Raw genomic sequence first — 56,113 nt, 5'->3', positions numbered from 1 at the left:
GGCCCGGCATGCAGACCACGGCCGCGGAAAGCAGGCTCGATGACGATCGACAGGGGTGTCCGCCCGCGCGGGCACCGGGGCGGGCCGACGGTGGCAAGCCCGGCCGGGGCGTACGGCGACGGTGGGTACGGTGAGCACGGCGGGCCCGGTGAGTACAGCGGGCCCGGCGGCTATGGCGGCTACGGCGAGCGCGACTACCGCGACGGGGGCCGGGGCGAAGGCGGACAGACCGCCGAGGAGCCCGCCAACATCCGCCTGGAGCTGGCCTATTCGGCGTTCTGCGAGACCCATGAACCGGCCTGGCGGGCACTCGCCCTGACCCGGATAGGCAACCGCGCGGACATGGCGCTGGTCGTCGAGGCGGTGAAGGAGGACCTCGCGCGCTGCTGGCCGCATGTGCTGCGGTTCGAGGAGCCGGCCGCGTACGCCTGGCGGCTGGCCAACCGGCACGTCGCCGACTGGGTGGCCGGCGAGGAGCCGGTCGAGGTGGAGGCCGTCACCTTCGCCGCCGTGATCGGCGCCTTCAAGGACGTGGCGAACGGCCTGCTGCACAGCGAGGCGGACGAGGTCCGGCTCTACGCGGCGATCCTCGAACTCCCGGACCGGCAACGGGATGTGATCGTGCTGCGCTATCTGCTCGGCCTGCACGTCAAGGTGATCGGCGCCTACCTGGGCCGGCCGGTGGCGACCGTCCACTCCAATCTCCGGCACGCCAGGGACCGGCTCGCCAGACGGCTCGGGGTCCGCGAACTGCCCGACCGGGAGGGCGGTCAGTGAACCCCCGGCCCCGGCCCGAGGCGCTCACCGAACCGGGCGCGCCGCTGCTGGTCCCCCGGGCCGAACGGGCGCACGCCGCACGGATCGCGGCGCTGCGCCGGGCCAGGCTGACGGCCGCCCCCGCGCACCTGCCGTCCGAGCACGAGCAGGCCGCCTTCGAACTGGGCCTGGTGGTCGCCCTGGTGCTGAGCGCGCCGGACGCCTCCCGGGGCCTGGACCTCCTGGTCGACGCGCGGCGGATCCAGCCCGAGGGCGCGGAGGTGTTCGGCGCCCTGCTGTACGCCACGGGCCGCGCGGAGGGCGCGGAGTTCTGGTGGCGGTTCGCCGCCGGCTCCGGGAGCGGCACGGCGGCGTACTGTCTGCACCTGCACCACCTCAAGCTGGGCGAGACCGACGACGCGGACTACTGGCGGGCCTGGTCGGACCAGCTCACCGCCGCCGAACGCCCGGGCGGGACAGGCCCGTTGCGGGTGGGCCGACCGCTGCTGCCGGACGACGTGCGGCGCGACGTCCTCTCCCGCTGCCATCGCGGCCTGGCGCCGCGACTGCCGCCCGCGCTGGTCGCGGTGATCGACCGGCTGCCGCTCCAGGACGACGCGGAGGAGCCGGGTGAGGTGCCCAGCCCGTGGGGGCTCACCTCGGGCACGACCTCCGCCTGCTCCTGGGACGGCCCATGGGGCGACACGCAGAACAAGGGGCCGAACGAGTGACGCGGTGACACGTCCGGGTGAAGCTGCCGCCGCGCCGAGCGCACCCTTTCAGGTGAGCCGGACGAGCCGGGCGGCGACCTCCGGGGCGCGACCGCCCCCTTCGGCGGCCACCGGCAGGGCGTCCCAGGGCGGTGGAGCACCCGGCCCGGCACGGTGGACGACGTAGTGATGGGGGGCCATCGCGGTGTCCCGCCCGGGCAGGGCGGCGACCACGGCGCGGTGGGCGGTCAGCGGGGTGAGCGTGCCGTCCGCGGTGAGCAGCCGGGCGACCAGGCGGCCGTCGGTGAGTTCGACCCGTGCGGCCGCGGTACCGCCGAGGGCATGGGCGAGCAGGGCGCGAACGGCGTCCAGGTCGATCCAGGAGCCGTCGATCCGGTGCCAGTCGCCGCTTCGGACGGTCGGCCGCAGGGCGGGCAGGGAAGGCAGGCCGGCCAGCGGCAGCGGACCGGCCGCGGCGGCCTTGAGGACGGCGAGCAGACCGTGCGCGAACTCCGCGGTCTCCGCCCGGTCGAGCACCTGTGGGCAGGTGACCAGGGCGAACTCCAGGCTCCCGGAGATCCGCAGGATGTTGAACATGATCCGGACCGGGATCGGCTGGTCGGGCAGCCAGGTGAGCTCGGGGTCGGCCACGGGCGCCGGGCGGGCGTCCGACATGGACTCCGGGATGGTGAGGCTGAGGTCGTTGACGACGACCTGCCGGGCGAAGCGGGAGCCCCGCAGATGGGCGACGTCCTCGATGGTCTGCCAGACCTTGGCGGCGTCCATGGTGCTGTTCCAGTAACCGGCGAGGGAGGCGGACTTGGCGCGGCCGATCAGCTCGTCGAGGTCGGCGGCGTCGGCGTCCAGGGTGAGCAGGGCGTCCTGGGCGAGCGTGCCGACATGGTCGGCCAGCACGGCCCGCTGACGGTTGGCGGACAGCGCCGAGATCACCAGGGCCGGCTGGTCCGCGCACCGGGCGACCAGGGCGGCGAAGGCGGCGAGCAGGACGACGGACGGGCTCGCCCCGGTCCGCCGGGAGGCCGCGGCCAGATCCTCGGCGGCCGCGCGGGAGCGCAGGACCACCGCGGCGACGCCGTCCGGAGGGCCGGTGATCCGGGAGTCGGCGAAGACGGCCTGCGGGCCGGTGGCGAGGAGTTTCTCCCAGTGCCGCAGGGACGCCGCGGCCTTGCGGCGGCCCTGGTCGCTCTGTTCGAGGGCGGCCACCTGCAGCGGGGTCCGCGCGGTGGCGGGCGGGAGCTCCTTGCCCGCGGCGAGGGCGAGCCAGTCCTGGATGAGCAGCGCGGTGGCCGCTCCGTCCGCACCGGCGTGGCAGACCACCACGATCAGCCGCAGCACCCGGTCGGCCTCGGTGAGGAGGGTGAAGCGCAGCCGCGGCGCGACCGTCAGGTCGAACCCGACAGCGACCCCGATACGCCCCAACTCATCGGCCAGGCGGTCCAGTTCGACGGCCTGGAGGTCGCCCGCTTCCACCGTCGTGACGGTGAACTCGCCCTCCGGGCACACCTCCTGACGGTCGGGGAAGGCGCCCGGGCCGGGGCCGGGCGGGAAGGCGGTGCGCAGCGATTCATGGCGTTCGACGAGAGCGCGCAGGGCGTCGAGCGCGGCGGGCAGGGTGGTGTCGTCGGGCACCGGCCAGACGGACTCCTTGTTGATCTGCTCGGGGTTGTCGCGCCGGATGCAGCGGATCATGTTGTCCTGGCCGAGGGTGAGCGGCCCTGAGCCGCTGCTCGCGCCACCGTACCGGACCGTGATCCGTCGGCTGGTCTCTGTCACGTGATACGCGCCCTTCGGCTGGCCGGGGTCTCGGCGGGATGCGGATCGGGACGCTATCAGCGGCCCCGAGAAGTGGTCCAGACCAGAAATCTGGGATAACTGACGGATCGTCAGCTTTCTTGCCGGGAAAGGACTGTCGTCAGATTCCAGGCTCGGCTTCGGACCTGGACCGGCCGCTCGCCGACGACCGCGACGGCGGCCCGGAACGGTCCGGGGACGGGGGTGTCGTGGACCTGGCACGGGCCCTCGCCCAGGGCGCCCACCTCGGCCAGGCGCAGCGGGGCCGGTCCGGCCAGCGGCAGGCCGAAGCCCTGGACCAGCCGCCCGCCGTACGCCTTGACGCAGGCCTCGCGGCGGCACCAGAGCCGGGTGAAGCGCTCGGCCCGGGCGGCGGGCGAGGGCGCATCGGCCAGGAATCGCGCTTCGGCGCCCGGGAAGTAGCGGTTCGCGATCCGGGAGGCCACCCGGGCGTCGCGGATCTCCTCGACGTCGGCACCGACCTCCCGGTGCTCGGCCAGCGCCAGCACGGCGAGGGTGCCGGAGGCGGAGTAGCTGATCCGCAACCGGCCGTCGTCGGTGACCGGTTCGGGCTTGCCGTGCGGACCGTGACGCCAGACGACCTCGGCGGGGTGAATACCGAGGCGCTCGGCGACCAGCAGCCGGACGGCGCCGTGGACGGCGGTGAAGCGGCGGCCGAGCAGCCGGTCGGGGCCGGCGGCGCGGGCGCGTTCACGGGGGTCGAGCAGGTGCCGAAGCCGCTGGAGCACGGGCTCGGGCTGGTCTGTCGGGATGACCCAGAGGTCGATCAGGTCGGCCGGGCCGGTCGGGTCCGCCCGGGCGATCGGGCCTGCCCGGTCGGGCAGTTCGGGCCGGACGGACGGGCGGGCCGGGTCGGCCGGAACGGACCGGCCGGGCAGTTCGGGCCGCCCGGACGGGCCGGTCGGAACTGCCCCGTCGGACGGCCGGGGCCGCCCCGCCGGGTCGATCGGTCGGGTCAGTTCGGGCAGGTCGGCCAGTTCGGACAGGTCGGGCCAACTCACAGGAACGGTCGGGCAGGTCGGGCCCGGAGGGTCGGCGCAATCAGCGGAATCGGCAGGGTCGGCGGCCGGCTCGGCCGTCACGGGCCGGGCCGCAGGGCCAGGGTGCTCAGCACGCCGAGCCTGCGGTCGTGGCCGGCGACCAGCACCGGCCGCTGTTCGGCCTGCCAGCCGGGCAGCCGCCCGGCCAGCTCCGCCCAGACCCCGGTGAACGGCTGGGCGGCGGAGGCCGTCACCGCCTCCCCGGAGTCGTCGCCCACCGCCAGGCCCGGGCCCAGAACGAGCGCGAGGCCCGCGCCCAGGGTCTCGGCCTGCGCCCGGACGGCCTTCTCCAAGGCCTCCGACGCCGGCTCCGGCTCCGATGCCTGACGTACCGTCAGTCCATCCCCGTCCGCCTCCTCGCAGACCAGGACCACGACACAGTGCCGCTCGGGCAGTTCCACCGGCTCGGCCGGCCGGTAGTGCAGCGCCGCCTGCTCGACGACGACCACCACCGCACGGCGGCAGACCCCGGTGCGCTGGTAGTCGGCGGCGATCCGCAGCGCGGTGAAGGCGGCGGCCGAGCCCTGGTCGCAGACGGCGAAGGCCAGCGGCGAGCCGGGACAGGACCGGCTCATGGCGAGCGAGGCGGGGGCGCCGGGGCGGACGTCCGGGGTGTCGAACGCCAGGATCAGCAGGTCCACCGGTCCGCTGTCGGCCAGGGCCTCGCCGAGCAGGCCCTCGGCCATCTCCGCGTAGGAGTGCCCGACGCCCTCGCCCAGCAGGTCCTCCCGCAGCGGCAGGCCGTACGGGCGGACCAGGTCGGAGACGAAGACCCGCAGGTCCGGGTCGAGCGAGGTCTCCGACCGGCCGTCGACGTACCTCGCCAGGACCTTGCTGATCCGCAGGCCCCGGCCGGTCTCGGCGGCCACCCGGTCAGTCCTCGGGGATGACGTGCCCGGCGACGTAGTCGGCCAGTTTCGTCACCGAGCGCAGGTCGTCCTCGTCGATCTGCTCGACGTCCACCTGGATGTCCAGCGACTCCTCGACCTCCAGGATGAGTTCGATGGTGCCGGCCGAGGTGAGGCCGAGGTCGTCGAAGAGGCAGGCGTTCTCCGGGATCTCGGGGAGGTCGCGCTTGAGGACGCGGGGCAGCAGCTCGCCGATGCTCCGCAGGATCCGGTCGCGCAGTTCGGTATCGGTGGTCTGGACCGCGGGTTCTGACATGGGTGTCCCGTCCCGTCGTACGTGGAATGTGAATGGGGGGCGGCCGGCCGAGGTGGTCGTCCCCGCCGCGCCGATACGTCGCCCGGGCCCGCCAGGCTGACGGTACGTCAGTGTTCGACGGCCATGGCGGAGAAGGTGGCTCCGACACCGGCGGCGGCGATCAGGTAGCGGTCGCCGCGCTGGAGCAGCCCCCGCGTGGTGGCGGTGTGGAGATTGATGAGGCTGTCCGCAGCGAAACTGTGCCCGACCTTCGGCACGTTGTCCAGCACCACCCGGTCGACCGGGTAGCCGATCCGGCGGCAGATCATCCGCCAGGAGGCCTGGTTGACGTTGTGCGGAAGCACCGCCGCGAGGTCCGAGAGGTCCAGACCTGCCTGGTCGAGGGCGGCCTCCATCGCCTCGATCATCACCGCCGGGTACTCCCGCTGGTAGCGCGCGAGCAGGTCCGGGTCCTCGGCCAGCCGGCCGTCGAACTCCGGCCGGTGGCGGACGGCGTAGGAGAGCACCCGGTTGCGCTCGCCGGTGGCGCGGACCAGGCAGGCGGCCGCGCCCTCGGCGAAGATCCCGGTCTCGGGTACCACCTGGGCGTCCTTGGTGAAGGTCTTCTCCCCCGCCAGCACCAGCGCCAGCGCCTCCGGATCCGGGTCGCCGGCCAGCAGCCTGCCTGCCAGGTCCACCGCCAGCAGGCCCACCGCGCAGGCGTGGTGGGTCACCGTGAAGGCGTTGGCGTGGGACAGGCCGTAGCGGCCGAGGAGCTGGTGCAGCGGGTTGAGCGGGTAGGGCACCGCCACCGGCATGCTGCGCGCGTGGATCACGAACCGGACATGCCGTTCGCGTCCGCGCAGCTGCGGTAGGGCCTCGACGGCGGCGCCGAGCAGGTCGGGCAGCGTCCCGTCCGGGTCCAGCCGTAACTGGTCCAGGCCGTGGAAGCGGCGAAAGAGTCGAAGTTGACGTGGGGTCAGGCCGATCCGCTCGCCCACCGCCTCGATGGGCACGGTGAGGTGGGGGAGGTGAACGGCCACTGCCTCCAGTGCTGTCACGCGGGCTAGTATTCCGACGCCCGACGGGTCGCACAAGTGATCTCGGGCCGTTCTGAGACTCACACGCCCCGTGCCGTCGAGCAGGTGGAGCCCCCCGATGACCGATCGTGAACCCCCCGATTCCCCCGCCCCGGTGAGCCCGGAGCTGATCGCGCTGCTGCTGGAGGCCGCCGAGGCGCCGCCCGAATGGGCATCGTTGGTGACCCCGCAGGCCCGGCTGGACGGCGACCTGACGCTGGACGAGGTCGAACTGGCGGCCCTGGCCGCGAAGCTGCGTGAGCGCTACGGCCCGGCGGCCGATCTCGACCGGCTGCGCGCCGGGCTCGACCTGGCCGGCCTGGAGGCCCTGACCGTCGCCGACGTGCAGCGGCTGATCGCGGCGCAGGTGCGCCGATGAGCCGCTTCCTGCTGGTGGTGCCGCCGCTGACCGGGCACATCAACCCGACGGTGGGCCTCGCCCGCGAGCTGACCGCGCGCGGGCACGAGGTGGCCTGGACGGGGACGGAGTCCGTGCTGCGGCCGCTGCTCGGGCCCGGGGCGACGGTCCTGGGGACGGGCACCCGGGCGTTCCGGGCGCAGGGCGGACACGGGCTCGCCGCCCTGCGGTCGCTCTGGGAGGGCTTCATCGTCCCGTACGCGCGGTTCACCGCGAAGCCCCTGGACGCCGTCGTCCGGGAGTACCGGCCGGACGCGCTGCTGGTCGACCAGCACACCCCGGCCGGTGCGCTGGTCGCCCACCGGCACGGGCTGCCGTGGGCGAGCCTGGCGCCCGGCGCGATGGAGCTCGGCCGGCCGTTCCGGACGCTGCCGCAGGTCGAGGCGTGGATGACCGGCCTGCTGGGCGGGCTCTGGCAGCGGGCCGGACTGCCCGGGGAGGAGTACACCGATCCCCGTTTCTCCCCCGCCCTGGTGCTGGCGCTGACCGGCTCCGCGCTCACCGGCCCGGAGCCGTTCCCGGACCACTACGCGCTGGTCGGGCCGGTGCTGGCCGAACGGCCGGCCGACCCGGACTTCCCCTGGGAGCGGCTGCTGCCGGGGCGGCGGCGGGTCCTGGTGACCATGGGCACGCTGGCCGGGGACATCGGCGCGGACTTCCACGCGCGGGCGGTCCGGGCGCTGGAGCTGTGCGGGGACGACGTGCAGCCGGTGATCGCCGCACCGCGCGAGCTGCTGCCCGAACTGCCGCCCCACGCGGTGGCGGTGGACCGGGCACCGGTGCTGGAGCTGATGGCCCGCGGGGCGCTGGACGCGGTGCTCTGCCACGGCGGGATGAACACCGTCGGCGAGGCCCTGGCACACGGGATTCCGCTGGTCACGGCACCGATCCGGCACGACCAGCCGTTCGTCGCGGCGCAGGTCGCGGCGGCCGGCGCCGGGCTGCGGGTACCGTTCGCCCGGGTCGCACCGGAACTGCTGGCGCACCGGCTGCGGACCGTCCTGGACTCGGCCGCCCACCGGGAGTCCGCCGTCCGGGTGGGTGCCGCGCTGCGCGCGGGCGGCGGGGCGGTGACGGCGGCGGACCGGCTGGAGGCGCTGGTCACCGGCGGGGCGGCCGCGGTGCCCGGCGCGGCGCCGACGGCCGAAGAACATGCACATCCATTGGTCTAGGCCATTGTTTCCCGACCGTCGGAGACTCTAGGGTGGGCGCGCAGCACCGTTTTCTCAGGTGCCCCGGCAGCCCATCCCAGCACGGGAGTTCTGGTTGATCGAGACCAAGGGACTGCGCAAGTCCTATCGCAAGAACACCTCCCGCAAGCGCGGTGAGAACACCACCGTCGACGCCGTCCGCGGCATCGACCTGTCCGTCGCCGCAGGCGAGATCTTCGGTTTCCTCGGCCCCAACGGGGCCGGGAAGACCACCACCATGCGGATGCTCGCCACCCTGATCCGCCCGGACGGCGGGCAGGCCCGGATCGCCGGGGCCGACCTGCTCACCGACCCGGCCGAGGTCCGCCGCCGGATCGGCTACGTCGCCCAGGGCGGCGGCACCACCGACACGGTCAGCGCCCGCGAGGAACTCGTCCTCCAGGCGAGGATGTACGGCGCCGCCAAGGCACCGGCCCAGCACGCCGCCGAGGCCGCGCTGAAGGCCTTCGACCTGGAGGAGTTCGGCGACCGGCCGTGCGTCACCTACTCGGGCGGCCAGCGCCGCCGGGTGGACATCGCGCTCGGGGTGATCCACGCGCCCCAGGTGCTCTTCCTCGACGAGCCGACCGTGGGCCTGGACCCGGTCAGCCGCGGCCGGCTCTGGGAGGAGATCCGCCGGCTGCGCACCGAGGGCATGACGGTCGTGGTGACCACGCACTACCTGGACGAGGCGGACGCGCTCTGCGACCGGGTGGCGATCGTCGACCACGGCGAGGTGGTGGCCGAGGGCACCCCGGAGTCGCTCAAGCGGGAGATCTCCGGGGACGTCGTGCTGGTCGGGCTGGAGCCCGGCGGGGCGGGCTCCGAGGAGGACGGCTCCACCGCCGAGCGGGCGGCCCGGGCCCTGCGCGCGCAGCCGTACCTGCACCGGCTGGAGCTGCAGGGCGAGGACGGGCTGCGGCTCTACCTGGACGACGGCGCGGCGGCCATCCCGCAGCTGCTGCGTGTCCTGGACGGCGCGGGCGTGACGCCCGGCACCGTGCAGCTCCAACGGCCCAGCCTGGACGACGTGTTCCTGGCGCGGACGGGCCGTTCGCTGAAGCAGGCCTGACCCGCCGCGGCTCCGGCCCTGTCTCTCTCCCCCTTTTTCCAGCCCCTCTCCGCCTCCACGCTCCGACTCCACCTTCTGGGGACACCGATGAAGCTCGCCCGCGACACCTGGCTGGTCTTCCAGCGGCAGTTGCTGCTGATGATCCGCACCCCGGTCTGGATCGCCGTCGGAATCATCCAGCCGGTCTTCTACCTGCTGCTGTTCGCACCGCTGCTCAAGAAGGTGCTGGCGCCGGACGGCGCGTCCTCCTACGCCGACGCCTACCAGGTGTACGTACCGGGCCTGTTGGCGGTGCTCTGCATCTTCGGCGGCCTGTTCACCGGCTTCAGCCTGCTGGGCGAGCTGAAGGCCGGGATCATCGAGCGGTCCCGGGTGACCCCGGTCAGCCGGCTGGCGCTGCTGCTCGGGCGGGCGCTGCGGGAGATGGTGGCGCTGCTGGTGCAGGCGGTCATCATCACCGTGATCGCCCTGCCGTTCGGCCTGCGGGTGGGGCCGGTGAACCTGCTGCTCGCCTATCTGCTGCTGGGGCTGCTGGCGCTGATGACCTCGGCCGTCTCCTACGGCATCGCCCTGATGGTGCCGAGCGACGCGGCGATGGCCCCCGTGGTGAACACCATCGCGCAGCCGATCGCGCTGCTCTCCGGGGTGCTGCTGCCGCTCACCCTGGCGCCGGACTGGCTGCAGCAGACGGCCCGGTGGAACCCCTTCTACTGGGCCGTGGAGGGCATGCGGGCGCTGTTCTCGGGCCACCTCGGGGACAGCGCGGTCTGGCAGGGGCTGCTGGTGGTGGCCGTGATGACGGTGGCCGCCGTGTACTGGTCGGCGCGGCTGTTCTCCACCCGGGTGCGCTGAGCACCGGCGGAAGCGGGGGCGGGGCCCATTCGGCCCCGCCCCCGCTTTCGGCTGTCACGCGCCGTCGACGACACGCTGCGTGACCGGCCACGGGCGGGGAGGGGCCGCCGGATCCTGCCGACCGGGCGCGGCGAACGTACCCTCGTGCCCGGGGCCCCAGGCCGCCGGAGAGCACGACTCGATGACAGGAGGAGCCTCATGACAGGCGAGCAACCGGTTCTCGTGACCGGCGCCACCGGCAGTGTGGGCGGCGTGGGCAGGCTGGTGGCCGACGCGCTGCGACGGCGTGGCCTGCCGGTCCGCGCCCTCGTCCGGGTGGATGACGAGCGGGCCGAGGTGCTGCGCGCACTGGGTACCGAGGTCGTGGTGGGAGACCTGACCCGCGGTGCGGACGTCGCTCGCGCGTTGGACGGCTGCGGGCGGATGTACTTCGGCATGGGCGTGTCCGCGCAGTACCTGGAGGCGACGGTGACCGTGGCCTCCGCGGCCCGCCGGTACGGCGGCCTGGAGGTGCTGGTCAACATGAGCCAGATGACCGTCTCGCAGATGGATCTCACCAGTACGGCCGAATCGGCGCAGCAGCGCCAGCACTGGCTGGCCGAACAGGTCCTGGACTGGTCGGGCCTGCCCGTGACACACGTTCGGCCGACCGTGTTCCTGGAGAATCCGCTCTTCCGGGTCTTCGCGTACGAGTCGATGGCGAGGGACGGGACGATCCGGCTGCCCTTCGGGTCCGGCCGCACCTCCCCCGTCGCGGCCGCGGATGTCGCGGAGGTCATCGCGACGGTCCTGGCGGACCCCGCTGCGCACGTCGGCCGCCGCTACGAACTGACCGGACCCGTCTCGCGGGACCTGACGGAGCTGGCCGCGGAGTTCTCCGCGGTGCTGGGCCGGCCCGTTCGCTACCTCGACCCGCCGTACGACCGGTGGGTCGACCGGGAGTTGCGCCCGCTGGGGCTTCCCGGCCACGTCTTCGAGCACCTGGCGACCATGGCCCGCCTGCACGCCCTCAACCGCTACGACCGCGCCACCGGCGACATCGAGCTGGTCACCGGACGGCCGCCCACCGGGCTGCGGGAGTACGTCCGGGACAATCCCGGCCTGTTCCCCTCGGCGGCCCGCGCTGACGCCGGAGAGAACCCGGGCGGGCCGGCCGGGCGGTAGTGCCGTATCCGTCGCTGGTGCGGCCGATGGTCCCATGACCCCGAACGCGCCAGGCGGTGACCGATGTCGCCCGGCGCGTTCCAGGGCGAAACGCCCGGTCAGGCGCTCCCGGCCGTCAGGTGCTCCCGGCGGTCACACCTGGGCGCGGACGAAGCGCGCCAGGCTCTCGACGCCGTCCGCGATCTGCTCCGTCGTCAGTGAGCTGATGGAGAGCCTGAGCCGCCGCTCGCCCCCGCCCCCCGGGTAGAACGGCGCCATCGGCGTCCAGAGCACCCCGTGGTCGCGGGCGCACCGCTCCATGGCCGCGTCGTCGGCGGTGAACGGCACGGTCAGCACCGCGAAGAAGCCGCCCTCCGGACGGTTCCACGCCAACCCCAGGCGCCGGCGCTCCGGTTCGGGGAACCGCCGTTCCAACTCCCCCAGCAGCGCCGTCATGTTGGCCGCGTAGTAGGCCGTCGCGCGGGCGTTGGCGGCGCGCAGCCGGCAGTCGTGGTGCAGCAGCATGCCGCCGATGACGGCCTGGCTCAGCGCCGGGGTGTTGACGGTCGTCATGCTCTTCAGCTTGGCGAGTTCGTCGGCGAGCAGCGAGCGGCGCCCGCCGGGCCCGGCCACCTCCTGGTCGGCGACCACATAGCCGAGCCGGGCGCCGGGGAAGCAGGTCTTGGCGAAGGAGCCGAGATAGACCACCTGGCGGCGGTGGTCGAGCGCCTTCAGGGTGGGCCGCTCGCCGGGGTCACGGGCGAAGAAGCCGTACGGGTTGTCCTCGATCACCAGCAGCCCCTCGTCGGCGGCCGCGTCCAGCAGCCGGGCCCGGGCCGGGACGGGCATGCTGGTGCCCGAGGGGTTGGCGAAGTCGGGGACGACGTAGAGCGCGCGGGGCCGCCGCCCCCCGGCCCGGACGGCGGCCGCGGCGGCCCGGACGGCCTGCGGGTCGGGCCCGCCGTCCGGGCCCTCGGGCACCGGGACGGTGGTGAGGTCCAGCAGCCGGGCGGCGCCGGTGACGCCGACGTAGCAGGGCGAGCTGACCAGCAGCACGTCGTCCGGGGTGGCGCAGAGCGCGCGCAGGGTCAGCAGCATGCCCTCCTGCGCGCCGACGGTGAGCACCAGGGCCTCGGGGGCCACCGTGAGGCCCTCGTCGTTGGCCAGGGTGCGGGCGACCAGGTCGGCGACGATGCCCTTGGTGGGCCCGTACTGGAACAGGGCGGTGCGGACGGCGTCCCGGTCGAGGCCGCGGTCGGCCAGGTGGGCGAGGTAGGTGTCCAGATAGGTGTGGACGTCCTCGGGTTCGAAGAAGCCCTCGTAGGGGCGGCCGGGGGCGAAGGAGACCGCCCCGGGGTAGCGGGTGGTGACCTCGTTGAGGAAGGTCATCGCGTCCAGCAGCGGGTCCGAGAGGGAGGCGTGGAGCTCGCCGAGTGCCAGCGGCGGCGCGGCGTTCACCGCAGGGCCCCGCGCAGCCGCTCGGCGGCGTACCGCTGGGCCTCGCCGGCGGCGTCCAGGACGCCGGTCATGGCGAAGAATCCGTGCGGCACGCCCTCGTACCGGCGGGCCTCGACCGGGACGCCGGCCGCGCGCAGGGCCTCGGCGTACTGCTCGCCCTCGTCGCGCAGCGGGTCGTACTCGGCGGTGATCACGGTGGCGGGCGGCAGGCCGGCCAGGCTCGGGGCGCGCAGCGGGGAGGCGTGCGGGTGGTCGCCGTCGGCGGCGTCGGCGAGGTAGTGGCCCCAGTACCAGGCGACCGAGCGGCGGTTGAAGAGCAGCGGGTCGTCGTGCTCGCGCAGCGAGGCGGTGTCGGCGCGGTGGTCGGTGTTCGGGTAGACGAGCAGTTGGTGGCGGAGGGCCGGGCCGCCCTCGTCGCGGGCGAGCAGGGTGAGGGCGGCGGCGAGGTTGCCGCCCGCGCTGTCACCGCCGACGGCGAGGCGTTCGGGGTCGATGCCGAGGTCGGCGGCGTGGTCGGCGAGCCAGCGGGCGGCGGCACGGCAGTCGTGGACGGCGGCCGGGAAGGGGTGTTCGGGGGCGAGGCGGTAGCCGACCGAGGCGGTGACGCAGCCGACGGCGTTGGTGAGGCGGCGGCAGATCGCGTCGCTGGTGTCGGGCGAGCCCAGGGTCCAGCCGCCGCCGAAGAGATAGAGGAGGGCGGGCAGCCTGCGGCCGGTGGGCTCGGGGCGGTAGAGCCGGAGGGCGAGCCGGCCGCCGTCGGGGCCGGGGACGCGGTGCTCCTCGACGGCGGCGACCGGTTCGGGGGTGCCGGCGGCGGCCCGGATGTCGGCGAGGTCGGCGGCTCGGGCCTCGGCCGGGGTGAGGGTGTAGAGCGGGGGCGTGCCGGCGCTCGCGCGGCGGTCGCGCAGCGCCTCGGCCTGGGGGTGCAGTGGCATGTGGTCATCCCATCGGGCTGGGGGGTCGAACGGCCTGCGCCGGGGCCGGGCTTGCGCACCGGGCCCCGGCGGTCGGCCTGAAGGGCGGGAGGTCGGGCCCCGGCGGACGATCGGCGAACGACCTCGCGGGCGGCGGGTCACCGCCCGGCGGGCATCCGGGGGACGGCCCGGCGGGCAGTGGCCGGTGTCCGCCGACGAACGTCGAACGGCCTTACGGGCAGCGGGTCGTGGCCTGTCGGGCAACCTGCGGACGGCCGCCCGGGCAGGGGTTCGGAGCCCGCCGGACGAGCGGGGGCCCGGCTCTCAGCGGTCGGCCTCGACGTAGACGGTCTCGTCCGTGCGGAACGCGGTGTCGAGGTCGGCGACGTCGGCGCGGACACCCTCCCGGTAGGCGCAGTGCCGGATCTGCCCGGGCTCGAAGCCGGCCAGGGTGAGCACGTGCCGCAGTTCGTCCAGGTCGTAGATCCACTGGTGGCCGTAGTAGCGGAAGATCTGGTTGACCAGGAAGGCCGGGCGCTGCGGCATCGGCGGGCCGAAGCCCATGGTGGTGAGCCGTCGGCGGTGCTTGGCGAGGAAGCCGTCGTCGGTGGTGTAGCCGGCCAGGTAGCGGGCCAGGTCGGGGGTGGTGATCCGCAGGACGCCGCCGGGGCGGAGCACCCGTCGGGCCTCGCGCAGCCAGCCGACCGCGACCGGCATGGTGACGTGCTCGATCAGGTGCTCGGCGTAGACCCAGTCCACGCTGGCGTCGGCGAAGGGCAGCGGTTCGGCGATGTCGAGCTGGGTGAACCAGCGGTCTCCGTCGACGCGGTAGAGGGTGCCGGGTTCGGTCGTGGTGCCGGGGGCCCGCAGGGCGGTGAGGTCGGTCCCGAGGCCGGCCGGGTGGGCGGTCCGGAAGGCGGCGAACTCGATTCCGGTGAGTCCGAGTTCGCGGAATCCCTCGTGATCGCGCGGAAGGCCGGTGGGGGCCGGTTCGAGCTTCTGACAGGTGGCGACCCCGGCGCTGAAGCCGTCGAGGCGGGCGGCGAGGCCGTCGGGGTCGTCCCAGTCCCAGCCGGGGAAGGCGTCCTGCTTCTTCATGGCGTCGGTCTTTCTGTGCGGGTGCGGGCCCTGGTCCGGCGGGGCGGACGGGCGCGGCCCCGGCGCGGGGCCGGGGCCGGTTCGGGGTGCGGGCCGGGCTGCTGGGCGCAGGCCGGGCAGGTCCTGACGGGCCGGGCCCTACGACACGGGCCAGGGGGCGAGGGCGGTCCGGTTCAGCTCCGCGAGCCGGGGGCGCCCCAACAGGGCCATGGTGTGCTCCAGTTCGTCCCTCAGCAGGGTGAGGACACGGGCCACCCCGGCCTCTCCCCCGGTGGCGAGCCCCCACAGGACCGGGCGGCCGACCAGGACGGCGCGGGCTCCGAGGGCGAGCGCGACGGCGATGTCGGTGCCGCTGCGCACACCACCGTCGAGCAGGACCGGGAAGTCCGGCGGAAGGGCCTCCACGACCTCGGGGAGGGCGGCGAGGCCGGGCAGGGCGCCGTCCAGCTGGCGGCCGCCGTGGTTGGAGACCACGACCGCGTCGACGCCGTGCTCGGCGGCGAGCCTGGCGTCCTCGGCGGTCAGGATGCCCTTGAGGACCAGCGGCAGTCGGCTGCGCTCACGTATCCAGGCCAGATCGTCCCAGGTCAGAGTGGGGTCGAACTGCTCCCGGGCGTGGTCGGCGATGCCCGAGGAGCCGGCGTCGGCACGGTGGCTGGCGGCCATCAGGGCCGGGTCCAGGTTGACCGCGCGGATCTGCGGCGGGACGGCGAAGCCGTTGCGCAGGTCGCGCAGCCGACGGCCGATCCGGGGGGCGTCCACGGTGAGCATCAGGGCGCCGAAGCCGGCCGCCTCGGCGCGTTCGATCAGCGCGGCGAGGGCGTCGCGGCGGCGCAGCCAGTACAGCTGGAGCCAGAGCGGGCCGGTGGCCGCGGCGGCGATCTCCTCCAGGGTGCGGCTGGCGAAGATCCCGGCGACGAGCAGCGCCCCGGCCCGGCCGGCCGCGCGGGCGGTGGCGGTCTCCCCCTCCGGATCGACCAGTCGGTGGTAGGCCATCGGGGCAATTCCGACCGGCAGTTCGAGCAGGCTTCCGAGCAGGGTCTGCGCGAGCGAGCAGACCGAGACGTCGACGAGCGTACGGGGCCGCAGTGCGTAGCGGCCGAACATTTCCGGGTTCGCCGCCATGGTGCGTTCCGCACCGCTTCCACCTTCGATGAAGTCCCAAATTTCTGGGGGAAGTTCGGCGCGCGCAGCGCGCTCGATCCCGGCCAGCGTGAGTGGTCCCACGGGCATCCTCGTTCCCGGACGGCCGCGCTCGGACCTGTCCCGGAACGGGAGCGTAGGAGGTCCAGACCACATTGGTATAGACCTTGATTTGACCAATCGTCTGTGCAATCGTCTGGCAACGGAATTGGCCGTATTGGTTTGAACGGCGTCCATGTCAAATCTCCTCACTGCGTGGAGTGGCGTTGACCGGCATTTCCCTCTCTTCACCTCCGCCCTTCTCGCCCCCGCACACCGACGCCCCGGAACACTGGGCGGAACGGTTCCTGCTGGCCGGCCCCGGGGGCGAGGAGTGCCTTCGTTTCGGCACGCCCCTCGACCGCGACGCCCTGCGCGCCCTGGTCGAGGGACAGGCCGAGCGGCTCTCCGCCGCCGGCCTGGGCCCCGGCGGGACGGTGGCCCTGCGGCTGCCGCCCTCCACCGCCTTCGTCACCGTGCTGCTGGCCAGTTGGCGGCTGCGCGCCCAAGTGATCCTGCTGGACCACCGCCTGACGGACCATGAGATCGACCTGGCGGTCGAACGGCTGGCCCCACAGGTGCTGGTAGGGTCGGCACACCGGCCCTCGGGGTCGCTGCGCGGCTTCTCCGAGGTCGAGCCGGTGGCCGTCCGACTGTCGAACGGCCGGCCCGCCGGGACCGGGCACGCCCTGGTCCAGCTCAGCTCCGGGTCCACCGGCCCGGCCAAGGTGATCGCCCGCACCGCCAGTGATCTGATCCGCGAACTCGGCTGCTACCAGCAGCTGGTGGACTTTCCCGGCGAGGGCGAGCGGGTGGTGCTGCTCTCCTCGGTGGTGCACGTTCTCGGACTGGTCGGCGGGCTGCTCAACAGCCTGCACGCCCGCGCCCCGCTGACCGTGCCGGAACGGATGACGGCCGCGGGCATCCTCGCCACCGTCGCCGCCGACGACCGGCCCACCACGGTGATCGGCGTACCCTTCCACGCCGAACTGCTGTCCGGCACGGCCGCACCCCCGCCGCTGCCGCAGCTGCGCCGGATGATCGTGGCGGGCGAACTCGTCCGCCCGGGACTGCCGGACCTCTTCACCGCCCGCTACGGCGTGCCGCTGGGCACCATGTACGGGATGACCGAACTCGGCGTCATCGCGACCGATCTGACGGCCGGTCTGCACCCGGCGAAGGAGCCGGTCGCCGGGATGGAACTACGGATGGTGGAAGGAGAGTTGCAGATCCGGACGGCCGCCTCGCCGTATCCGGGGCTGGACGATCCGACCCGCTGGTCGGACGGCTGGCTGCACACCCGGGACGCCGCCGTGCTGGACCGGGCCACCGGGCGGGTCACCGTCCTCGGCCGCCGGGACTCCCAGGTCTCGATCGGCGGCCTGAAGGTGGACCTCACCGAGGTCGAGCAGACGCTCGCCGCCCTGCCCGGGGTCCGCGAGGCCGTCGTGGTCTTCGACGCGGGGGCCGTGGAGGCCTACCTCGCCGTCGAGGAGGGCGCCGACCCCGCCCTCGTCCAGGACGGACTCGCCGGGCGGCTCGCCGCCTACAAGCGGCCGCGCCGCCTCGCCTTCCTGCCCCTCCTCCCCCGTACCGCCACCGGGAAACTGCTGCGCGACCCCGCCGCCCTGCGCGACGCGGCCACCGCCGCGGTCCCGACCTGAGACCCGGCCCGTACCCGACCCCGACACCGCGCGCGCCGCACGCGCGCGAGCACAAGGAGCACACCATGCAGGACCGCATCCGCGAGTTCGTCCTCGCCGCACTGACCGAAATGCAGTACGACGTCTCCGAGGTGACCGGCGACACCGACCTCGGCCCGGCCGGACTCGACCTCGAGTCGCTCGCCCTGGCCGACCTGTCGGTGCAGGTCGAGGACGAGTTCGGGGTCAAGTTCGACCTCGACGAGATGGAGTCCACCGCGCTGATGACGCTCGACCAGTTCACCGCCGACATCGCCACGCGGATCAACGCCACCACCGCCGCCGCCACCACCGCCACCGCGGGCAGCCCGGCGTGACCGGCACCGCACTCCCCGGCCGGGCCGAGGTCCTCGGCATGCTGGCGGCGTTCGGGCAGCGCACCGCCGACACCGTTCCCGAAGAGCTCGGATCGCTCGAACTGACGTGGCTGATAGCCGAGTTCGAGCAGCGCTACGGCATCGAGCTGGATCTCGACGACGAGCGGTTCGAGGCCGTCCGCACGGTCGACGCCGCCACCGAGCTGCTGCGCGAGGCCGTCCTCGCCGCCGCGCCCGCCGGAGCCGCGCAGCCATGACCGGCCACGCCCCGCCCGCCGTCCGGCCCGTGGTCACCGGACTCGGCGTGCTCAGCGCCGTCGGCCGCGGGCTCGACGCGCTCGCCGAGGCGACCGCCCACGGCAAGGCCGCGTTCGGCCCGGTCACCCGGTTCGACGTGTCCCGGCGTCGGACCACCCGGGCCGCGCTGCTCGCCGAACCGGTGGCGCTCGCCGACGCCGTGCTCGACGTCACGGCCCAGGCCTGCCGGCAGGCCGGCCTGACCGCCGCGGACGGCGCAAAGATGCCCGTCCTGCTGGCCCTGCACAGCGATCTGCGGACCAGGGAGGTCACCGCGGCCGTCACCGCGGGGGCCGGAGCGGCCCTCGGGGTCCGGGGCGTCACCCGGGTCTACACCGGCGCCTGCGTCGCGGCCGGGACGGCGGTGGCCGACGCCGCCGCACTGGTCGCCGCCGGCCGGCACACCCGGGTCCTGGTCGCGGCCGGGCACCTGGTGGAGCCGGGCGTCTTCGGAGCCTTCGACGCCGGCCGGGCGCTGGCCCGCGACGGCGAGCTGCGCCCGTTCAGCGCCGGACGGACCGGCACCCTGCTCGGCGACGCGGCCGCCGCCGTGGTCGTCGAGGCCGGGCCCGCCGCCGAGCGGCGCGGCGCGCCCGTGCTCGCCCGGCTGGCCGGCTGGGGCCGGGCCGGCGACGCCCACCACGTCTGCCGCCCCGAACCGAACGGCGACGGGGCGGCGCGGGCCGTCGAGGCGGCACTCGCCCGGGCGGGCGCCGACCCGACGGAGGTCGGCTACGTCAACGCCAACGGCACCGGCTCGCCGCTCGCCGACCTGGCCGAGGCGCGCGCGCTGCGGCGGGTCTTCGGGGCGCATGCCGACCGGCTGCCGACGAGCTCCAGCAAGTCCGTCCACGGCCACGCCCTGGAGGCCTCCGCACTGCTCGAACTCGCCGTCACCATAGCGGCGTTGCGCGACGGCCTGCTGCCGGTGAACGCCGGCTGGCTCGGCCCGGACCCGGACGTCGGCCTCGACCTGGTCCTGGACGGCCCGCGCGCCGCCCGCCCCCGCTACGCGCTCAGCCTCAACTCCGCCTTCGGCGGCGCCAACACCGCACTTCTGGTGGCCGCCGGATGAACGGACCCCGCATCCTCGCCGAGGGCCGCTGGCCCGACCCGGAGCTGCCCGGCGGACTCCCCCCGCTGCCCGGCTTCTCCGCCTCCTCGTTCAGCCCGCTGGTGGCCGAGGCCGCCGAGCGCTGTCTCCGTGCCCACCACGGCGCCGACGCACCGGCCCCCGGCCGCACCGCCCTGCTGCTCGCCAGCAGCGGCGGCGACCGGGCCACCGCGCGGGCCATCGACACCGCCGCCTCCGGGCAGCGGGTGCCGCCCCTGCTGTTCTTCCAGTCCAACCCCAACGCCGTACTCGGGCACATCGCCGCCCGCTGGGGCCTGACCGGCCCCGTCGTGGCGATCAGTCCCGCCGAGGCCGTACCCGGGCACGTCCCGCAGGACGCGCTCGACCTGGCGGCGCTGCTGCTCGCGGACGGCGACGCCGACCAGGTCCTCGTCATCGCCGCCGAGCAGGCGGACGACGACGGCCGCCCCGACCGGGCCGTGGCCCTGCTGGTCGCCGCCGGCTGACCCCCCGGCCGCCCCGGCCGGACACCTCCGCGCCCTTCGAGCACCCCGCACGGAGCGCGCCCCACCGCGCCCACCCACCGCCATCGGGCGGACGGCCCCACCCGCCGCGCGCCGCCGCAGCACACCCAGCACCATCGGAGGATCCACCACCGTGAGCATCCGCAGTATCCGCACCCTTCTGGCGGACGACCCGGACGTCGGCGCCGGCAACGTACTGACCAGCCGCATGGCGCTCGGCCTCGGCCTGGACGAGCCGCTGCTGGCCTTCGACACCCCGGTGGACGGCCACGCCGCCTGGCACCCCTTCACCCTGCGGGAACTCGACCGCGCCGTCCGGGCCCGGGCCGCGTCCCTGCACTCCCTCGGCATCACCCGCCGCGACCCGGTGGTGGTGTACGCGACCGACGCCGCCGACCACGTCCTGGCCTTCCTCGCCCTCACCCGGCTCGGTGCCATCCCCGCGCTGCTCAACCCCAACGTGGACGGCGAGCGGGCCGCCCGCTACATCGGCCGGCTCGGCGCGGCCGGCGTCCTCGCCGACGGCCCGCACCTCGCCGCCCTCGCCGGCCACGACACCGGCACCCCCGTGCTTCCCGAGATCGGCACGCTCGGCGCGGGCGACCCGGACGCCGCCCCGGCGCCCTACCGCCACTGGTCCGGCGACCCGGTGGCGATCACCCACTCGTCCGGCACCACCGGCATGCCCAAGGCCGTGGTGCACTCGCACGCGAGCCTGTACGCGGCGATCCGCCACCGGCTGCGGATGCCCCGCCCGCAGGGCCAGGAGCGGATGCTCAGCGCGCTGCCCGCGCCGCACGCCGCCACCCTGATCGCGGTCAACCTGGCGCTCAGCTCGCACACCGAACTCGCCCTGCTGTCGAAGCAGTCCGGCACCGGAGTGCTGGACGCGATCGAGCGCCGCCGGCCGACCGGGGTGATCGGCTTCGCCGCCACCTGGGCCGAGCTCGCCCACCACGACCTCAGCGAGCGGCACCTGGACTCCGTCGCGCTCTGGTGGAACACCGGCGACTGCGCGCACGAGGTGCACATCCGCCGGCTGATCGCCGCGGGCAGCCGGGAGACCGTCACCCGCCAGGGCCGGGTGCGCGCCCCCGGATCGCTGTTCGTGGACGGCCTCGGCTCCACCGAGATGGGCCACTCCCACTTCTTCATCACCCACGGCCCCGGCACCGAGCGCTACGGCCGGTGCGTCGGCCGCCCGCACGCCTTCGTGGACTGCGAGGTGGTCGGCCCGGACGGCGAGCCGCTCGGCCCCGGCGAGGTCGGCGAACTGGCCACCACCTCCCCCACCCTGGCGCTCGGCTACTGGAACGACTCGGCCACCACCTTCCGCACCCGGCTCCGCGGCCGCTTCCTCACCGGCGACCTGATGTACCGGGACGAGGAGGGCTACTACTACCACGTCGACCGCGCCGTGGACTCGATCGAACTCGGCGGCGGCAAGCGGCTGTTCACCGCGATGTCGGAGGAGCGGGTACTGGCCCGCTGCCCGGACGTGGCGGACTGCACGGTGGTCGCCGTCCGGGACGGCGACCGGGTCGTCACCGACGTGCTGCTGATCCTGGCGGCCGACGCCGACCCGCGGACCGACCGGACGAAGGAGGTCACCGCCGCCCTCGACGAGGCCACCGCCGCGACCGTCCGGCAGGTCCTGGTCGTGGCGGGCGACGACATCCCGCTCGGCCCGACCGGCAAGGTCCGCAAGGTGCTGCTCCGGCAGCGCTACCTGGACTCGGCGGGCGCCCGATGAGCCCGGCCGGCGGGCGCCCCGCCGCCGTCATCACCGGCATCGGCCTGGTCACCCCGCTGGGCCGCAAGCCCGCCGAGGTGTTCGACGCGCTGACCGCCGGCCGCTCCGGCATCCGGGCCCTGCCCGAGGGCCACGCCGCGCACGGCTGGCTGACCGCCGCCGGGCTCGCCCCCGCCGTGGACGGCCGCGAGGTGCTGCCACCGACCGAGACCCGCTGCGTGGACCGCTTCGTGCTGCTCGCCCTCGCCGCCGCCGACGACGCGCTCGCCGACGCCGGCCTGGTGGTCGGCCGGGACGCCGACCCGCACCGCACCGCCGTCGTCCTCGCCACCGGCGGCGGCGGGCTGGAGACCTTCGAGCAGCAGTCGCACCGGCGGCTGGAACGCGGCCGGCCCGGCGTCAGCCCGTACCTGCTGCCCGGCATGCTCTCCAACATGGCCACCGCCCGGATCGCCATCAAGCACGGTATCCGGGGCTACAGTTCGGCGATCGTGACGGCCTGCGCGGCCGGCGCCCAGGCCGTCGCCGAGGGGCTTCGGCTGATCCGGGCCGGGGACGCGGACGTGGTGGTGTGTGGCGGCAGCGAGTCCTCACTGCACCCGACCATCGCCGCCGCTTTCACCAACGCCCGTGCGCTGTCGAGTGGTTGGGACGACCCGGAGCAGGCGAGCCGGCCGTTCGACGCCCGCCGCAACGGCTTCGTGCTCGGCGAGGGCAGCGCCGTGCTGGTCCTGGAACGCGCCGAGCACGCGGACGCGCGCGGGGCGGCCGGCTACGCCGACCTGACCGGCTGGGGCGCCTCCACCGACGCCCACCACCCGACCATGCCGCGCCCGGACGGCGCGGGCGCCGCCGACGCGATGCGCTCCGCACTCGCCAACGCGGGCCTGTCCCCCGCCGACATCGGCTACGTCAACGCGCACGGCACCGGCACCAAACTGGGCGACGTCGCCGAGACGGCCGCGCTGCGCTCCGTCTTCGGCGGGGACGGGCCCGCCGTCAGCTCCACCAAGGGCGCGACCGGCCATCTGCTGGGTGCCGCCGGAGCCCTGGAGGCCGTGGTCACCGCGCTGGCGGTGGCCCGGGGGACGCTGCCGCCCACGGTGAACCTCACCGACCCCGACCCCGCCTGCGATCTCGACCACGTCCGGGGCGCGGCCCGGTCCGCACCGCCGCGCCCCGCGCTGAGCAACGCCTTCGCCTTCGGCGGCCACAACCTCAGCCTGATCTTCGGCCCGGCGTCCACCCGGGCCACCAAGTAGCGCTCCGCCCACCGTCTTTTCCGTACGTCCGGGGAGAACCGTTGTCCATCCAGACCATCACCCATGTCGAGTACCACTGCGCGGACGCCGACAAGACCGCCGCCGGCCTCTGCGCCGACTTCGGTTTCACGGCCGAGGAGTTCACGCCCGAAACCTCCACGCCCGGGGCGTCCGGGCCCGACGAACCCACCGGACAGCCGGAACCCGGGCTGCGGGTCGTGTGGCTGCGCCAGGGCGGCATCCGGCTGTCCCTCGCCTCGGCCGCCGACCCCGACCACCCGGTGGCCCGGTTCGCGGCCCGGCACGGGGACGGCGTCGCCGTGCTCGCGCTCGGCTGCACCGACCCGCAGGCCGCGCTGGAGCGGGCGGAGCGGCACGGCGCCCGGGTGCTCGACCGGGCCGGCGGGCTGGTCGCCGGCTTCGGCGACGTGGCCCTGCGGTTCACCGCCACGACCGCCACGAGCACCACCGCGACCCCCGCCGGAGCCGCCGACGAGGGCGGCGAGGGCGGCCCGAAGGACCTGCTGGACGCGCTCGACCATGTCGCGATCTGCGTCCCGGCCGGCGAACTCGGCCCCGCCGTACAGTTCTGCGAGGCCGCGCTGGGCCTGCACCGGATCTTCGGCGAGTACATCGAGGTCGGCGAGCAGGCCATGGACTCCAGCGTGGTGCAGAGCGCCTCCGGCGACGTCACCTTCACCCTGCTCGAACCCGACACCACCCGCCGGCCCGGCCAGATCGACGACTTCCTGGACGCCAACGAGGGCGCCGGCGTCCAGCACCTGGCCTTCCGCACCGCCGACATCGCCACCGCCGTCCGGACCGCCCGCGGCCGCGGCGTGGAGTTCCTCACCACCCCGGGCGCCTACTACGACGCCCTGGCCGAGCGCCTCGGCTCGACCGCCATCCCGATCGAGACCCTGCGCGAGCTCGACGTCCTGGTGGACCAGGACCACGGCGGACAGCTGTTCCAGATCTTCGTCCGCTCGACGCACCCGCGGCGGACGCACTTCCTGGAGCTGATCGAGCGCCAGGGCGCGGGCACCTTCGGCACCGCCAACATCAAGGCCCTGTACGAGGCCGTCGAGCGGCAGAAGTCCACCGCCGCCGCCTGACCGGACCCCGCCCCGCCGAAACCCACCCTCGCCCTCTCCCCGAGGAGGCCCACCCCATGACCACCGCAACCGAGTTCCGGCTCACCGACGCCGAACGCGCCCTGCTGCCCACCCCCGAGGAGGTGGCCGGCTACCTCGAACACGGCTGGTACCTCTCCCGCCGGCTGTTCAGCGACGAGGAGCTGGACACCCTCCAGGCCGCCACCGAGAAGTACTACGAGGGCCACCGCGACCGCACCCTGGCGGTCCGCCCGCCCAACCTCGCCTCCTGGGAGCCCGCCCACGGGCCGATCCAGCGGCACAACGACTACGTGCACTACGAGAGCGACGCCATCGGCTCGATCCTGCGCAAGCCGCTGCTCGGCGCCGTCGCCGCGCTGCTCGCCGAGGCCGAGGAGATCCGGGTCTTCCAGGCCACCCTGATCTACAAGCCGCCGGTGCCCGGGGAGCCCAGCAACCAGGTGCCCTGGCACTTCGACAGGCACTACTGGCAGACCTCGACCTCCGACCGGATGCTCACCGCCTTCCTCCCGTTCCACGACTGCGGGGAGGAGAACGGCACCATCACCATGGTCGACGGCAGCCACCGCTGGCGCGAGCTGGACTCCGGCGAGGACTCCACCCGCCACTTCGCCCAGCGCTCCCGCGCCGAGCTGGAGGACATCCTGGCCGCCAACGCCGCCCACAACGGGCAGCAGGTGCGCAAGGTCCCGATGGTGATCCCGCGCGGGCACGTCAGCTTCCACCACTGCCGCACCTACCACGGCAGCGGCGCCAACCTCTCCACCGCGCCGCGCCGGGCGGTCTCGCTGCACCTCCAGGACGGCGCCAACGAGTACCGCCGGCACGAGAAGGCGGACGGCAGCCCGGTGGTCTACAACCACGACGTGGTGGTCCGGCGCACCGCCGACGGCCGGCCCGACTACGCCGACCCGGACATCTGCCCCACCGTCTGGCGGGGAGAGACCGGGTGACGACACCGCTCGACACGCCGGAGCGGCGGTACCGGATGCTGCGGCTGATCCGCGGCTTCGAGGAACTGGCGCTCACCCTGGTCAGGTCCGGGGTGATCACCGGCGGCATCCACCCGTACATCGGGCAGGAGGCGGTCGCGGTCGGCGTCTGCTCCGCGCTGGGCGACGGCGACCGGCTCACCAGCACCCACCGCGGTCACGGCCACGTCCTCGCCCGGGGTGCCGACCCGCGCCGGCTGCTCGCCGAACTCGCGGGCCGGGTCGACGGGTTGAACCAGGGCCGGGGCGGCTCGATGCACGCCGCCGACCTCTCACTGGGCATCCTGGGCGCCAACGGCATCGTCGGCGCGGGCGCGCCGATCGCCGTCGGCGCCGCCTGGGCCGCCCGGCAGGCCGGCGAGGACCGGGTCGCGGTCGCGTTCTTCGGGGACGGCGCGCTCAACCAGGGCGTCCTGCTGGAGTCGCTCAACCTGGCCGCGATGTGGCGGCTGCCGGTCGTCTTCGTCTGCGAGAACAACGGCTACGCCACCACGCTGCCCGCCGCCACCGCGGTGGCGGGCAGCGCCCTCGGCCGGGCCGCCGCCTTCGGCATCCCGGCCGCCGAGGTCGACGGCATGGACACCGAGGCCGTCCGGTCGGCCGCCGAGGAGGCCGTCGGGCGGGCCCGGGCCGGCGGCGGCCCCGCCTTCCTGGAGTGCCGCACCTACCGATTCGAGGGCCACCACACCATGGAGCGCCGGATGAAGCTGCGCTACCGCACCCCGGAGGAGGTGGCCGGCTGGCGGGCCCGCGACCCGCTGCTCCGGGCGGCCGAGGCCATCGGCGCGGCCCGCGGCGAAGCACTGGACGCCGAGGTGGCGGCCGAGCTGGCCGAGGCCGAGCGGTTCGCCCTCGCCTCCGAACATCCCGACCCCGCGGGCGCGTTGGACCACCTGTACGCCGACGGGACCAGGCCGCGGGCGGGGGCGGTGGCATGAGCCGGCTCTCCTACACCAAGGCGCTCAACCGGGCGCTCGCCGACGAACTGGCCGCCGATCCCTCGGTCTGCCTGTTCGGCGAGGACATCGGCGCCGGGCTGGCCGGGCCGACGCTCGGCCTGCTGGACCGCTTCGGGCCGGACCGGGTGGTGGACACCCCGCTGTCCGAACAGGCCTTCACCGCCATGGCGGTCGGCGCGGCACTCGCCGGGCGGCGGCCGGTGCTGGAGTTCCAGATCCCCTCGCTGCTCTTTCTGGTCTTCGAGCAGCTCGTCAACCAGGCCCACAAGTTCTCGCTGATGAGCGGCGGCCAGGCGAGCGTCCCGCTGACCTGTCTGGTACCCGGTTCCGGCTCCCGGGACGGCTGGGCCGGCCAGCACTCCGACCACCCGTACAGCCTGTTCGCGCACGCCGGGGTGAAGACCGTGGTGCCCGCCACCCCCACCGACGCCTACGGCCTGCTGCGCTCGGCCGTCCAGGACCCGGACCCGGTCGTGGTGTTCGCGCCCGCCGCGGCGCTGCCCGTCCGGGAGAACGTCACCTGGGAGCTGGCCCCCGTCCCGCTCGGCTCGGCCCGGGTGCACCGCACCGGGACGGACGTCACCGTGGTCGCCGTCGGCCACCTGGTGCACGACGCGCTGGCGGTCGCGCAGGAGGTCGCCGACGACATCTCCGTCGAGGTCCTCGACCCGCGCACCCTCCACCCCTTCGACTGGCCGGCGCTCGCCGCCTCCCTGGAACGCACCGGCCGGCTGGTGGTCGTCGACGACTCCAACCGGAGCTGCGGCATCGGCGCCGAGGTACTGGCCACCGCCGCCGAGGAGATGCGCCTGATCGCCCCGCCCCGGCGGATCACCCGCCCCGACGGAACCGTCCTGCCCTTCGCCCCCGCACTCGACCGCGCCCTCCAGCCGGGCCGGGAGCAGCTGCGCCACGCCCTGTACGCCGTCATGAAGTAGCCACCCCGGCACGGCCCTTACCACCACCCCGCCCCAAGGAGTCTCCATGTCCACCAACCGCTACCACTGGGACCGTTCGCACCCCGGCCTGACCGGCCTCCAGCAGGCCATCGACCCGCTGCGCCGCGAGGTCGTCGGGCACACCGTCTACGGCGGGCTGAACAGCGTCGAGCGCGTCCGCACCTTCCTGGACCGGCACGTCTTCGCCGTCTGGGACTTCATGTCGCTGCTGAAGAGCCTGCAGCGCGAGCTGACCTGCGTCGACGTGCCGTGGGTTCCGAACGGGCCGACCGCGAGCCGTCGGCTGATCAACGACATCGTGCTGGTGGAGGAGAGCGACGAACTCGGCGAGGGCTTCACCAGCCACTTCGAGCTGTACGTCGAGGGCATGCGGCAGGCGGGCGCCGACCCGAAGCCGGTCGAGGCCTTCCTGGAGCTGCTCCGCTCGGGCACCGCGGTGCCCGAGGCGCTGAAGACCGCCGGGGTGCCGCAGGCCGCCGTCGACTTCACCGCGACCACCTGGGAGATCATCGAGAACGCGCCGGTGCACTGCCGCGCGGCGGCCTTCGCCTTCGGCCGCGAGGACCTCATCCCGGACATGTTCGCGCAGGTCATCAAGATCGAGGACCCGGACGGCGGGCTGACCGTCTTCAAGGACTACCTGGCCCGGCACATCGAGGTGGACGGCGAGCAGCACACCCCGATGGCGATGCAGATGCTGATCGACCTCTGCGGCGACGACACCGCCAAGTGGGAGGCCTGCGCCGAGACCGTGCGCACCGCGCTGCGGGCCCGGGTCCGGCTGTGGACGGCGATCGAGGAGGCGTTCCCGGCCTGATCCCGGGGCACGGACGGGAGGGGGGCGGCCGGCCGGCCGCCCCCCTCCCGTCTGCCAGGTACCGCTCCCTCAGAGCACCTTGGGAACGGTGGCGGCCAGCGGCGGCAGCACGTCCGCCGGGTCGCGGAAGCGGTGCAGCGCCGCCCGCCCCTCGGCGCCGCGCAGCCGGGCGGCGAGCCGCGCCGGCAGCACCACCGTGGTGAGGAAACCGGTGCCGTGGAAGCCCTCGACCGTCCAGGAGACCCACGGCAGCGGGTAGTTGGCGGCCGGGCTGAAGAACACCGGCCGCTGGCCCTGGAACCGCAGCTCGTACGCGCCGAAGCGGCTCCAGTTGGAGAAGCTGAAGCGCCGCCGCTGCGGGTCGAAGCCGAGCGGCATGCAGTCGCGCAGCCGGGCCCGGCCGATCGCCTCCAGGAAGCCGAGGTTGGCGCGCAGGTTGAGGTGCCCGGTGGCGAAGTCGTCCAGCGCCGCCCGGAGTGCGCCCGCGAGCGCCGCGGGCCCGTCCTGCGGGGTCTGCGGCAGGTGGACCTCGCTGAGCAGGTTGCCCACCAGGGCGGGTGGCAGGCCCAGCCAGCGGCGCGCGTCGACCGGCACGGTCAGCCAGCGCTGTTCCCGGTCGTCGTCCAACTCCCGCAGGACGCTGGTGACATGGGCACAGAGGACATCGCCCGAGGAGAGCCGGCGCCCGGCCTTCGCGGTGAAGTCCTCGCGCATCCGGGCGATTTCGGCGTCACCGAAGTACAGCTGGACGGTCCGGTTGGCCCGTGGCCCGCTCGCCACCTCGCGGGCCAGCTGGGCGGCCTCCTCCGGCCCGGGCAGCCGGAAGCCGGGCCGGCCACAGTCCTCGGCGGGCAGCACCTTCTCCAGCAACGCGTCCTGGTCCTCGACCAGTTCGGCCTCCGGCAGCTCCTCCCCCTCCACCGCGGCGGACCAGGCGCGCAGCAGCAGCATGAAGCTCTGCAGGTCCCCGATCGCGTGGTGCCAGGAGCAGCCCAGCACCGTGCCGCCGCCCGAGGGCCGGGTGATCCGGACGGTGAGCAGCGGCAGACCGCCCGCCCGCGCGGCCGGGGCGTCCACCGGGTCGACGAGCTGCGCGCCGACCGAGGTGACCCGGCCCATCGCCTCCGCGAGCGTGCCGTCCACCTGGTAACTGTCCATCGGCACACCGGAGTCGTCGCAGACGGCGGTCAGCTCCTCCCCGTCCGTGCGGAGCCGGCCGGCGAACACCGGCACCCGGTCGAGGGCCCGCGCCAGCCCGGCGGCGAGCCGGTCCTCGTCCAGGGTCTGCTCGAAGAAGAGGACCACCGAGACCGAGAGGTCGGCCAGCATGGTGTCCATCAGCCCGCAGCGCAGTACCGTTCCCGGGGCCCGGCCGGCCCTGACGGTCCGGGAATCGCGCAACTGGGGCCAGACGCTCATGTTCCATCCCGGAGGGTTCGCGGGGAGTCGTGCACGTCACCCCGAACGGCAGGGCCGCACTCCGATACGGCGGGGCGGCACCCCGAACGATAGGGCAGTGGCCGGTCACCGATCCAGTGGTCCAGTCCAATTCATTGGCGCCGGCGGGGAACCGGACCGGCCCCGGCGGCCCGGCGGCGATAGAATCCGAGCTATGGGAGAGGGCGCAGGCGTGCCCACCGCGCCGCCGATGGTTCTCGTCACCGACAGGGACTCGCAGCTGATCGACCCCGGCCGGGCGTACCACGTCGGCCGCGACCCGACCAGCGAGATCGTCCTCGACGACCCCCGGGTCTCCTGGCACCACGCCGTGCTGCGGGCGGCCGACGGGCACTGGCTGCTGGAGGACGTCGGCAGCACCAACGGCACCTTCGCCGACGGCCGCCGGGTCCGGCAGGAGGACGTCGGCCCGGGCACCCGGCTGCGGTTCGGCAGCCAGGCGGACGGCCCGTCCGCCACTCTCACGGACCTGCCCGCGCCGAAGCCGGGCGACCGGCCGTCCCTGGTCGCCCCGGCGGCGTCCGGTGTCTTCCGGCGGCCGAGCGCCGTACTGCGGCTGCCCGACCGGACGGTGCAGATCGGCCGGGCGGACGACAACGACCTCGTCCTGGACGACCTGGTGGTCTCCCGCCACCACGCGGAGCTGCGCGCCCGGCCCGACGGCGGTCACGAGATCGTCGACCTGACCAGCCACAACGGCACCTACGTCAACGGCCGGGCGGTCGAGCGCTCCCCCGTCGGCCCGGCCGACATCATCGGTGTCGGGCACTCGGTGCTCTGCCTGGCCGGCGACGAACTCGTCGAGTACACCGACACCGGCGAGATCTCGCTCAACATCCAGGGCCTGGTCGTCCGGGTCGGCGCCGAACGGCGGGTGCTGCTGGACGACGTGAGCTTCCCCCTCGCCGAGAAGGCGCTGCTCGCGGTGGCCGGCCCCAGCGGCGCGGGCAAGTCCACCCTGCTCAACGCCCTGACCGGGCTGCGCCCGGCCGACGAGGGCACCGTCCTCTACGACGGGCGCGACCTGTACCGGGACTACGCGGAACTGCGCCGCCGGATCGGCCTGGTGCCCCAGGACGACATCCTGCACACCCAGCTCACCGTCCGCCGTGCCCTCTCCTACGCGGCCGAACTGCGCTTCCCCGGCGACACCGACAAGCGCGAGCGGGAGGCCAGGGTCGACGAGGTGATCCACGAACTCGGTCTGGACCGCCGGGCCGACCTGGTCGTCTCGCGGCTCTCCGGCGGCCAGCGCAAACGCGTCAGCGTCGCCCTGGAGCTGCTGACCAGACCGTCGCTGCTCTTTCTCGACGAACCCACCTCCGGCCTCGACCCGGGCATGGAGCGTTCGGTGATGCAGATGCTGCGCGGCCTCGCCGACGACGGCCGCACGGTGGTCGTGGTCACCCACAGCGTGCTCAGCCTGGACGTCTGCGACCGGCTGCTGGTGCTCGCCCCCGGCGGCCGCACCGCGTACTACGGCCCGCCCGGCGAGGCGCTGCCGTTCTTCGGCTTCACCGAGTGGCCGGAGGCGTTCGAGGCGTTCGAGAGCGAGGACCACGAGGCCTGGCAGCGCCGCTTCCGCGAATCCCCGCAGTACGAGCGGTACGTGACCGCCGAGGCGCTGCCCGCCGTCCACCCCGGGCCCCGGACCCCGGCGGAGGGGGCGGCGGCCGGTCCGGAGCAGCCGCAGGGCTGGTTCTCCCAGCTCGGCACGCTCGTCCGCCGCTACACCGCCGTGCTCGCCGCCGACCGGCTCTTCCTGACCGTGATGACCGCGCTGCCGTTCCTCATCGGCGTGATGTGCCGGGCCATGGCGGGTACCCGGCTGACCTCGGACAACGCCCTCAACTGCCTGCTCACGCTCTGCATCGGCGGCCTGCTCACCGGCTCGGCCAACGCGGTGCGCGAGCTGGTCAAGGAGCGGCCGATCTACCAGCGGGAACGGGTGGTCGGACTGTCCAGATCCGCGTACCTGGTCTCCAAGGTGGTGGTGCTCGGCACCGTCACCGTCGTCCAGGCGGCCGTCCTGACCGTCGTCGGCCTGGCCGGGGTCACGCTCACCACGGCCGTACCGGACGGGGTGCTGATGCCGCCGCTGCCCGAGCTGATCCTGGCCGTCGCGATGCTCTCCTTCTGCGCCATGATGCTCGGCCTGCTGGTCTCGGCCGCCGTCCGCAAGGAGGAGGCCACCATGCCGCTGCTGGTGCTCCTCTCGGTGGTGCAGATCGTGTTCAGTGGCGCCATGCTGAAGCTGCACGGGGTGCCAGGCCTGGAACAGTTCGCCTGGCTGGTGCCCTCCCGCTGGGGCCTGGCCGCGATGGCCAGGACCATCGACCTGCACACGATCCTGCCGACCGCCATCACCGCCGACCCGATGTTCCGCCACGACGGCGCCGGCTGGCTGCTCTCCATGGGCATGCTGGTCGCGCTCTCGGTGGTCCTGGGCGTGGCCGTGCTCGCCCTGTTGCGCCGGCAGGAGCCCGCGATCATGCGCGGGTAGACCGCCCCGGAGCCCGCGAGGGCAGCCGGGGGAACCGCCGAGCCAGGAGCCGAGGAAACCGCCACCCATGGACGAGTTCGCGTTCCGCCCCACCCACGTCGCCCCGCCGGACGGGATGGCCACCTGGGCGGCCCCGGACCCGGCACAGCCGTCGGTCCGGCTGGATCCGCTGCTGCCGGTGCGGCTGGTCGGCCGCCAGGGCTACTGGGCGCACGTGCTGTGCTCCAACGGCTGGTCCGCCTGGGTGGACGGCCGACTGCTGGTCAGTCTCCCGAACACACCGCCCGCCGCCACCGGGCCGCCCGCCCGGACCGCCGACCCGCGCCCGGCGCTCGCCGAGGCCGAGGGCGCGCTGGCCCGCTACCGGGGCCTGCTGGAGGAGCTCGCCGCCGGGGACGCGGACCTGGAGGTCTTCCGGGAGCGCGCCCGGGGTCTGCGGATCGGGCTGGTCATCGACGGCGAGGAGCTCTGGCTGTTCGACCCGGCGCGCGACCGCTGGTGCTACTGCGACGGGCTCCAGCTCCAGACGTACGCCGCCACCGACCGGCCCGCCGGGCCGGTGCCCGGCTCGTACCAGCGCACCCGGACCGGTGAACCGTGACCCCGCCGGAGCGGCCCCGCGACGAGGACCTCCCGCCGGAACAGCCCGACGGCGACGACGCGGCGCTGGACCTGCCGTCGGGCATGGTCGGCCGACGGGTGGCGGGCTACCGGCTGGAGTCGGAGATCGGGCGGGGCGGCATGGCGGTCGTCTACCGGGCGAAGGACCTGCGGCTCGGCCGGACGGTCGCGGTGAAGCTGCTGGCACCCGAACTGGCCCGCAACGAGGTGTTCCGGCAGCGGTTCATCCACGAGTCCGAGGCCGCCGCCGCGATCGACCACCCGCACATCATCCCGGTGTTCGAGGCGGGCGAGACCGACGGCATCCTGTTCATCGCGATGCGCTACGTCGAGGGCGGCGACCTGCGGGCCCTGATCGACCGGAGCGAGCCGTTCACGGTCAGGCGAGCGGCCCGGCTGGCCCTGCAGATCGCCTCCGCCCTGGACGCCGCGCACGACCACGACCTGGTCCACCGGGACGTCAAGCCCGGCAACGTGCTGGTCGCCGCCGGCACGGACAGCGAACACCCCGTACACCTCTACCTGGCCGACTTCGGCCTCACCAAGAAGTCGCTCTCGCTCAGCGGGCTGACCGGCGTCGGCCAGATCGTCGGCACCCTGGACTACGCGGCGCCCGAACAGATCACCGGACGGCCGCTGGACGGCCGGTGCGACCAGTACAGCCTGGGCTGCGTGGTGTTCGAGATGCTGGCCGGGGCGCCGCCGTTCCGCCGGGAGAGCGATGTCGCCCTGCTCTGGGCCCACCTCAACGACCCGCCGCCCACCCTGCGCGAACACCGCCCCGACCTGCCCACCGCCGTCGACGCCGTACTGGCCCGGGCGCTCGCCAAGGCCCCCGAGGAGCGGTACACCAGCTGTCTGCGGTTCGTCGCCGAACTCCGCGCGGCCGGTGCGGTGGCCGCCGGGCCCGCACCGACCGGCCAGTGGCGGTCGACCGGCCCGCCGACCCGGGTCGTACCACCGCACGACGCGGCCGCCCCTCACTCGCCCGCCCCTCACTCACCCGCGCCCCGCTCGCCCGTCCCCCGTTCGCCCGGCCCCCGTTCGCCCGCCGTGCCGGAGCCCCCGGCCTGGGCCTCACCGGTGGTCCACCCGCCGCGACGGTGGCCCGGACCCTAGCCCGGTCCGCTTGTCCGGGCCGCTATCCCGGCGGGACCGGGCCGTTCACCGCCGGCTGCCCCGTCTCGACCTCACCGCGCCTACCCACATGAGCCGCCAGCAGGCCCCCCAGCCAGCCGGTGACCAGCCCCCAGCCGGCCGCCAGCGGCACCGCCACCCAGAGGTCGGGGCGCAGCGCCAGGGTGCCGCCGCCCAGCCCGGCCAGGGGATTGCCGCCGCCGAGAACGGCGCCGAGCAGGTCGCCGAGGCCGCCCTCGCCGACGCCCACGCCCAGCACCGAGAGGCCGTAGTCGGCCGAGACCCGCGACCAGACGCCGACCAGCAGCACGGTGACGGCCGCCGCCACGCCGAGCCGTACCGCGTGCTGCCAGAGCCGGACGCCGCGCGGCGAGCGGTAGGCCGCGAGGAAGCCCGCCGCCAGCAGCAGGACGGCGGCCAGCGGCAGCAGCCACCAGGCGCGGGCGTCGTGGTCGGCGAGCGTGCCGAGGCCGACGGTGGCGTCCTGTCCGTTCGGCGCCCGCAGCACCTCGGCCAGCGCGTTCGGCACCGGCAGGCCGACCGCGCCGACGAGGTGCCCGTGCCACTCGGCGCCGAGCCCGACCCCGAAGGCGAGCCAGACCAGGTTGGGCAGCGCCAGCAGGACGACGGCCATGGTCTCGCGCGCGTTGCCGTGCACGACGGCCGTCACGGCGCCGGCCACCACCCCGATCACCACATACGCCAGCAGGACCAGCAGCATCGCGAACGCGGCCGGCCGGACCGCCTGCTGGAACGGCACCAGGCCGCGTGGCAGCGGCGCCCGGCGGGACACCGCGAAGGCCGCCGCCAGCACCACCAGCAGCCAGAGCAGCCCGAGACCGACGGTGCTCGGCGGGTCCGCGTGGAAGCCGACCTCGGGGGTCAGGCCCAGGGCGCCGCCGAGGACACCGGCGAGGCCGCCGCCCAACGGGACCACGAAGGTGTGCCGGGCACCGAGGGTGAGCAGCACCAGCGCCACCACCCAGAGCACCGCCGTACGGGCCACCCGGCCGAGCAGTTCCCCTCCCCCGGCGACCGCCCGGAAGCGCAGCTGGCGCAGGAACACCTCGGCCATCACCAGCGCGCCGACCAGGCCGACGGAGAGCGGCATGGCGGTGATCCCGGCATCGACCTTGGCGAAGAAGCCCGCGCCGCCGTCCAGTTGGACGGAACCGCCGACCGCGAGGGCCAGCGTGCCGGCCAGCACGGAGGGGAATCCACCGTCCGGAAGGCCGTTGGCGCCCGCCAGCCAGAGACCGAGCGCGGCCACCGCCGCCATCGCGGCGAGTCCGGCGACCACCACGGCCAAGGCGTCCAGCCAGCCCCGCAGGGCGCCGGGCGGGCCGGGCGGCACGGGGTGCGGCTCCTGGTGCATGCGGGCTCCTGGTGGACTCGGGTGCCCCCCTCGCGTCTGACTCCAGATTCACCCAGGAGCGGCCGCCGCGCGCTGCACACCCTCGGAGACCCGCTGTTGCGGGGGTTGGGAAGCCGGGCAGAAATGGAAGCCAGTGGCAGGAGCTTCCTGTGCCGGCCGTGTTCGCCGGCCGCCTGCGAAACGGAGCCTCGATGAGTGCCCAACCACCCCCGCCCGGCCCCCCAGCCGGCCCGCCGCCGGGGCCGTCGCCGGGCCCGCCGCCCAGCCCTCCCTCCGGCCCGCCGTCCGGGCCCCCGGCGTCCGGGCCACCGTCCGACGGCGGCGCGGGCCCGCCGACCGCTCCCCCGTCCGGCCCCTCGGGCCCTCCAGGACCGGGGGCGCCGGGTGGGCCTGGCGGGCCTGGCGGTGCTTCCGGCGGGCCCCGGACGCCCTGGTGGCGCTCGGGGCGGAAGCTGACGCTGGTCGCCGGCGCAGTGGTGCTGGCGGCGGTGGCCACGGTGCTGATCGTCAGCAACCAGCACAACGATGCCGTCCCGACCGCCAACGAGGTCGCGCTCCAGCAGCCCTCCGATCCGGGTCAGGCCCCGTTCACCCAGTCGGTGGAAACGGCCGGCGTGACGGCCCCGGCACCCGCGTCCCCGCCGGCCCAGCCGACCGGTCGGCCCAGCGGGGCCCGGACCACCGCCGCACCGGCGGCGGGCATCCACAGCGTGGAGGGGACGTCCCCCGGGCTCTACGCGGGGTCGATGTCCAAGCCGAGCTGCGACGTGGAGCGCCTGATCACCATGACGTCCTCCGGGGACGTCGGCCGCGCCTGGGCCTCCGCGCAGGGCATCAGCCAGTCCGCCATCCCGGGCTATCTGCGCTCGCTGACCTCGGCCTACCTGCGGGTGGACACCCGGGTGACCAACCACGGTTACAAGAGCGGCGCCGTGATCGGCTACCAGTCCGTGCTGCAGGCCGGCACCGCCGTCCTGGTGGACGCCCAGGGCGTGCCGCGGGTGCGGTGCGCCTGCGGCAACCCGCTCAAGCCCCCGGTGCTGGTGAGCGACGCCGAGTACACCGGCAAGGCCTGGCCTGGCTTCCGGCCGACCACACTGGTCGTCGTGGTGCCGGCGCCCCAGCCGGTGACGGAGATCGTGCTGGTGAACGTCGACACGGGCACCTTCTTCGCCCGGGCCACCGGGCGGATCGAGGTGATCGACCGGCCCGTTCCGGGGCCCAGCGGGCCGCTGGCGGTGGGCATTCCGCCGGCCGCGCCGATGAAGCCGTCGTCGCCCTCGGCGTCCGTCTCCGGGGCCACCTCGGCTTCGACCTCTGCCTCGTCCCCGGGCGCGTCGTCCGGCTCTTACTCGGGCTCGCCGTCCGGCTCGTCGTCGGCTTCGACCTCTGAAGCAACCTCCTCCTCCGGGCCTTCGTCCGGCTCGGCCTCGGCGTCGAGCTCGTCCGGTAAGCCGTCCGGGCCGTCCTCGGCGCCGGGCACCTCCTCGGGCGGGTCCTCGCCCACGTCGTCCACCTCGCCGGCGCCCGAATCGTCCGGGCCGTCGTCCACCCCTGGGTCGTCCGGGCCTCCGTCGGCACCGAGGCCGTCCGGCCCGTCCTCCGCGACCGGCGCGCCGTCCACCGCGACGACCGCGACGAATCCGGCGACCGGCCCGACCACGGTCCTGCCCCCGACCGGCACCGCCGCCCCGGGCCGTTCACCGAGCTGACCGGTCGAACCGTCCCCACGCCACCATTTAAGTTGGATTATCAAACTCGCCAGGCTAGGGTGAGTTTCAGATTCCAACCAACCGGCGACGAGGGGACGACGAGCGTGCACAGTCCACCGGCGGAGACCTCCGCCGCAGACCGGCCCCGACCGGCCCGTCCGCACCCTGGGCACCCCCGTCGCCCCGTCGCCCACCAGCCGCCGGTCCCCCTCCCTCCCCGGGCAGTCGGCGGCCCTGGCGGAGCGGCTTGAGATCCGGCCGCCCCCCACCTGCCCCGTTGAGTCGCGTCCCGCGAACCCCGCCGGCCCGGCCCGGCGCGCTCCGGCACACCCCCTTCCGCACAACCCCACACACCCCAGCCATGGAGAGCCCAGTGAAACTCGCCCGCCGTACCGCACCGGCCACCACAGCCGGCGCGGATCCAGGGCCCGCCCCCGTCCGCCCCAGCAACGGGACCAGCACGGGAGCCGGCACCGCGACCCTCACAGCGAGCGCCCCCGCGACCGCCACGACCCACCCGGGGGCGTCCGATGTCGCGCACTGACCGCAGCGGACTCGTTCTACTGGCCGCCTGCCTCGGCCTGTTCACGGTCTTCGTCCAGACCACCCAGACCATCGGCACCCTGGGCGCGGTCCGCGAGGACCTCGGCCTCGACTCCGCCGACCTGGTCTGGGTCCCGAGCATGTACACCCTGGTCGTCGCCTCCGTCGTCCTGGGCGCCGGCGCGTTCGCCGACCGGTGGGGGCGGCGGCGGATCTTCCTGCTCGGCGCCCTCGCGATGGCCGTCGGCGGGGTGGTCCTGGTGTTCGCCGGGAGCCTGTCCGCCGTGCTGGCCGGCCAGGCGATCGCCGGGCTCGGCGGCGCGCTGATCACCCCCAGCTCGCTCGCCCTCATCACCAACGCCTTCCCCGACCCGCGCCGCCGGGCCGGCGCGATCTCCGCCTGGGCGGCCACGTCGGGGCTCGGGCTCGCCCTCGGACCGATCACGGCCGGGCTGGCCCTGCGCTGGTCCACCTGGCACACGGCGTTCTGGCTCGGCCCGGTGATCGCCGCCCTCGCCGCCGGCGCCGCGCTGCTCGGCGTGCCGGAGTCGCGGGTCGAGGGCGGGCGGCTGGACTGGCCGGGACAGTTCCTCGTCACGGCCGGGCTGGCGCTGCTGATCTACTGGCTGATCGACGGCGGGCACCACAGCTACGTCGGCGGTCTGCCGCTGGCCGCGGCCGTCGGCGCGGCCGTCCTGCTCGCCGTCTTCGCGGTGGTCGAACTGCGCCGCGACCACCCGCTGCTCGATCTGCGGCTGATGCGCGACCCGTCGTACAGCGCAGCCCTGCTGCTGGCCGCCACCGTGCTGTTCGGCTTCGTCGGGCTCTCGCTGCTCCAGGTGCTCTGGCTGCAGCAGGTGCGCGGGCTGACCGCCCTTCAGGTGGGCGTCCAACTCCTGGCGGAGTTCGGCACGTTCATTCTCGCCTCGGTGGTCGCCGGGATCCTCGGACGGCGGTTCGGGGCCGCGCCGTTGATCGTCGTCGGGCTGCTGCTGGCGGCGGCGGGCGCCGCGCTGTTCGCCACCGTCGAGCCGACGGACGCGTTCGGCGGGTACGCCCTCTCCCTGGTGGTCTTCGGCTTCGGCTGCGGCCTGGCCAACGCCCCCTCCACCGCACTGGCGGTCGGGCACGTACCGCGCGGCAAGGAGGGCGCGGCGGCCGGGACGGTCAACGCCGCCCGCCAGGTCGGCGCGGTGCTCGGCACCAGCGTCCTCGGCACCCTGATGACCACCCGGTTCGAGGAGCGCCTCGGCGCGCTCGGCCGGCCCCGCCCGCAGGACGTGGCGCAGGCGTTCACGGACGCCGTCGGCCACGCGGCCTCCGTCGGCGCGGTCGTGCTGCTCTGCGGTGTCGCGGCGGGCGCCTGCCTGTTGGCCCTCGCCCGTCGGCGGGGCGGTCCCGCTCCGGCGGCGCACCTCCCGGCGCCCGCCGACGGGGGCGCGGAGGTCGTCACCCTGCCGACGGCCGACTCCCGGACCTCCTGATCACCCACCACCCCCCGCTGCCACCGCCGTTCACCTCTCGGCGGTGGCAGCGCCACGCGGCCGGACACCCCGGGGCGGCCGGAAGTCCGCTCAGACCGCCGAACCCTCAGCCGGTGACGGCGAGTTCGGCGACCACCGCCCGGTGGTCGGCGCCCGGCACGGTGTGCTCGGCCACCGACACCGCGCTCAGCGCGTCGCCGTGCAGGACGTGGTCGATCTGGATCACCGGCGGCAGAAAGGGGAAGTCGGCGTTGTCCTCCGGCCAGGTCGGCGCACCGCCGCGGCCCAGTTCGGCGTGGGTGTCCGCCAGTCCGGTGGCGAGCAGGTCGCGCATCGGCGCGTGGTCGAGGGTCGCGTTGAAGTCGCCGAAGAACACGGCGTTGCGGGTGCTGTCGGCCGCCGCGGCCCGCAGGCCGTCGAAGTCCTCCGACCAGCGCCGGGCGTCGCCCAGCGGGTAGTAGGTGTGCACGGCGGTCAGCCGCACCGTCCGGCCGCCGACCGACACCTCGGCCGCCACCTGCGCCGAGGCGGAGACGGCCAGTGGGGTCAGCGGCAGTCGCGAGTAGAGCGCGGTGTCCTGGCCGGCCGGCAGTTCCCGGTACGGCAGCAGCTCCGCGATGCCCGCCCGGTCCAGGGCGGCGGCGGCGGAGCCGCTCAGCTCCTCCACCGCGAGGACGTCCACCCGCTGTTCACGCACCAGGCGGACCAGTGCGGCGACGTCCACCTGCCCCATGTACGCGTTGCTGGTGGCCAGCCGGAGCCGGGGCGCGTCGGCCGCCACCGAGCCGCCGTCCGGCACGAAACGCGGTACCAGCCAGATCAGTTGGACCAGCGTGAGCAGTCCGGCCAGACCCGCCGCCCACCACGAGCGGAGCACCAGCAGGACGCCCAGGGCCAGGACGGTGGTCAGGGCCGCGTACGGCAGCAGCACCATCGGCAGGGCCAGCGACGTCCCGTCGTCCCAGCCCGCCAGCCGCACCACGACCAGGGCCGCCGAGAGCAGCAGCCCGACCACGCAGAGCACCACCAGGGCCGTCCGGGTCCGGCGCCACCAACCCCGGCCGCTCGCCGTCCTGTTGCCCGATCTGCTACGCACGCGGTTCCCCACCCGTCATTCTCGCCACCCCTGCGGCGCCCGGTCGTCCGGCCGCTCCGGCTGAAGACGCGGAGCGGCCGGGTCCGGTTCCGGGGGCACCGGCTTCAGGCTCGGGCTCGGGCTCGGACCGGCGCCGGGCCGCGCGGGCAGGCCGCGCCGCCCGTCAGTCCACGCAGGGGATCCCGCCGGCCTTCACCGCGGGGCCCTGCATGGGGAGGCCGGCGGCCGGGTCCGGGGCGGCGTCGGCGGGCTGCGGCCCGGAGCCCGCCGGGGGCGGCGTCGTGGGCGAGGCGCTGAACGTACTGCCCAGGGTCACCACGACGTGGCCGGCGGGCGCGCCGGCGGCGGCCACCGCCGTGACCCCGTAATGGGCGGCGATCTGCTGGGCGTCGGCCTTGGCCCCGCTGCCGTAGGTGACGGTGGTGGCCTTGGGCCGGCCCGCGGCCTCACCCACCTTGCCGGCCTGGTAACCGAGTTCGGCCAGCGCCTTGGACTCGCCGGCGGCGGACCCGCCGTACACGTCCACGGTGGCCCGTTCCCTGGCCGGACTCGACGCGGCCGGGGTGGTCGGGTCGGTCGCCCCGGGCGCAGCGGTGTCGCCGCCCCCGGCCGGGGCGGCGGGCGCCGGATCGTGGTTGAACAGCTGCTGCACGATCCGCTTGATCAGGTCCGGATTGACGGTGTTGACCTCCTGGCCCCCGATGGTCTTGAACCCGGTGATCGGCAGGGTGTTGAACTCGACGTTGCCGCCGGTCAGGTTGGGGGCCTGCTGCGCGAAGTCCAGGATGTTCCACTCGTTGTCGATGACGACGTCCTTCTTCACCACGTCGAACAGCCGCTGGAGCTTCCCGAAGTCGTTGAGGATGCCCTGCTGTTTGAGCTGGTACTCGACCGAGGAGATGAACGCCTGCTGGCGGTGGGTGCGGTCGAGGTCGCCGTTGGGGAGGTTGTGGCGCTGGCGGACGAAGGAGAGCGCCTGCGCCGCGTTGAGGGAGCTGATCCCGGCCGGGAGTTTCAGCCCGGTGCCGCCGCCCTCGCGGGTCGCGGTGCGGGCGACGATCGGATCGTCGACCGGGTGGTTGAGGCAGACCTGGATCGGTTCCACCGCCTTGGCGATGTCGTAGAAGCCGATCAGATTGACCTCGGCGAAGTGGTCGATCGGGATGTTCAGGAACGCCTGTACGGTCTGGATGGTGGCCGAGCGGCCGGCCTCCCTGCTCTGGCGCTCCAGTTCCGGCTTGGACAGCCCCTTGCCGGCCAGCTTCTGCTCGGCGGCGTCCTTGGCGATCCCGTACGCCTCCTTGATCTTGTGCATCTTTCCGTCCGCGCCCACGGTCTGGACGTAGTCGTCCCGCGGGACGGAGAGCGCGGCCACCTTGCCGCCGTTGGCCGGGATGTGCAGGACGATCAGGGCGTTGGTGTTGTACCCGCCGATCTCGCTGGAGCCCGCGTGCAGTTCGTCCTCGACGAACTCCTTGGGCAGGTCGTTGCCGTCCATGTCCTTGCGGCTGTCGAGACCGATGAGCAGCAGGTTCACCGACTTGTCGAGGTGCGGCGGCGCGTTCTTCTTCGCCTCCGCCAGCGCCGCCGACTTGACTATGCCGCTGTCCAGGCTGCGGTACTCGTACCAGGTGAAGCCGCTGGCCCCCAGCACGGCCGCCGACACGGTGCAGGCCAGGCCCCGCCCGGCGACGGTCAGCGGCGCGGTGCGGCGCGGGGCCCGCGCCCTGGTGTTCTTCCGGTCAGCCACGACGACTCCCTCGGCTCCTGGCGTTCCCGCCCCTGCTCCCGCTACCGCCCCCGGTGCCGCGTCCTCTCCCGCCCCTGCTCCCGCTCCTGCTCCCGCTCCTGCCGAGCACGGTCTGGACGGCGATCACCAGCAGTGCGGCCGCCACCGCCTCGGCCATCACGGGGAACGCCCCCACCACCCAGCGCAGCGCCCCCGAGGCGAGCGCCTTGCCCTGGTAGTCCTCCCGGCGGGCGAGGTACTCGACGCCCGCCCGGACCGCCAGCACCACCACCGGTGCGGCCGTGACCACCCACCAGCGCCCCGGCCGGCTGCACAGCACCACCGCGGCGGCCGTGCCCAGCACCGCGCCGACCGCGAACAGCAGCCCGGTGCCCGGTCCGTTCAGCTCGTCCGCCACCGCGCCCAGCACCGGCAGCCCGACGGCCACCAGCACCACCGGCAGGCCACCGCGCCGCGGGGCCTCCCGCCGCCGCGCCGCGACCGCCCTCGGCGTGGCCTCACCGCCGCCACCCCGCGCACCGTCGTCCCGGGCGCCCCCGTCGTCGGCACCACGGCCCGCCGCGCCCGAGCGCTGCGCAGGAACGCCGGACTCCCCGGGATGCGCCCCCGGTCGCGATCGCGCGCCCCGGTCCGGCGTTCTCGCCCGTTGCCCGGCCATCCACACACCCCTCGTCAACTCGGCTGCCACGGCACCGGCGCGCCGTCCTGCGTACCGGGACGCGAACCGTCCGGATGACGGTTCCCGAACTTCTACACTGTTGTAGAACTCGGCTGGAGCATACAAACCCGCCCCCGCCGCGTCACCCGCCGCCCTCCCGGCTGCGGCGGAACCGCCAGGTGGGGCCTCGTTAGGATGGGCGTGATCCCCACCCGTCGGCACCCATCAGGAACGCATCAGAGGAGCAGCGCGTCACCATGTTCGAGAACCTGAAGAACCTTGCGGACAAGGCCACCGACCTCGCCCGCGAGCACAGCGGCGTCATAGGCCAGGGGCTGGAGAAGGTCGGCGACGTGATCGACGACAAGACCGACGGAAAGTACGCGAGCCAGATCGACACCGGTGTCGAGAAGGCCAAGGACTTCATCCGCAACCTGGACGACGACAAGAAGCCGACGGAGTAACACCCCGGCGCGGCACTGCCGCCGGAACCACCAACGGGCCATCGGGATCAACGAACGGACGGGCAGGCGGCAGTGACGAAAGACCGGACGGGCCCCCGCTGGGGCCGCTGGCTGGCCGCCGCCGTCCTGGCGGCGGCCGGCTGGGGCATCATCCGCGGCGGCGGCCACCCGGCCCCCGCCGACTCCGCCGCCTCCCCCTCGCCCCCGTCCGCCGGCACCACCACCGCCCCGGCCGCGTCCGCCCCGTCGCCCTCCCGCCCCTCCGGCCGCTACGACCCCGCCGACTACGCGGCCCCGGTCCGCACCCACGCCGCCCGAGCGGGCATCAACCCCCAGCTGCTGATGGCGATCCTCTACAACGAGTCGTACAAACCCCACGACCCCGACCTCGAACGCGCCTGGCAGCGGACCAAACCCGACGCCTCCTTCGGCATCGCCAACATGCACCGCGCCGCCTTCGACGACACCAAGCAGGGCCGGGACTTCGCCGACCGCCGCTGGGAGGAGCTCCCCGACGACCGCGACCTCGCCATCGAGGCCGCCGCCTGGCACCTCCACGACCTCGCCGCCCAGCTCCCCGCCCGCCCCGCCACCTCCCTCACCCGCGACGAACTCCTCGCCCTCGGCTACAACACCGGCGCCGGCAACATGTCCGCCTTCGCCCGCGGCATCAAGCCCGGCTCCCAGGCCCAGTCCTACCTCGACCGTCTCCACGACAACTGGCAGAAGTCCGCCACCGCCGTCAAGTAGCGGCCGCCCGGCCTCCACCGCGCGGGCATCGCCCGCTCAGACGTCCTGCGGCACGAAGTACTCGAAGCGACGCGGCTTCAGATCCGCGTCGTCCGGCACCCAGTTCTCTATCAGCAGGGACGTGCCTCCCTCCGTGGTGTAGGGGTCGGCGGTCGTGGTCACCTTGATGTCGCTGACCACGAAGAGGTCGACGTCGTGGGCCGGGTTACGTGCGTGCTCGACCTCGTTGATGGTCAGCTCCACGCTGGTGGGCGCACCGGTCGTGCCCTTCACCTCGACGTGCTTCTCCGCACCCGGGCGAGTACAGCGCAGGTCATAGGGCTTGCCGAGCTCCTCGACCTGCCAGCCCCGCAGCTCGTAGTGGAGGCGCGCGGCAGCGACCGCGTGCTCCTCGATGGCCTTGCGCTTCTTCGGGTCCGAGATCCGGCCCGCTCCGCGCCGCCGACGCTTCGGGGAGTTGTCGGGCAGTTCGTCGAGTTCGACCACGGGGAGCCCGGCGACCGAAATGGACTGGCCGCCGTGCCACGTGGTGCCCGCGCCGGCGAGGTCGAGCAGCGCCTGCGGTGACATACGCACCAGCTTGCCGTGCCCGCGGTCGGTGCCCGACCGGCGAAGGGCGTCACTCCCCTGGACGCTGAGCGGACCACTCGGGCCGAGGGGTACGCCGGTGAAGACACCGAGCGGCACAATGCTCAGCCTGGCCTGGTACTTGACGGTCTGCGCGGCCTCCTCGTCCGGCCAGTGCGGAGCCTTCCCGTCGTAGAAGGTGCCGCGCGCCTGGAAGAAGTACAGGGTCGCGGTCTCGGTGAGCCACTGGTCGAGCTGGACCCTGGGCGAGGCACCCGTGACGAGGACCACGAACTCCGGCCGACGGGCGGCGTCCCGGTACTCCGGCTTCCACTCCGGGTACCCCCAGGTGCCGGTCTCCCTGCCGTGCAGAAGGTTGCGCTGGGATTCGACGCTCTGGCCCACATGCGTCATGACAAACTGTGCGGTTTCCATGTCGGCAGATCATAGTAAGTCCGATAAGCAGGTGTCGATAGTGCGTTCGCTATGGCATGCTGCATCTCATATCACCGGCACCGAGGGGGACTTCTTGGAGACGACCACACCCAGTCAACAACCCGGACCCGACCTCTCCGGCCCGCCGTCCACCGGCGGGACGAAGCCTCGGCGGCACGGCCCCTGGGCAGCCGCAGGCTCCGTCGCGGAACTGGCCTCCGCGGCACAGCGCCCGGAGTTCATCGCCGCCTGCTGGGCCCGCTACGCAGAGGCGGGCTTCGGCACTCCGGGCGAAGGTGAACTCCGCAGCTGGCGGGCCAGTTGGGCACCGCTGCTCGAAGCGCTCGGCCACGCCGGGCTCGGAGACTTCCGTTTGTACCTCGAATACGGTACGCCCGGGGCGGCACAGCGGCTGGACGCCCTGCTGCTGGGCACGCGGGGCCCGGGCAAGCTCGTGGCGGTGGTGATCGAGCTCAAGCAGTGGCAGGACTGCGAGGTCATCGACGCGGTGCGGGTCCGGCGCTCGGACGGCCAGGTCGTCGTCCATCCCGTTCAGCAGACCGCCGCCTACACCGCGTTCCTCCGCGACTGGTTCCCCGAGGGCGACATGACCCTGGACGTCCACGGCGTCGTCCTGCTCCACGGCGGGACGGCCGAAGCGGGCCGCAGGCTGACGATCGGCCAGGGACCGGGCGCCTCGATCCCGGTCCTCACCAAGGCCGACCTCGATGCCACCCCACAGGTCCTCGCACGACGCCTGCACTGCGCCGGGGTGAGCGCGCCCGCTCCCGAACAGTCCTCGGCTTTCGAGAAGACCCCTTGGGCACCCTCCGCGAGCCTGCTCGAAGGCCTGGCCGAAGCGCTCGCCGGTCAGGCCCGGTTCACCATGGTCGGCGACCAGCAGACGGCCTTCCTGCGGACCCGGGTCGAGGTCGACCAAGCGCTTGACACCAAGGGCCGGCGACCCGGCGCGGTGATCGCTGTGTCGGGCGGGCCGGGAAGCGGCAAGACCGCGCTGGCCGTCCGCATCCTCGGGCACCTGATGCGCCGGGAGAACGTGGACGTGCGCTATGTCACGCCGTCCGGAACCCTGCTGACACAGTTGCGCGAAGTGGCCGGCGAGGCCGGGCTCTTCAGCGGTCGCGACGTTTTCATCCTGCCCGGCAAGGTCCGGAGCCTCTCCTCGAAGCGGATCAGGATCGTGGTGGTCGACGAGGCGCAGCGGCTGACGCGCGGTCCGCACGGCGGTACCTCACCCGACCTGCAGTGGATGGCGCGGAACGTCGACGTCCTGGTGGTCTTCCTCGACGAACGACAGGTCATCCGCCCCCGGGAGGGCGTCACCGTCGGGGAACTGCGCCACCTGGCGGAACAGTCGGGCCGCGACTTCCAGCCGCTCACCCTCGCCGGGTCCTTCCGCAACGCCGGCTCGAGAGCCTTCACCGGTTGGATCGACGACCTCTTCTACGGCCGGCCACGCCCCTGGAACGATCAGGACTACGAGGTGGCCGTCGCATCCGATCCCTTCGACCTGGAGTCCTGGATCCGGCGGAACAACACCTCGAGCACCAACGCCCGTATCGCCGCCGGATTCTGCTGGGACTGGAGCGAGGGCGGGGTTCTGGCCGAGGACGTCCAGATCCGGGTGCCGTCGCCAGGCGGCACCCACGACCGGATCTGGTCCGCCGCCTGGAACTCCCGCACGGCCGTCCTCGGCGAGGACGGCTCGGCCGTGGCGCCCGTGCGCCAGCTGTGGGCCAACGGTGCCGGCGGCCACCGCCAGGTCGGGTGTGTCTACACCGCGCAGGGACTGGAGTACGAGTATGCCGGTCTGATCATCGGAGATGATCTGGTCCGTCGGGGCAACCGCTGGCACGGGCGCCCGCAGGCCAGTCACGACTCCGCGATGCGGGGGGTCGACGCCGCCGAGTACCTGCCCCTCGCGCTCAACACCTACCGGGTGCTGGCCACTCGGGGCACCAAGGCCCTCCGGTTGTACTCCACGGACGAGGAGACCCAGCACTTCCTCGTCCGACTCATGGGCACCGCCGCCCTTGACTGACACCGGCCGGGGCCATGGAGCATCACCCCATGGCCCCGGCCGGCTCGGGGAAGGTCAGGAGGCGGCCAGGTGGGTGGACCACTTGGTGCGCCAGGCGAGGGCGTCGGTGACGGCTTCGTCGATGGTGCGGCGAGGGGTCCAGCCGAGGAGGTCGCGGGCGGTGTCGATGCCGGCGTAGCAGCCGATGACGTCGCCGGGGCGGGGGTCCGCCTCGCGGGTGCCGAGGGTGGTGCCGACGGCGCGCTCGAAGGCGGTGACCAGTTCCCGGACGGTGGTGCCCTCGCCGGTGCCGATGTTGATGACCCGGTAGCGGTCGTCGGCGGCGGGCTTGATGACCTCGTCGAAGCGGGTGAGCGCGGCGGCGTGGGCCTCGGCGACGTCCTGGACGTGGATGTAGTCGCGGATGCCGGAGCCGTCGCGGGTCGCCCAGTCGACGCCGGTGATGGTGAACGGCGTGCCGGTGGCGTGGGCCTCGATCAGCTTGCCGAGGGCGTGCGTCGGGTGGAGGTCCTGCAGACCGGTGCGCAGCCGCGGGTCGGCGCCGATCGGGTTGAAGTAGCGCAGGGTGATGACGCGGACCTCCTCGGCGCCATGGCCGCGGGTCCAGTCCTGGAGGACCTGTTCCATCATCTGCTTGGTGCGGGCGTACGGGCTGTTGGCGTCGACCGGGCAGCTCTCGTCGACCCGGGCGTCCGGGGTGGGCGCGTAGATCGAGGCGGAGCTGCTGAAGACGACGCGGGTACAGCCGTTGCGCTGGAGGGACTCCAGCAGTTCGACGGTCTTGGCGACGTTCTCGCGGTAGTAGTACAGGGGTTGGGAGACGGACTCCGGGACGACGATCCGCGCGGCGCAGTGCAGGGCGGCGTCGATGTCGGGGTGCTCCGCGAAGATGCGGTCGAGGAGGGCCGCGTCGGCGATGTCGCCCCGGTAGAAGACGCGGCCCTCGACGAACTCGGCCCGGCCCTTGGAGAGGTCGTCGAGGACGACCGGCGTGATGCCCTGGTCGAGCAGCGCGGAGGCCACGGTGCTGCCGATGTATCCCGCGCCGCCGGTGATCAGAACTTTCTTCAACGCGGACGCTCCCTTGCGGTCGGCCGGACGCCTCGGGTGGCGGCCGGTGACAGTGGGGACGATGGTTCAGGAGCGATGGTTCCGGCGGTCGTGGCGGCAACAGGCAGCGGGCAGCGGGCAGCGGCGCCGGGGAGCGCACTCGGGGGGGTGTGCGCTCCCCGGCATGGGGTGGTGGCGGCCACCCGGCCGGTCGTCCACAGGCTCGGACACCGGCGGCCGTGACCGGAATGCTAGACCCGCCGGGGGTCCGTGGCCAGAGCCCTGACCAGCCGATTTCCCGCCCCGGACATGCCACCCGGGCCGCGTCGGCCCCAGGTCCGAACAGGTGTCACCCACCCCACTCCCGCACGCTGCCGGAGACCGGTCGAGGCCCCGTCAGGCCGCGACCCGGGCGCCCAGCGCGGGCGACCGGACCACGGGCACGACGCCCACCGGCTGGCCGTGCGCGTGCAGCCGGGAGAGGGAGGCGGCCAGCTGGTCCGGGTCCTCGGCCAGCCAGAGCCGGAGGGCGGCGGCCAGGGCGGCGCTGGCCGGCCCGATGTGCAGTCCGCTCGCCCGGGTGACCCGGTCACCGACCAGCGGGAGGAGGTCGGCGAGCGGCGCGGGCAGCCAGAGCGTCACGGCGCAGGGCGCGGGGCGGGAGAGGACGCACAGCAGGCGCAGCACGCCCGCGTCGCCGTGCAGGGCGGGGATGACGTCCAGCAGACCGTCCGCCGCCACCTCGGAGACGTCGCTGCCGTGACCACGCGCCAGCTCGCGCAGCAGCCCCCGCTCCGCGGCGGTGATCCGGACGGTCAGCATGACTTCTTCGCAGTCCATGGTCCCAGTTCCCGTCTTGTGGAGGTGCCCGTCGGTCGTGAACGCCCTGTCGTGCCAACGCCTGTCGTGCCCACGCCGGCCGTGTCGTGGCCGCCGTGCCGCACCGGCCGTCGTCGCGTACCCGTCAGCCGGTGGCGATCAGTTCCTGCCCATCAGTGGGCCTCCGCTACCGGCGTGATCAAGCCGTAGTGGCCGTCGTAGCGGCGGTACAGCACCCGGCCGCGGCCGTCCCCGGGGTCGGCGTAGAAGACGAAGGGCCAGCAGGTGAGCCAGAGTTGGCGGGCCGCCTCGGACAGGTCGAGCCGCGGCGCGGGGTGCGGGCTCTCGGTCAGGGGCAGCGCGGAGCCGCCGAACCGGGCGGTCGAATGGGCCCGGACCAGCCGGAAGCCGTCTCCCCCCGGCCGGCGGTGGACCAGGCTGTCCTGGCCGGTGAGCGCGTCGGAGAAGAGATGGAAGCGGCGGTCCAGGGCGAGCATCTCGCGCACGGCCTCGTCCGGCGCGCGGCGGGCGAGAACGACCGGTTTCCGGCGGGCGATCCGTCGTTCGGCGAGCGGGCGCGGGGCGTACTGCGGCCGATAAGCGCTGTCGTGCGCCGCGGCGAGCCCTATGTCCCCCTGCTCGCGCAGCCGCGCGGCCCGGCCGCCGAGCGTGCCGAGCGCCAGGTCCACCGCCTCGCGCATGGTCCCGGCGGCCAGTTGCGCCCGGACCGTGCCGACGCCGTCCAGTTCGATCTCGGCCTGGGCCACGGCGGGCCTGGACACCTCCCGGCAGCGGGTGTGGGTGAGCCTGATACGGGCCGCGTGCGCGTCCGGTCCGAGCGCCGCCGTCAGCTCCAACGCCCGGGCGCGCGCGTACTCGGCGTCGTCGCGGTGGAGTTCGCCTCGGATCTCCACCCGCACGTCGAGAGCAGGCCGGTGGCGCAGACGGGTCATCAGGATCCTCCTTGGTTCCGGACCATGCTGGACCTGCGGAGGGCCTCCGGCCGAGGGCCGAAAGACCCTGCCTGCCGGGCAACGGTCCTCCCCCCGCTCCGGCCTGGTCCGCGCAGGTCGGCCGGGGCCGCGGAAGGGCCTGCCGGACGACCCGCGCCGGCGCGTCCGCTCGATCGGCCGATGGGTCAGTTGCGGGCACGGGGGCGACCGGGCCAGACTCCGCCCGTGGAAGAGACGATCCCGCTGGAACCGGGCCATCCGCGCCGGCTGTCGCCCGCCCGCCCGGAGGAGGAACCGGCCGGCCCCGGCCGCCGGTTCTGAGCCGTCCGCGCCACCCCCCGAACCGCCGTCCGGCCCGCCCGGAGCCGGAATTCCGCCCGAGTGCGCGCGGCCGATCCACCAATGGGGTGATCCACGGGCATTTGGCGCAACGCCTGATCGAACGGCGCGTTCTCTATTGAGTGCGCCCTCCGGGAGCGGCGCGCGCGGGGGTCCGCGCTGGAGGGACCCTCGTCTCCCGGCTCTCGCGGCTCCGGCTCCGGCAGTACCGCCGCGTCGGCCCATCTGGTGAGAGGTGATGCCATGATCCTGACGACCGAGACGCGTAGACGAGCCGTTCCGCCCGGAACGGCTCCCGCGAAAACCCCCTCGACCGCTCCCCCGCCGGCGCCCGGCGCCGTACCGGGCCTCGGCCACGCCCCGGCCCTGCTACGCGACCCGCTCGGCTTCCTCGGCTCGCTCTCCCGCCACGGCGGTGTGGTGCAGGTCCGGCTGGGCCCACGGACGGTCTGCGTGGTCACCGACGCGAGTCTCGTCCACACCCTGCTCGTCGCCCTCGCCTACGACTGCCCACGCGGCGCCGTCCAGGACACTCTCAAAACGGCGTTCGGCGACGGTCTGCTGATGTCCGGGGGGAAGGCCCACCGGGACCGCCGCCGGCTGATCCAGCCCGTTTTCGGGCCGGACCGGATGGCCGACTACCTCGCGGTGATGCACCAGGTCACCGAGGAACGGGCCGGACGCTGGCGACCGGGCCAGGAACTGGACGTGGCGAAGGAGATGAACCACCTCGCGCTGGAGATCGTCACCAGGACGCTGTTCGACGCGCGGCTGAGCGAGGACGCCACCGTCGACTTCCACCGGGCGCTGCCGGACCTGGTCAAGGGCCAGATCGTCCAGTCGCTCTACCCGCACCCGAAGCTCGCCCGGCTGCCGCTACCGGTCAACCGTCGCTTCGAGAACGCCGTCCGGGTGCTCAACCGGGTGGTCGACCAGGCCGTCAGCGGCGGCGCCCGGTCCGGCGGCACGAACGGCACCCTGCCCGCGCTGCTGCGCGCCGCCACCGACCCGGCCACCGAACGGCCGCTCACCGAGGCGGACGTACGCTCCGAGGCGATCACCATGTTCGGCGCGGGCACCGAGACCGTCTCCACCACGCTCACCTGGCTGCTCGACGAACTGCTGCGGCACCCCGAGGTGGAGACCCGCGTCCTCGCCGAGCTGGACGAGCACCTCCCGGCCGGCGCCGTGCCCACCCCCGACGCGCTCGCGAAGCTCACGTACACCCGCAGCGTCACCCAGGAGGTGGTGCGGCTGCACGCGCCGAACGCCTTCCTGATGCGGACCGCCGCCGTCCCGGTCGAGCTCGGCCCGTACCTGATCCCGGCCGGCACCGAGCTGCTGTACAGCCTCACCGCCCTGCACCGCGACCCGGCGCTCTACCCCGAGCCGCTGCGGTTCCGGCCCGAGCGCTGGCGTGAGGGCGGCGACGCGGCCGGTGCCGGGCGGCAGGCGTTCCTGCCGTTCGGGGCGGGCAAGCACAAGTGCATCGGCGAGGCCTTCGCCTGGGCCGAGCTGACCGTGGCCGCCGCCGCGATTCTGCGCCGGTGGCGGCCGGTGGCCGTCGCGGGGACCAGGGCCCGCGAGGTGGTCTGGACGACCGTCCAGGCCCAGGGGCTGCGCATCCGGCTGACCCCGCGCAACGGTCACGCGTCCCGCTCCCGCCCCGGCGGCGCCGCCACCCCGCAGGACGGCGCGGCCCCCGGTGACGGTGAGGCCCCGAGCCCGTGCCTGATCCCGGGCCCGCGGGCGGCACCGCTGTCGCCGGCCGCCCAGGCGGCACGGACCGTCCCGGCGGCACGCACCGCCGCCCCGGTGCCGCGGACCGCCGCCGTGCCACGGCCGGCCTCGGCGGTTCAGCCGGCCCTGACCGCCCATCCGCCCGCCACCGTCTGCCCGGCCGCCGTCCTCATGCCCGCCCGCATCCCCGCCGAACTGCGCACCCCCGAGGGGTCGCAGGCCTCCGGCGAGCTACGGGCCACCACCGCACGGCACGCCGACTGGGTGCTGGACCACGGCCTGCTTCCCCTGAGCGGCCTGCCCCGCTACCAGGCCTACGGGCTGCCCAAGCTGATCGGCCACGCGTACCCCCGTGCCGGGGGCGCCGAACTCGACCTGCTGGTGGACCTGCTCGGCTGGTTCACCATCCTCGACGACCGCTTCGACGGCACCCCCGGCCGCCACCCGGCCGAGGCCCACGCGATCATCGACCCGCTGCTCGCCGTCCTGGCCGGAGACGACCCGACCCCGACCTCGGTGGGCGCCCAACTCCTGTACGCCTGGCGGGAACTCTGGCACCGCCAGGGCGGTCCCATGTCGCCCGCCTGGCGGGACCGGGCCGCCCGCGAATGGCGGACCTGTCTGGAGACCTTCCTCACCGAGTCCGCGCACCGGGCCAAGGGCACCGCCCCCGGCCTCCCCGAGACCATGGGCCTGCGCCGCCACGCCAGTTGCCTCTACCCGTTCATGAACATACTGGAACGGGTCCAGGGCGCCGACGCGCCGGACGGGCTGCACGCCGAGCCCGCGTTGCACCGGTTGCGCGCGCACACCGCCGACGCCGCGACGCTGATCAACGACTTGTTCTCACTGGAACGGGAGGAGCGCCAGACGGCGACCGCCTTCAACACCGTCCTGACCCTGCAACGGGTCCGCGGCTGTACCCGCCGCGAGGCCGTCCTGGAGGTCCGCGCCCGGATCTCGGACCTGAGGGAGGAGAGCGAGACCCTGCGCCGCCGGCTGCTGCGCCGGCACCCGGCGGGCCTCTGGTACCTCAACGGCACCCGGGAACTGGTCGACGGCGTCTACGCCTGGACCAGTACCAGCCGCCGCTACCTCAGTGACGGTCGCCGAGGGTGAACAGCAGCAGCACGAAGCCGGCGAACAGGTGCGTGGCGAAGATGTAGATGCCCGCGCGGATGAGCATGGCCTTGCGCCTGCTCTTCTCGTCGCTGGTGCCGTCGGCCATGGCCGGGTTCTCCTTCGGTGGGTCGGGTGCGGCGGGCGCGGCTGTCGGGTGGCCCGGCCGGGGCGGGGCCACCCGGCGCTCAGCCGCTCCTCAGCTGGGCTGCGGGCGCCCGCAGCTCCGTGAGCAGCGTGCCCTGGTCGGTGATCAGCTCGGTGAGGATGCGGCGGGCGGCGCGCAGCAGGTCGGCGACGTCCGGGGTGCTCAGCGCGTAGACCACGGTGTTGCCCTCCCGGGTGGCCGTGACCAGCTGGGTCCGGCGCAGCACCGCGAGCTGCTGGGAGAGGTTGGACGGCTCGATCCCGATCTCGGCCAGCAGTTCGCGCACCGGGCGCGGCCCGTCCTGGAGCAGTTCCAGGACGCGGATCCGGACGGGATGCCCGAGGGTGCGGAAGAACTCCGCCTTGGCCTGGTACAGCGGGACCGCCATCGTCCGCTCTCTCCCTGGTGCTCGGGTGGTTGCTGCCCGGGCGGGTGGTGCCCGGGTGGCTGTGCCTCGCGTGGGTGGACAGCCGGGCCGGGCACCCGGGCCTCGCACGCGGGGCGCACACGGCCAGGAAGCATCATCCTTATGGATGAAGATTTCTTCAAGTTGTCACCGTCGACGGCCACCGGGGAAGGCCGGGCCCGGCCCGCGCCGCCGGGGCAGGAGGCACCCGGAAACGACCGACGGGTCCGGGGCTGGCAGCCCCGGACCCGTCAGCCGCTGTGGTCGGCGGTCAGCAGACGACCGGGACGTCCACGGTGACCGGGGACGGGCCCCACCCGAAGTCGACCACGCTGAAGCTGCCGTGGACGGTGGAGCCGCACGGCACGGTGCCGCTGAAGCCGTTCACCCGGACGGTGGTGGCCCTGAACAGCGTGCCGCCGCTGACCGTGCCGAGCGAGGCGCCGCCGACCACCTGGCCGGAGACGCTGGTGAGCAGCTGACGGGTCGGCAGCTCCGGGCTGCCCGGGCTGGGCGGGCCCGCCAGGCTGATCTGGCCGTAGAGCTGCACGCTGTCACCGGTGACGTCGGCACACAGGGTGGTCCCCAGTCCGGACTGCAGCCCCCAGGCACCACAGGTCGTGGTGGTGGTGAGGGTGGTCGCACCGGTGGTGGCCGCGCCGGCCTGGACCGGGACGGCGAGCAGGGCGACCGCACCGGCGGCGCCCGCCGCGATCTGGGCGATTCGGTTCATCGAAGTCTCCTGACGTTCATCTTGTTCATCTGGTGGACATAACGTCATGGCACATGTGACATTTCACATGTGCCATGACGTGACCTTCTCATGGGTTTCCAATGCCTGAGTCAAGTTCTGCACAGGAAACCGTGCAACAGGCTAAAAGTTGACCTTCGATGGCGAGATCCCAGCGTGCCCGGGGCCGCGCGTGCCCCGGCGGGGGCCGGCGCGTTGGACGGAGCGTGAAACACATCCCCACCGCCGTGGCCGCCCTCGCCGCCGTCCTCGCCCTGGTCGCGGCGGCCACCCCGCCCGCGCGGCTGCTCGGCACCGAGGTCCGGCGGATCCCGACCGAGGACCGGGTGCTGGCGCCGACCTTCAACGCGGCCTGGAACGACACCGGCCTGGACACCACCCTGGCGGTGCCGCGGGAGCGGACGGCGCCGGCCACCGTCTTCCCCACCGGGGAGTTCGCCGACCGGCACCCGTCCGCCGTCCGGACGATGGCCGCCGCCGGGCACGGGCTCGGCGCCATCCTCCAGCTCCACGTCGGCACACCGGAGGAGAACGGCCCGGGCACCTGTCTGGACGCCGAGGCGCTGCCCCTGATCATCGACGCCGTCCACGCCCGCAGCTACCGGACCGTGGATCTGCGCACCCTGCTCGACACCTGAGCGGCGGCGGCCGGGCGGATCAGCCGGCCTCCGACCAGCGGCCGGCGATCGCGGAGCCGAGGCTGCCGAAGCAGGCGTCGACGGTGCCGAGCAGGGTGTCCAGGTCCCGGGTGCCGCTCGCCTGCCAGGAGCGGACGGCGACCGTCATGGCCGCGGCGTGCACGGAGACCAGGAGCTGGGGGCGCGGGTCGGCCGGGTCCCCGAGGTGCTCACGCGCGGCGAGGATCGTGGCGAGCGCGTCCTGGTGGGCCAGGAGGGCGTGGTGGAGGGAGCCGAGCAGACCCGGCGTGCGCGCGACCAGTTCCAGGACGGCGACGCACGTCGGCGTGCCGCGGTGGTCGGGAAGGGCCCGGGCCACCTCGCACAGGGCATGGCGGGTGGCTTCGCGCAGCGCGGTCAGCGGGGCCTCACCGGCGGGTCTGCGCACGAGTTCGTGCGCGGTCAGTGCGGCCATCTCCCGGAACACGGCGAGCAGGACGTCCTCCTTGCCGGTGAAATAGCGCAGCACCGTGCGTTTGGAGACGTCGACCGCGGCCGCGATGTCGTCCAGGGTGGTGCCCTCGAAGCCCCGGGAGCCGAACAGGTCGAGGGCGGCGTGGCGGAGCGCGTCGCGGGTCCTGAGCTTCTTGCGGTCGCGCAGTCCGGTGGAGGCGGCGGTGCGGCCTGCCGGGCTCGGGTGCATGCGGGGTTCCTCCTGGGCGGGACCGGTGGTGGCGGGTCGAGGGCCGCCCGAGGGCTGCCCGAGGATTCTGTCACCTGGTGCCATATGCTTCTGGGTGACATGACTGCCCGGCTCTCGGCGGGGCCGGTGACATTGATGCCGTCAGGAGCACGCGGGTCGGCCGGGACACGCCGGTCATAGCTTGGAGCTATGGGCCCATAGACCGCCACCGACTACCGCGGGCCCACCGGGTGGGCTTGTCTCGATCCGTCTGTCCGCGCTGCCTGGAGGAACGTCTCGCATGCCTCGTCCCATCCGTGTCGCAATAGTCGGCGCCGGTCCGGCCGGCATCTACGCCGCTGACGCGCTGCTGAAGTCCGACGCCGCGCAGGACCCGGGGGTGTCCGTCGACCTGTTCGAACGGATGCCCGCGCCGTTCGGGCTGATCCGCTACGGCGTGGCGCCCGACCACCCGCGGATCAAGGGCATCGTCACCGCGCTGCACCAGGTGCTGGACAAGCCGCAGGTACGGCTCTTCGGCAATGTGGACTACCCGGGCGACATCACCCTGGACGACCTGCACCGCTTCTACGACGCGGTGGTCTTCGCCACGGGCGCGATGGCCGACCGGGCCCTGGACGTCCCCGGGATCAACCTGGACGGCTCCTTCGGCGCCGCGGACTTCGTCTCCTGGTACGACGGCCACCCGGACGTCCCGCGGACCTGGCCCCTGGAGGCCGAGAAGGTCGCCGTCCTGGGCGTGGGCAACGTGGCCCTGGACGTCGCCCGGATCCTGGCCAAGACCGCCGACGAGCTCCTGCCCACCGAGATACCGCCGAACGTCCACGCGGGCCTGCGGCGGAACAAGGCCGTCGAGGTCCACGTCTTCGGCCGCCGCGGCCCCGCGCAGGCCAAGTTCAGCCCGATGGAGCTGCGGGAACTCGACCACTCCCCGAACATCGAGGTCATCGTCGACCCCGAGGACATCGAGTACGACGAGGGCTCCATCGCCGAACGCCGCGGCAACCGGCACGCCGACATGGTCGCCTCCACCCTGGAGAAGTGGGCCATCCGCGACACCGGCACCCGCCCCCACCGGGTCCACCTGCACTTCTTCGAGTCCCCCGAGGAGATCCTCGGCGAGGACGGGCGCGTGGTCGGGCTGCGGACCGAACGCACCGAGCTCGACGGC

Annotated in this window: 52 protein-coding genes (1 of these 52 cut by a window edge); 30 read left to right on the top strand and 22 right to left on the bottom strand. The window is 74.2% G+C overall.

Annotated features, from left to right (window positions below):
• The first annotated feature begins 39 nt into the window (after positions 1-39).
• Positions 40-777 (top strand): RNA polymerase sigma factor, encoded by a 738-nt coding sequence (locus tag ACIO5D_RS01925; protein ID WP_400654896.1) that lies wholly within the window; start codon positions 40-42, stop codon positions 775-777.
• Positions 774-1,487: a hypothetical protein gene (locus ACIO5D_RS01920; protein WP_400793607.1), complete on the top strand. Its 714-nt coding sequence runs from the start codon at positions 774-776 to the stop codon at positions 1,485-1,487. The genes ACIO5D_RS01925 and ACIO5D_RS01920 overlap by 4 nt, the downstream gene beginning before the upstream one ends.
• Before the next feature lie 48 nt (positions 1,488-1,535).
• Here ACIO5D_RS01920 and ACIO5D_RS01915 read toward each other — a convergent pair whose 3' ends face one another.
• The 5 genes from ACIO5D_RS01915 to ACIO5D_RS01895 all read right to left on the bottom strand — a co-directional run bounded on the left by ACIO5D_RS01915 (position 1,536) and on the right by ACIO5D_RS01895 (position 6,543).
• Positions 1,536-3,260, bottom strand: a complete 1,725-nt coding sequence (locus ACIO5D_RS01915) for a condensation domain-containing protein (protein ID WP_400793605.1) — start codon at positions 3,258-3,260, stop codon at positions 1,536-1,538.
• Positions 3,261-3,370: 110 nt separating this feature from the next.
• Positions 3,371-4,300, bottom strand: a complete 930-nt coding sequence (locus ACIO5D_RS01910; protein WP_400793603.1) for a 4'-phosphopantetheinyl transferase family protein — start codon at positions 4,298-4,300, stop codon at positions 3,371-3,373.
• Positions 4,301-4,377: 77 nt separating this feature from the next.
• Positions 4,378-5,208, bottom strand: coding sequence for a hypothetical protein (locus ACIO5D_RS01905; RefSeq protein WP_400654885.1), 831 nt, complete (start codon positions 5,206-5,208; stop codon positions 4,378-4,380).
• 4 nt (positions 5,209-5,212) lie between these two features.
• Positions 5,213-5,503, bottom strand: coding sequence for an acyl carrier protein (locus tag ACIO5D_RS01900; protein ID WP_400654882.1), 291 nt, complete (start codon positions 5,501-5,503; stop codon positions 5,213-5,215).
• A gap of 107 nt (positions 5,504-5,610) precedes the next feature.
• A complete protein-coding gene (locus ACIO5D_RS01895; protein WP_363610159.1) occupies positions 5,611-6,543 on the bottom strand; it encodes a 3-oxoacyl-[acyl-carrier-protein] synthase III C-terminal domain-containing protein in 933 nt (310 codons plus the stop codon).
• A gap of 97 nt (positions 6,544-6,640) precedes the next feature.
• Here ACIO5D_RS01895 and ACIO5D_RS01890 point away from each other — a divergent pair, with 97 nt between their 5' ends.
• The 5 genes from ACIO5D_RS01890 to ACIO5D_RS01870 all read left to right on the top strand — a co-directional run bounded on the left by ACIO5D_RS01890 (position 6,641) and on the right by ACIO5D_RS01870 (position 11,257).
• A complete protein-coding gene (locus tag ACIO5D_RS01890; RefSeq protein ID WP_363610161.1) occupies positions 6,641-6,940 on the top strand; it encodes a hypothetical protein in 300 nt (99 codons plus the stop codon).
• Positions 6,937-8,151: a glycosyltransferase gene (locus ACIO5D_RS01885; protein WP_363610163.1), complete on the top strand. Its 1,215-nt coding sequence runs from the start codon at positions 6,937-6,939 to the stop codon at positions 8,149-8,151. The genes ACIO5D_RS01890 and ACIO5D_RS01885 overlap by 4 nt, the downstream gene beginning before the upstream one ends.
• Positions 8,152-8,245: 94 nt before the next feature.
• Positions 8,246-9,241, top strand: coding sequence for an ATP-binding cassette domain-containing protein (locus ACIO5D_RS01880; protein WP_400654876.1), 996 nt, complete (start codon positions 8,246-8,248; stop codon positions 9,239-9,241).
• Between the two features lie 87 nt (positions 9,242-9,328).
• The gene (locus ACIO5D_RS01875; RefSeq protein ID WP_363610167.1) at positions 9,329-10,093 is read left to right on the top strand and encodes an ABC transporter permease; all 765 of its coding nucleotides are present in this window, start codon (positions 9,329-9,331) and stop codon (positions 10,091-10,093) included.
• A 198-nt stretch (positions 10,094-10,291) separates the two neighbouring features.
• Complete coding sequence (locus ACIO5D_RS01870) at positions 10,292-11,257, top strand: NAD(P)H-binding protein (RefSeq protein ID WP_363610169.1); 966 nt, start codon at positions 10,292-10,294, stop codon at positions 11,255-11,257.
• Between the two features lie 132 nt (positions 11,258-11,389).
• Here ACIO5D_RS01870 and ACIO5D_RS01865 read toward each other — a convergent pair whose 3' ends face one another.
• The 4 genes from ACIO5D_RS01865 to ACIO5D_RS01850 all read right to left on the bottom strand — a co-directional run bounded on the left by ACIO5D_RS01865 (position 11,390) and on the right by ACIO5D_RS01850 (position 15,939).
• On the bottom strand, positions 11,390-12,694 hold the full coding sequence (locus ACIO5D_RS01865; RefSeq protein WP_400763210.1) for a PLP-dependent aminotransferase family protein: 1,305 nt from the start codon (positions 12,692-12,694) through the stop codon (positions 11,390-11,392).
• The gene (locus ACIO5D_RS01860) at positions 12,691-13,629 is read right to left on the bottom strand and encodes an alpha/beta hydrolase (RefSeq protein ID WP_363610173.1); all 939 of its coding nucleotides are present in this window, start codon (positions 13,627-13,629) and stop codon (positions 12,691-12,693) included. Before ACIO5D_RS01860 ends, ACIO5D_RS01865 begins: the two co-directional genes overlap by 4 nt.
• 303 nt (positions 13,630-13,932) lie before the next feature.
• On the bottom strand, positions 13,933-14,706 hold the full coding sequence (locus tag ACIO5D_RS01855) for a methyltransferase domain-containing protein (RefSeq protein ID WP_363610175.1): 774 nt from the start codon (positions 14,704-14,706) through the stop codon (positions 13,933-13,935).
• Between the two features lie 138 nt (positions 14,707-14,844).
• Entirely contained in the window at positions 14,845-15,939 is a 1,095-nt protein-coding gene (locus tag ACIO5D_RS01850; RefSeq protein WP_400763214.1) for an alpha-hydroxy acid oxidase, read from the bottom strand.
• Between the two features lie 170 nt (positions 15,940-16,109).
• Here ACIO5D_RS01850 and ACIO5D_RS01845 point away from each other — a divergent pair, with 170 nt between their 5' ends.
• The 12 genes from ACIO5D_RS01845 to ACIO5D_RS01790 all read left to right on the top strand — a co-directional run bounded on the left by ACIO5D_RS01845 (position 16,110) and on the right by ACIO5D_RS01790 (position 27,682).
• Complete coding sequence (locus tag ACIO5D_RS01845; protein WP_400793601.1) at positions 16,110-17,552, top strand: class I adenylate-forming enzyme family protein; 1,443 nt, start codon at positions 16,110-16,112, stop codon at positions 17,550-17,552.
• 65 nt (positions 17,553-17,617) lie between these two features.
• Positions 17,618-17,908: a phosphopantetheine-binding protein gene (locus ACIO5D_RS01840; RefSeq protein WP_363610181.1), complete on the top strand. Its 291-nt coding sequence runs from the start codon at positions 17,618-17,620 to the stop codon at positions 17,906-17,908.
• Entirely contained in the window at positions 17,905-18,165 is a 261-nt protein-coding gene (locus tag ACIO5D_RS01835; RefSeq protein ID WP_363610183.1) for an acyl carrier protein, read from the top strand. Before ACIO5D_RS01840 ends, ACIO5D_RS01835 begins: the two co-directional genes overlap by 4 nt.
• The gene (locus tag ACIO5D_RS01830; protein WP_400763224.1) at positions 18,162-19,280 is read left to right on the top strand and encodes a beta-ketoacyl synthase N-terminal-like domain-containing protein; all 1,119 of its coding nucleotides are present in this window, start codon (positions 18,162-18,164) and stop codon (positions 19,278-19,280) included. Before ACIO5D_RS01835 ends, ACIO5D_RS01830 begins: the two co-directional genes overlap by 4 nt.
• Entirely contained in the window at positions 19,277-19,786 is a 510-nt protein-coding gene (locus ACIO5D_RS01825) for a beta-ketoacyl synthase N-terminal-like domain-containing protein (protein ID WP_400793599.1), read from the top strand. The genes ACIO5D_RS01830 and ACIO5D_RS01825 overlap by 4 nt, the downstream gene beginning before the upstream one ends.
• 151 nt (positions 19,787-19,937) lie before the next feature.
• Positions 19,938-21,557: a class I adenylate-forming enzyme family protein gene (locus ACIO5D_RS01820; RefSeq protein WP_400793598.1), complete on the top strand. Its 1,620-nt coding sequence runs from the start codon at positions 19,938-19,940 to the stop codon at positions 21,555-21,557.
• Complete coding sequence (locus ACIO5D_RS01815; protein ID WP_400793596.1) at positions 21,554-22,819, top strand: beta-ketoacyl-[acyl-carrier-protein] synthase family protein; 1,266 nt, start codon at positions 21,554-21,556, stop codon at positions 22,817-22,819. Before ACIO5D_RS01820 ends, ACIO5D_RS01815 begins: the two co-directional genes overlap by 4 nt.
• A gap of 41 nt (positions 22,820-22,860) precedes the next feature.
• Positions 22,861-23,934 (top strand): 4-hydroxyphenylpyruvate dioxygenase, encoded by a 1,074-nt coding sequence (hppD, locus tag ACIO5D_RS01810; protein ID WP_400793594.1) that lies wholly within the window; start codon positions 22,861-22,863, stop codon positions 23,932-23,934.
• 56 nt (positions 23,935-23,990) lie between these two features.
• On the top strand, positions 23,991-24,908 hold the full coding sequence (locus ACIO5D_RS01805; protein WP_363610195.1) for a phytanoyl-CoA dioxygenase family protein: 918 nt from the start codon (positions 23,991-23,993) through the stop codon (positions 24,906-24,908).
• Positions 24,905-25,885 carry a thiamine pyrophosphate-dependent dehydrogenase E1 component subunit alpha gene (locus ACIO5D_RS01800; RefSeq protein WP_363610197.1) on the top strand — a complete coding sequence of 327 codons (981 nt, stop codon included), beginning with the start codon at positions 24,905-24,907 and terminating at the stop codon, positions 25,883-25,885. The genes ACIO5D_RS01805 and ACIO5D_RS01800 overlap by 4 nt, the downstream gene beginning before the upstream one ends.
• The gene (locus tag ACIO5D_RS01795; RefSeq protein WP_363610199.1) at positions 25,882-26,844 is read left to right on the top strand and encodes a transketolase C-terminal domain-containing protein; all 963 of its coding nucleotides are present in this window, start codon (positions 25,882-25,884) and stop codon (positions 26,842-26,844) included. The genes ACIO5D_RS01800 and ACIO5D_RS01795 overlap by 4 nt, the downstream gene beginning before the upstream one ends.
• 46 nt (positions 26,845-26,890) lie before the next feature.
• Positions 26,891-27,682 carry a DUF3050 domain-containing protein gene (locus tag ACIO5D_RS01790; RefSeq protein ID WP_363610201.1) on the top strand — a complete coding sequence of 264 codons (792 nt, stop codon included), beginning with the start codon at positions 26,891-26,893 and terminating at the stop codon, positions 27,680-27,682.
• 69 nt (positions 27,683-27,751) lie between these two features.
• Here the strand turns inward: ACIO5D_RS01790 and ACIO5D_RS01785 are convergent, their stop codons facing one another.
• A complete protein-coding gene (locus ACIO5D_RS01785; protein ID WP_400654846.1) occupies positions 27,752-29,101 on the bottom strand; it encodes an acyltransferase in 1,350 nt (449 codons plus the stop codon).
• 193 nt (positions 29,102-29,294) lie between these two features.
• On the opposite strand from ACIO5D_RS01785, the gene ACIO5D_RS01780 reads away from it, so the two are divergent.
• From ACIO5D_RS01780 to ACIO5D_RS01770, 3 genes are all read left to right on the top strand, one after another.
• On the top strand, positions 29,295-31,643 hold the full coding sequence (locus tag ACIO5D_RS01780) for an FHA domain-containing protein (RefSeq protein ID WP_363610205.1): 2,349 nt from the start codon (positions 29,295-29,297) through the stop codon (positions 31,641-31,643).
• A 67-nt stretch (positions 31,644-31,710) separates the two neighbouring features.
• A complete protein-coding gene (locus ACIO5D_RS01775) occupies positions 31,711-32,244 on the top strand; it encodes a hypothetical protein (RefSeq protein WP_363610207.1) in 534 nt (177 codons plus the stop codon).
• Between the two features lie 83 nt (positions 32,245-32,327).
• On the top strand, positions 32,328-33,383 hold the full coding sequence (locus tag ACIO5D_RS01770; RefSeq protein ID WP_400763245.1) for a protein kinase: 1,056 nt from the start codon (positions 32,328-32,330) through the stop codon (positions 33,381-33,383).
• A 22-nt stretch (positions 33,384-33,405) separates the two neighbouring features.
• On the opposite strand, the gene ACIO5D_RS01765 is transcribed toward ACIO5D_RS01770, so the two are convergent.
• Complete coding sequence (locus tag ACIO5D_RS01765; RefSeq protein WP_363610209.1) at positions 33,406-34,776, bottom strand: streptophobe family protein; 1,371 nt, start codon at positions 34,774-34,776, stop codon at positions 33,406-33,408.
• Positions 34,777-35,264: 488 nt separating this feature from the next.
• Between ACIO5D_RS01765 and ACIO5D_RS01760 the strand changes: the two genes are divergently transcribed.
• Positions 35,265-36,488: a DUF6777 domain-containing protein gene (locus ACIO5D_RS01760; RefSeq protein ID WP_400793591.1), complete on the top strand. Its 1,224-nt coding sequence runs from the start codon at positions 35,265-35,267 to the stop codon at positions 36,486-36,488.
• Positions 36,489-36,907: 419 nt separating this feature from the next.
• Positions 36,908-38,515, top strand: coding sequence for an MFS transporter (locus ACIO5D_RS01755; protein WP_400793737.1), 1,608 nt, complete (start codon positions 36,908-36,910; stop codon positions 38,513-38,515).
• Between the two features lie 106 nt (positions 38,516-38,621).
• On the opposite strand, the gene ACIO5D_RS01750 is transcribed toward ACIO5D_RS01755, so the two are convergent.
• From ACIO5D_RS01750 to ACIO5D_RS01740, 3 genes are all read right to left on the bottom strand, one after another.
• Positions 38,622-39,611, bottom strand: coding sequence for an endonuclease/exonuclease/phosphatase family protein (locus tag ACIO5D_RS01750; protein ID WP_363610213.1), 990 nt, complete (start codon positions 39,609-39,611; stop codon positions 38,622-38,624).
• A 163-nt stretch (positions 39,612-39,774) separates the two neighbouring features.
• Positions 39,775-41,361, bottom strand: a complete 1,587-nt coding sequence (locus ACIO5D_RS01745; protein WP_363610215.1) for an LCP family protein — start codon at positions 41,359-41,361, stop codon at positions 39,775-39,777.
• Positions 41,354-41,797, bottom strand: coding sequence for a DUF6542 domain-containing protein (locus ACIO5D_RS01740; protein ID WP_400654835.1), 444 nt, complete (start codon positions 41,795-41,797; stop codon positions 41,354-41,356). Before ACIO5D_RS01740 ends, ACIO5D_RS01745 begins: the two co-directional genes overlap by 8 nt.
• A 479-nt stretch (positions 41,798-42,276) precedes the next feature.
• On the opposite strand from ACIO5D_RS01740, the gene ACIO5D_RS01735 reads away from it, so the two are divergent.
• Both ACIO5D_RS01735 and ACIO5D_RS01730 read left to right on the top strand, forming a co-directional pair.
• Complete coding sequence (locus ACIO5D_RS01735) at positions 42,277-42,483, top strand: antitoxin (RefSeq protein WP_363610219.1); 207 nt, start codon at positions 42,277-42,279, stop codon at positions 42,481-42,483.
• Positions 42,484-42,555: 72 nt separating this feature from the next.
• On the top strand, positions 42,556-43,233 hold the full coding sequence (locus tag ACIO5D_RS01730; protein ID WP_400793589.1) for a transglycosylase SLT domain-containing protein: 678 nt from the start codon (positions 42,556-42,558) through the stop codon (positions 43,231-43,233).
• Positions 43,234-43,269: 36 nt separating this feature from the next.
• Here the strand turns inward: ACIO5D_RS01730 and ACIO5D_RS01725 are convergent, their stop codons facing one another.
• A complete protein-coding gene (locus ACIO5D_RS01725) occupies positions 43,270-44,235 on the bottom strand; it encodes a DUF3883 domain-containing protein (protein ID WP_400793588.1) in 966 nt (321 codons plus the stop codon).
• A gap of 94 nt (positions 44,236-44,329) precedes the next feature.
• Here ACIO5D_RS01725 and ACIO5D_RS01720 point away from each other — a divergent pair, with 94 nt between their 5' ends.
• Entirely contained in the window at positions 44,330-46,297 is a 1,968-nt protein-coding gene (locus ACIO5D_RS01720) for a DNA/RNA helicase domain-containing protein (RefSeq protein WP_400793586.1), read from the top strand.
• 54 nt (positions 46,298-46,351) lie between these two features.
• On the opposite strand, the gene galE is transcribed toward ACIO5D_RS01720, so the two are convergent.
• The 3 genes from galE to ACIO5D_RS01705 all read right to left on the bottom strand — a co-directional run bounded on the left by galE (position 46,352) and on the right by ACIO5D_RS01705 (position 49,119).
• Positions 46,352-47,368 (bottom strand): UDP-glucose 4-epimerase GalE, encoded by a 1,017-nt coding sequence (gene galE, locus ACIO5D_RS01715; RefSeq protein WP_400758120.1) that lies wholly within the window; start codon positions 47,366-47,368, stop codon positions 46,352-46,354.
• 375 nt (positions 47,369-47,743) lie between these two features.
• A complete protein-coding gene (locus ACIO5D_RS01710; protein WP_363610223.1) occupies positions 47,744-48,187 on the bottom strand; it encodes a hypothetical protein in 444 nt (147 codons plus the stop codon).
• Positions 48,188-48,339: 152 nt separating this feature from the next.
• A complete protein-coding gene (locus tag ACIO5D_RS01705) occupies positions 48,340-49,119 on the bottom strand; it encodes a sigma 54 modulation/S30EA ribosomal C-terminal domain-containing protein (RefSeq protein WP_363610225.1) in 780 nt (259 codons plus the stop codon).
• 582 nt (positions 49,120-49,701) lie between these two features.
• On the opposite strand from ACIO5D_RS01705, the gene ACIO5D_RS01700 reads away from it, so the two are divergent.
• A complete protein-coding gene (locus ACIO5D_RS01700; RefSeq protein WP_400793584.1) occupies positions 49,702-52,317 on the top strand; it encodes a cytochrome P450 in 2,616 nt (871 codons plus the stop codon).
• Here ACIO5D_RS01700 and ACIO5D_RS01695 read toward each other — a convergent pair.
• From ACIO5D_RS01695 to ACIO5D_RS01685, 3 genes are all read right to left on the bottom strand, one after another.
• Positions 52,295-52,426 (bottom strand): DUF6126 family protein, encoded by a 132-nt coding sequence (locus ACIO5D_RS01695; protein ID WP_400758126.1) that lies wholly within the window; start codon positions 52,424-52,426, stop codon positions 52,295-52,297. The genes ACIO5D_RS01700 and ACIO5D_RS01695 overlap by 23 nt on opposite strands.
• Before the next feature lie 79 nt (positions 52,427-52,505).
• The gene (locus ACIO5D_RS01690) at positions 52,506-52,853 is read right to left on the bottom strand and encodes a metalloregulator ArsR/SmtB family transcription factor (protein WP_363610231.1); all 348 of its coding nucleotides are present in this window, start codon (positions 52,851-52,853) and stop codon (positions 52,506-52,508) included.
• A 289-nt stretch (positions 52,854-53,142) separates the two neighbouring features.
• Positions 53,143-53,604, bottom strand: coding sequence for a hypothetical protein (locus tag ACIO5D_RS01685; RefSeq protein ID WP_363610233.1), 462 nt, complete (start codon positions 53,602-53,604; stop codon positions 53,143-53,145).
• Positions 53,605-53,828: 224 nt separating this feature from the next.
• On the opposite strand from ACIO5D_RS01685, the gene ACIO5D_RS01680 reads away from it, so the two are divergent.
• Entirely contained in the window at positions 53,829-54,260 is a 432-nt protein-coding gene (locus ACIO5D_RS01680) for a polysaccharide deacetylase family protein (protein ID WP_400793583.1), read from the top strand.
• A gap of 19 nt (positions 54,261-54,279) precedes the next feature.
• Here ACIO5D_RS01680 and ACIO5D_RS01675 read toward each other — a convergent pair whose 3' ends face one another.
• Positions 54,280-54,942 carry a TetR/AcrR family transcriptional regulator gene (locus tag ACIO5D_RS01675; RefSeq protein WP_400758128.1) on the bottom strand — a complete coding sequence of 221 codons (663 nt, stop codon included), beginning with the start codon at positions 54,940-54,942 and terminating at the stop codon, positions 54,280-54,282.
• A 280-nt stretch (positions 54,943-55,222) separates the two neighbouring features.
• Between ACIO5D_RS01675 and ACIO5D_RS01670 the strand changes: the two genes are divergently transcribed.
• Positions 55,223-56,113 carry the 5' portion of an FAD-dependent oxidoreductase gene (locus tag ACIO5D_RS01670; RefSeq protein ID WP_400758130.1) on the top strand. Its footprint extends 474 nt past the window's final position, so the window shows 891 of its 1,365 coding nt (coding positions 1-891); the start codon lies at positions 55,223-55,225; the stop codon falls past the right edge of the window.

It is taken from the genome of Kitasatospora sp. NPDC087315 (genome assembly GCF_044744345.1).
GTDB lineage: Bacteria > Actinomycetota > Actinomycetes > Streptomycetales > Streptomycetaceae > Kitasatospora.
The sequence above is the reverse complement of the archived record's forward strand: the minus strand, read 5'-3'. Positions and strand labels throughout refer to the sequence as shown.

What these genes read in the sequence shown, in the direction of transcription:
- ACIO5D_RS01925 (WP_400654896.1), top strand. Translation starts at nt 40, where the DNA reads ATGACGATCGACAGGGGTGTCCGCCCGCGCGGGCACCGGGGCGGGCCG.
- ACIO5D_RS01900 (WP_400654882.1), bottom strand. Translation starts at nt 5,503, where the DNA reads ATGTCAGAACCCGCGGTCCAGACCACCGATACCGAACTGCGCGACCGG.
- ACIO5D_RS01890 (WP_363610161.1), top strand. Translation starts at nt 6,641, where the DNA reads ATGACCGATCGTGAACCCCCCGATTCCCCCGCCCCGGTGAGCCCGGAG.
- ACIO5D_RS01885 (WP_363610163.1), top strand. Translation starts at nt 6,937, where the DNA reads ATGAGCCGCTTCCTGCTGGTGGTGCCGCCGCTGACCGGGCACATCAAC.
- ACIO5D_RS01875 (WP_363610167.1), top strand. Translation starts at nt 9,329, where the DNA reads ATGAAGCTCGCCCGCGACACCTGGCTGGTCTTCCAGCGGCAGTTGCTG.
- ACIO5D_RS01870 (WP_363610169.1), top strand. Translation starts at nt 10,292, where the DNA reads ATGACAGGCGAGCAACCGGTTCTCGTGACCGGCGCCACCGGCAGTGTG.
- ACIO5D_RS01860 (WP_363610173.1), bottom strand. Translation starts at nt 13,629, where the DNA reads ATGCCACTGCACCCCCAGGCCGAGGCGCTGCGCGACCGCCGCGCGAGC.
- ACIO5D_RS01855 (WP_363610175.1), bottom strand. Translation starts at nt 14,706, where the DNA reads ATGAAGAAGCAGGACGCCTTCCCCGGCTGGGACTGGGACGACCCCGAC.
- ACIO5D_RS01850 (WP_400763214.1), bottom strand. Translation starts at nt 15,939, where the DNA reads ATGCCCGTGGGACCACTCACGCTGGCCGGGATCGAGCGCGCTGCGCGC.
- ACIO5D_RS01840 (WP_363610181.1), top strand. Translation starts at nt 17,618, where the DNA reads ATGCAGGACCGCATCCGCGAGTTCGTCCTCGCCGCACTGACCGAAATG.
- ACIO5D_RS01830 (WP_400763224.1), top strand. Translation starts at nt 18,162, where the DNA reads ATGACCGGCCACGCCCCGCCCGCCGTCCGGCCCGTGGTCACCGGACTC.
- ACIO5D_RS01825 (WP_400793599.1), top strand. Translation starts at nt 19,277, where the DNA reads ATGAACGGACCCCGCATCCTCGCCGAGGGCCGCTGGCCCGACCCGGAG.
- ACIO5D_RS01815 (WP_400793596.1), top strand. Translation starts at nt 21,554, where the DNA reads ATGAGCCCGGCCGGCGGGCGCCCCGCCGCCGTCATCACCGGCATCGGC.
- ACIO5D_RS01805 (WP_363610195.1), top strand. Translation starts at nt 23,991, where the DNA reads ATGACCACCGCAACCGAGTTCCGGCTCACCGACGCCGAACGCGCCCTG.
- ACIO5D_RS01795 (WP_363610199.1), top strand. Translation starts at nt 25,882, where the DNA reads ATGAGCCGGCTCTCCTACACCAAGGCGCTCAACCGGGCGCTCGCCGAC.
- ACIO5D_RS01790 (WP_363610201.1), top strand. Translation starts at nt 26,891, where the DNA reads ATGTCCACCAACCGCTACCACTGGGACCGTTCGCACCCCGGCCTGACC.
- ACIO5D_RS01785 (WP_400654846.1), bottom strand. Translation starts at nt 29,101, where the DNA reads ATGAGCGTCTGGCCCCAGTTGCGCGATTCCCGGACCGTCAGGGCCGGC.
- ACIO5D_RS01780 (WP_363610205.1), top strand. Translation starts at nt 29,295, where the DNA reads ATGGGAGAGGGCGCAGGCGTGCCCACCGCGCCGCCGATGGTTCTCGTC.
- ACIO5D_RS01775 (WP_363610207.1), top strand. Translation starts at nt 31,711, where the DNA reads ATGGACGAGTTCGCGTTCCGCCCCACCCACGTCGCCCCGCCGGACGGG.
- ACIO5D_RS01770 (WP_400763245.1), top strand. Translation starts at nt 32,328, where the DNA reads ATGGTCGGCCGACGGGTGGCGGGCTACCGGCTGGAGTCGGAGATCGGG.
- ACIO5D_RS01765 (WP_363610209.1), bottom strand. Translation starts at nt 34,776, where the DNA reads ATGCACCAGGAGCCGCACCCCGTGCCGCCCGGCCCGCCCGGCGCCCTG.
- ACIO5D_RS01735 (WP_363610219.1), top strand. Translation starts at nt 42,277, where the DNA reads ATGTTCGAGAACCTGAAGAACCTTGCGGACAAGGCCACCGACCTCGCC.
- ACIO5D_RS01725 (WP_400793588.1), bottom strand. Translation starts at nt 44,235, where the DNA reads ATGGAAACCGCACAGTTTGTCATGACGCATGTGGGCCAGAGCGTCGAA.
- ACIO5D_RS01710 (WP_363610223.1), bottom strand. Translation starts at nt 48,187, where the DNA reads ATGGACTGCGAAGAAGTCATGCTGACCGTCCGGATCACCGCCGCGGAG.
- ACIO5D_RS01705 (WP_363610225.1), bottom strand. Translation starts at nt 49,119, where the DNA reads ATGACCCGTCTGCGCCACCGGCCTGCTCTCGACGTGCGGGTGGAGATC.
- ACIO5D_RS01700 (WP_400793584.1), top strand. Translation starts at nt 49,702, where the DNA reads ATGATCCTGACGACCGAGACGCGTAGACGAGCCGTTCCGCCCGGAACG.
- ACIO5D_RS01695 (WP_400758126.1), bottom strand. Translation starts at nt 52,426, where the DNA reads ATGGCCGACGGCACCAGCGACGAGAAGAGCAGGCGCAAGGCCATGCTC.
- ACIO5D_RS01690 (WP_363610231.1), bottom strand. Translation starts at nt 52,853, where the DNA reads ATGGCGGTCCCGCTGTACCAGGCCAAGGCGGAGTTCTTCCGCACCCTC.
- ACIO5D_RS01685 (WP_363610233.1), bottom strand. Translation starts at nt 53,604, where the DNA reads ATGAACCGAATCGCCCAGATCGCGGCGGGCGCCGCCGGTGCGGTCGCC.
- ACIO5D_RS01675 (WP_400758128.1), bottom strand. Translation starts at nt 54,942, where the DNA reads ATGCACCCGAGCCCGGCAGGCCGCACCGCCGCCTCCACCGGACTGCGC.